This is a genomic window from Paenibacillus hodogayensis, from assembly GCF_039536325.1.
Lineage (GTDB): Bacteria > Bacillota > Bacilli > Paenibacillales > NBRC-103111 > Paenibacillus_AB > Paenibacillus_AB hodogayensis.
In genome coordinates, this window is the sequence record NZ_BAAAYO010000008.1 from 520,816 (window position 1) to 578,486 (window position 57,671).

Sequence of the window (57,671 nt, forward strand, 5' to 3'; positions counted from 1 at the left end):
AAAAGGGGGAACGCGATTTCGTCAGCCGGGTGACTGGCTATTTGGACGAACATTTGCGGGAAAACCCGACGCTAGACCAGCTATGCGCCGAGTTCGCCTGCAGCAAGACGCATTTGCGGGCTTTGTTCCGCGAGCATACGGGCAGCGGCGTGACGGAGTATGTAGGCCGGTTGCGCATCGAGCGGGCCAAGCAGCATATTCGCGAGGAAACGTGCAACGTGACGGAAATCGCCGAACGGCTCGGCTATTCCAGCATCCACTATTTCTCCCGCCAATTCAAGAAGCAGACGGGCATGTCGCCGTCGGAATACGCCCGTACGATGAAGGCCCGCATGTAAGCCAAGCCCCTTACGGGGGGCTTATGCGCTTCGCCATGCCGGGAAACGGACGGAGAACGTCGTCCCCCTGCTGCCCGTATCTACCCGGATCGTCGCGCGGTGCCTGGCGGCAATGCTGTAGCATACGGCGAGACCGAGGCCGGTACCCTGTTCCTTCGTCGTGAAGAACGGCCGTCCGAGCTTCGTCAGATTGTCTTCGCTGATCCCCTCGCCTTCGTCGGCGATGCTCAGCACGACATCCGGGCCTTCCTCCTCCGTGCGAATCGTCAATGTCCCCCCTGCTCCCATCGCTTCCAGCCCGTTAAGCGAAATGTTCAGAACGAGCTGGCGAATCTCCTTCTCGTCCAGCGAAACGTCCGGGCATTCGCCGTACTCGATCTGTACATGCTTGCCGGACATGACCGCCTCCGCCTGAATGAGCGGGTAGAGCGAATCGAGCAGCCGGGTCAGCGACGTCGGACGTATGTCCGACTGTTTGTTTTTGGCGAGCGACAAATACTCGGTAATGATGCTGTTCGCCCGGTCCAGCTCGTCGAGCATCATTTCGACGTGCTCCTTGTCCATTCGCCCCCCGGCATTTTGCGACAGCTGCAAAAACCCGCGGATCGTCGTCATCGGATTGCGGATTTCGTGCGCGATGCCGGCCGCCATTTCGCCGATCAGGTTCAGCTCGGACAGTCTCGTCATCTCCTTCTCGTACCGGACCTTCTCGGTCACGTCCACTATGACCTCCAGCAGGCAGCGGTCCCCCTCGATATCGATCATCTCCGTCGAAAGCAGACCGTCCCGCCACTCGTTCGACTGGGTCATATATTTGACCTTGACGTTGCGGAGCGCCTTTCCTTCGTGCAGCGCCTTATGATCCGCCGGATCGAGGCTGAGTTGCAGCAAATTATAGTCGTTGCCGATCGCCTCCTCGCCAAAGCCGGTAAACTGCTTCCAGCTTTCATTGACGTCAATATAGACGAGATCGGTCGCCCTGCGTATGGAGATAAGGCACGGGCTGGACATGAACATTTTCTTGAAACGTTCCTGCGACTTGCGCAGCCGGATATTGGACAGCAGCAGGTCTCGCGTCCGCTCCTCGACGATCGTCTCCAGCTTCTCCTTCTGATGCTTCAGCAGCGCATCGGCTTCGGCGAACCGGCGGTTCGACTCCTCCAGCTCGGTTGCCCGCTTTTGCAGCATATCCCCCTGCTCGATCGTCTTGCGATAATAACGGTGAAGCTCGACGAAGGCTGCCACCTTCATCCGCAGCAGATCCGGGTCGATCGGCTTGAACAAGTAGTCGATAGAGCCCGCTTTATAGCCGCGGCGCACATGCTCGGTCGACGTGCTGATCGCCGTCAGGAAGATGACGGGAATATCCTGGCAGCGCTCCCGCTGCTTGATCAATCCGACTGTTTCGAAGCCGTTCAGACCGGGCATCTGGACGTCCATCAAGATAACCGCCACGTCGCCGATCTCCTCGAGCAGCAAATAACGAAGCGCATCTTCGCCCGAGCGAAGCGAGATCACTTCGTAATCGGGCGAGCTCAGCACCCCTTCCAAAGCCAACAGGTTTTCAGGTCTGTCGTCCACCGCCAATATTTTCACCATGTCAAAATGCCCCCCAAGTCTAATAAACGCTGATGTCAAGCTTTTAACCGTGCAGCCAAACCCGCAGCAGCGAGAGCAATTGTTCGTAGCGGACCGGCTTGCTGATGTAGTCGTCGGCTCCCGCCTCAAGGCATTTGTCCCGGTCGGTCTTCATCGCCTTGGCCGTCAAAGCGATAATCGGCACGTTCCGGTACGGCTCTCCGCTGTTGCGGATCGCCCGTATCGCCTCGTAGCCGTCCATCTGCGGCATCATAATATCCATCAGGATCAGATCCACACGCGGATGCCGCTCCAGCATCTTCAGCCCTTCCCGCCCGTTCTCGGCGAACATCACCACCATTCCGTACGTTTCCAGGACGCCCGTTAAAGCAAAAATATTGCGCATATCGTCGTCGATCAGCAAAATGGTCCGGTTCTTCAGCCGCTTGACCGCCTCCTGTCCAACATCCGTCCAAGCCGCTCCGCCGGCGGAGGAGTCCGCCCGTCCGGAAGCGGCCGCACTTTCCTCATAGCCGGCCGTCAAGGCGGCGTCGGCAGCGTCCATCTGCGGGAGCTGAAGCGTAAAGACGCTCCACTCGCCCTCCTTGCTGTCGAGCGAGATCTTGCCGCCGAGCAGCGACGCCAGCTCGCGGCATATCGCCAAACCGAGGCCGGTGCCGCCGTATTTGCGGCTTGTCGTCCCGTCCGCTTGGCGGAACGATTCGAATATCATCTCCCGCTTGTCGGGCGGGATGCCGATTCCCGTATCGGCGACGCTGACGGTCAGGACGCCGCCAACGTTCTCCCTGTCGCGGTATTCGAGCGCGCCGCCGGCTTTGGAGACGTGCAGCGAGACGGATACGCCGCCTTTCTCCGTAAACTTGATCGCATTCGACATCAGATTGCCGATAATTTGCCGCAGCTTCTGGATGTCGTTAACAATCGCCGTTTCGGCCTCCCCCGACGCCACATCGATATGCAGGTCAAGCCCCTTCTGGGAGGCAAGCGGCCGGAACTGCCTCTCGATCGTCTCCGCCAGTCCTCCTATGGAAATCGAGTCCGGGACTATTTCCGCCTTGCCCGCCTCGATCTTGGATAAATCGAGCAGATCGTTGATCAGTGCGAGCAAGTCGCTTCCGGAACTGTATATCGTCCGCGCATATTCCAACTGCTTCGGCGACAGATTGCCCTGCTTGTTGTCCGAGAGCAGTTGGGCCAGCAGCAGCAGGCTGTTCAGCGGCGTCCTCAGCTCGTGCGACACATTGGCAAGAAACTCGGTTTTGTACCGGGAGCTGAGTTGGGCCTGACGGCTGCTCTCCTCCAGCACCAGACGAATATTTTCCAACTCCTTGTTCCGGCCGTCGGCCTGGGCGTATTGAAGCTCCAGCCGCTCGTTGAGCGTACGCATTTCCTCCTGCTGCATTTGCAGCTCCTCGGCCTGGGCTTGCAGCTCTTCGGCGTTCAGCTGCGATTCGGCAAGCAGCTGGCGGATTTGCCGATAGGCCGACGCGCTGTTGAAGGCGATGCCGAGCAGACCGGCGACTTCCTCGAGCAGACGAACCCGCGCCGGCTCGAACGGTTCATGCGAAGCGAGTTCCAGTACCGCAATCGCTTTTCCATCATACGGGATCGGGGTCAGCAGCAGGTTCGCCGACCCGGTGTCGCCTAAACCGGAACTTATGCGGACATGCTTGTCCGGCAAACTCTCCAGCGCGATCGGCTGGTTTTGCAGCACGCATTGGCCGACCAGTCCTTCGCCAATGGCAATCTTTTCCTGATAGGATGCTTTGCCCTCCCCTGCATACGAAGCCAGCTTCAGCAAACCGACTCCGTCTCCGTTCTCCGACCGGCACCCGTACAGCACCCCAAAGCCGGCCCCCGTCAATACAGCGATCTGGTCCAGAAACGATTGGGCCAGCGCCGTATCGTCCTGCGCGTTCTGGAACATTGCGGAAAATTCGGCCACTTTCGTTTTGTGCCAGTTTTGCGCTTCCAGCTGCCGCTGGTACGCCTCGACGCTCTGCGAATGATGATCGAGCGCGGCGGCCATCCGATTGTACGCCCGGGCGATGATGCCGAGCTCGTCGTGCACGTCCGCCGCAATGAGCGGAAGCCGGCTCGGCTCGCTGCCCGTTACCCCGTCCATCACGTCCGCGATCCGGCCGAGGCTGCCGGTTACGCTGCGGAACACCCATACGGCAATAACCGCAGCCACGAGAAAAATGACCACCTCGAAGCCGGCCAGTATGAAGACCATGTTACGGTAGCTTTCGCGGCTTTGCTCCAACGCCTCCTCGGTGTCGTCCTGATAAATGCTGCTGTACAGATGAATTTTCTCGAACAGCACCGAGCGGAGCGGGGCCAGAGCGGTGTTGTAATAGTCGAGCGCCTGCTCGCGGCGCCCCGCCTCGTTCAGCCGGATCAGCTGATCAATATCCCGGTTCAGCTCGCTGTAGGCGCTGAAAATCATCATTAAAACGTCTTTGTGCTTCCCGTCCGTATCCAGCTCGCCCAGCTCGTTCCAGTAGCGCTCGATCAACAGCCGGCTTTCCGTGATCGTCTTGGCGAGCTGGACGCTACCGGCCGTGTCGTACTCCATCATGTAAGCGGTTATGCTTCGGTCCAACGTATCGACCTCTCCTCTTAAGGAAGAGGTCATCTTGACGCCGGCGTAGTTGTCGTTCACAATCCGTTTTACCGTATCGTTCAGTTGATTAAGAAGCATGAGACCTCCGTAAGATAATACGAGCATCAGCGCCAGTACGGTCCCAAAACCGACATACAGCTTCATTCTGAATCTCACGTCCGCTTCAGCCCCCCCTCGTTCAAGGTCCGCTTTGTACCTGTACAAAGTCGGAGCTACTCTTGCGTATCCGGGAACATTCCAAGGATACCGTTTAAGGTCTGTCTTTGTACTAGTTGTATATTCTGGGAGGATGAAATCTTTTCCTTTCGGTCTGTAAAAATATCGTGCGTTATGCACGTTCGGAAATGCCAAAAAGCCCGTGCCGGCAGGGCACGGGCTTGGATTGATGCGGTTTTGCAAAAGCGGTTTAACGCGTTGCCGGCTTCGAGCCGTAGCCGCCGCCGATCAGCTTGCGACGCTTACGGCGCTGCGTCGTCAGGACGCTACCGAAGCCCATCAGGAACGTCGGGATGCCGGCAAAGAACAGCGTAATCACCCATTCCTTCCACCCGAGCGGCACCGTCTTGAAAATCGGCTGCAGCGGTTCTACATACATGACGGCCAGCATCAGCGCCAGCGAAGACAGTACGGCAAGCACCAAATATTTGTTTTGCAGCGGATTGCGGTGAAAGATCGAGCGCGAGCTGCGGCAATCGAAGACATGAATGAGTTGAGCCATGACGAGCGTCGCGAACGCTACCGACTGGGCTTTCATGAGACCGGCGGCGCTGTCCGGGTTTTCCCTCAGCATAAGCCAGAAGGCGACCAGCGTGCTTATGCCGATCAACAGGCCGCGGCTGACGATCTTCCAGCCGAGCCGGCGAGCAAATATGTTTTCTTTGGCGCCGCGCGGCTTTTGCTGCATCAAATCTTTCTCCGGCTGGTCGACGCCGAGCGCCATCGCGGGCAAGCCGTCGGTGACCAGGTTTACCCACAAAATCTGGATCGGGATGAGCGGCAGCGGCATCCCCATCATCATCGCCAAAAACATCGTCATGATTTCTCCGACATTGGACGCGAGCAGGTAACGGATAAATTTGCGGATATTTTCGTAAATGCCCCGGCCTTCCTCGATCGCCGATACGATTGTGGCGAAGTTGTCATCGCTTAAGATAAGCGCGGACGCCTCTTTGGTAACGTCGGTTCCGGTCTGCCCCATCGAGATGCCGATGTCCGCCGCTTTGATGGCTGGAGCATCATTGACGCCGTCCCCGGTCATCGCTACGACATGCCCCTGGCGCTGCAGCGATTTGACGATCCGCAGCTTGTGCTCGGGCGAGACGCGGGCGTACACGTACACCTGATCGGACTTCTGGTCCAATTCCTCTTCGGATAACGCGGATATTTGAGCCCCGGACATCGTTAGCCCGTTCTGGGGAATCATGCCGAGCTGGCGGGCGATCGCTTCCGCCGTCGTCTGGTGATCCCCGGTGATCATCACTGTCTTGATGCCTGCCCTGCGGCATGTCTGGATCGCGTCCCGCACTTCCTTGCGCGGAGGATCGATCATACCGGTAAGGCCGACGAAGACGAGCTGGCTTTCGAGCGTATGCGGCGTATCGTCGCGGTCGGTCGTCTTCAGCTCCTTGTAGGCCAAGCCCAGCACGCGCAGCGCGGAACGCGCCATGCCTTCGTTGGCCGCAACCACTTTTTGTTTCAAGGAGGGCGTGAACGGAATCACTTTCCCGTCCCACAGCACATAGGCGCATTTTTCCAGCACCACGTCCGGCGCTCCCTTGGTGAATAGCAGCCGCCCCCCTTGATGCTGCATGAGCACCGACATCCGCTTGCGGTCGGAATCGAACGGCAGCTCGCCCTTGCGCTCGTACAAGCCTTCCAGAGACTGCCGCGTAATGCCCGCCTTCGCGCCCAGTACGACAAGCGCTCCCTCCGTCGGGTCTCCCTTGATCGAGAATACCGGCTTCGGCTGGCTTTTGCTCCCTTTGCGCTTCGACTGGTCCGCTATTTCTTCGTGCAGCACCGCGTTGTTGCACAGTACGCCGATCTGCAGCAGCCGGCGCAGCGTCTGATTTTGGCGCAGGTCGACCAGCGCTCCGTTGCTCGTAATCTGCCCGGCCGGCTCATAGCCGTCGCCGGTCACCTCCAGGACGTCCCCGCCCAGCCACACATGGGTCACCGTCATCTTGTTCTGCGTCAGCGTTCCCGTCTTATCCGAGCATATGACCGATGCGCAGCCGAGCGTCTCGACCGACGGCAGCTTGCGCACGATGGCCTTGCGTTTGATCATTCGCTGCACGCCCAGCGCCAGCGCGATCGTCACGATAGCGGGCAGCCCTTCGGGGATGGCGGCCACCGCCAGGCTGACGCCGGCCAGAAACATCGCATAAGGCGGCTGTCCGTGCAAAATTCCGGCGACGACGACCATAATCGTAAGTCCGATCGCCACCGCGATGAGCACTTTGCCGAGCTGCTCCAGCCGATGCTGGAGCGGAGTCTCCATCGCTTCGGTATTCTGGATCAGATCGGCTATTTTGCCCATCTCCGTCGCCATACCGGTGCGCACGACAATGCCTCTGGCCGTTCCGCGCGTCACCATCGTGCCCATAAATCCAAGGTTTTTCTGATCGCCGAGCGCCACCTCCGCTTGCGGCAGCGAATCGGTATGCTTGCCGACGGGTACCGATTCGCCGGTCAGCGCGGATTCTTCCACATAGAGGCTGTTCGCTTCGATCCAGCGCAGATCCGCGGGAATCCGGTCCCCGCTTTCGATCAGAACAACGTCCCCGACCGCCAGCTCCTTGGCCGGAATATGGACGACCTGCCCGTCGCGGATCGTCTTGGCCGTCGGAGCGGACAGCTCCTTGAGCGCGCGCAGCGACCGTTCCGCGCGGAACTCCTGAACGAATCCGAGTATGCCGTTCATCACGATAATCGCCACGATCGTAATCGCATCCAAATATTCGCCCAGCAAACCCGATATGAGCGTAGCGGCCATCAGCACAAGCACCATAAAATCTTTGAACTGGTTCAAAAACAGGGCGATCAGCGACACGCTCCGCTTCTCCGTCAGCTCATTGTCGCCGTCGCGCTGCCGACGGGCTTTGGCCTCGTCCCACGTGAGACCCTGGGCCGGTACGACATCGTGAGCCCGGGCCGTCTCCGCCGCATCCAACTGGTACCACATCTTCTGTTCCACGCACTTTTCCCTCCCGAAGCGCTGAATTGTACACGCCCACTCAAGGTAAATGTATGCAGACAAGCCGCGAAATAGCACAACGCCCGTCAGCAAAGGCGGATTTTCCCCCCGCCTAGTCGCCAAAAACGGTTATAACGAATGCTGCCGTCTCCGCGCAGATGGCGCCGGCGGGCGATTTGTGGCATGATAGGAGAAGCCGGCTGCCGGTTCCCGGCAGCCTGAACACGCAGGAAGCTTACTTGCAGGAAAGGGAGTTGGATTCGTCATGTCATTGGACGGTCTCGTCGTCCGCGCTATCGCAAGCGAGCTTGCGCTCTGCGCGGGCGGACGAATCAATAAAATTACGCAGCCCTCGCGCAGCGATATCGTGCTGCAAATCCGCGCCCAGGGACAAAACCGCAAACTGCTTCTGTCGGCCAACCCGACTTACCCGCGGGCGCATTTTACCGAAGCGCAATTTACAAACCCGATCGAAGCGCCCATGTTCTGCATGCTGATGCGCAAGCATTGCGAAGGCGCCGTTATCGAGCGGGTGACGCAGGTCGGCCTGGAACGGGTGCTGCATATCGACGTCAGACAGCGCGACGAGATCGGCGACGTCAGCGCCAAGCGGATCGTCATCGAGATTATGGGGCGGCATAGCAACATTATTTTGCTCGATCCCCAGACCGGTACGATTCTGGACGGCATTCAGCACGTGACGCCGGCGATCAGCCATTACCGGATCGTCATGCCCGGCAGCTCGTACACGTCCCCTCCGGAGCAGGGCAAGTCGAATCCTCTGGAGACGAGCGAAGCCGCCTTTATGGAAGCGACCGGCGGGGAGACGGAAGCCGATGCGCCGGCTTGGCAGCGGCTCGTTGGCCGGTTCAGCGGCTTAAGCCCGCTGGCGGCCAAAGAAATCGCCCGCCGCGGCGGCGCTGCCGCGGATACGACTGCCGGGGAGGCGAATTGGAGCGGTTTATGGGACGCGTTCCGGCAGACGATGGAGGCGGTTGCCGCCAATCGGTACACCGCGTCGATCGTGGAGGACGCTGCCACGGGCAAGACGTATTTCTCCGTCATCGAGCTGACGCACATCGATGGTCCGGTCAGCCGTTTCGATTCGGCCAGCGAATGTTTGGAGGCGTACTACGGCGACAAAGCGGAACGCGACACGGTCAAGCAAAGAGCTTCCGATCTGATCCGCTTCGTGCAGAACGAGCGCAACAAAAACGCCAAAAAGCTGGAGAAGCTGAAGGAAACGGTCGAGGAAGCGAAGGAGGCGGACGAATACCGCATGCTCGGCGAGCTGCTGACCGCCTCCCTGCACAACATGAGCAAGGGCGACAAATCGATCGAGGTCGTCAATTATTACGACGAAGAGCAGCGGCCGGTACGAATCGAGCTGGATCCGCAGCTGACCCCGTCGGAGAACGCGCAGCGCTATTTCAAAAAATACGCCAAGCTGCGCAACAGCCTGGAAGCGGTCAAGGAGCAGATCGAATCCACCTTGACGGAGCTTGGGTATATGGAAACGCTGCTGGCCCAATTGGGCAGAGCCGCGCTCGCCGACATCGAGGGCATCCGCGACGAGCTGGTCGAGCAGGGCTACCTCCGCGAGCGGGGCGGCAAAAAAAACGCCAAGAAAAAGAAAAACGACAAGCCGCTTCTCACCTGCTATACGTCGGCTGAAGGCATCCCGATCTATGTCGGCAAAAACAACATCCAGAACGAATATTTGACCGGCCGGGTCGCCCAGCCGAACGATACGTGGCTGCATACGAAAGATATCCCCGGCTCGCACGTCGTGATCCGCTCCGACCGCTTCGGGGAGGAAACGCTGCAAGAGGCCGCGATGCTGGCCGCGTACTACAGCCAGGCCAAGTCGTCCAGCCAGGTGCCGGTCGACTACACGCTGATCCGCTATGTCCGCAAACCGAACGGGGCCAAACCGGGCTTCGTCATTTACGACAAACAGAAGACCCTCTATATGACTCCCGACGAGGACGCGATCAAGGCGCTGCCGTTGTCGGTCAAGTAGAATACGAAATCGACAAGGGCGCATGCTGCCGTGCATGCGCCCTTATTGGCGTTGCGCATCTTTCCGATCGGGTGCCTGCCCCTCCTTCCGTCTGCCTCCGCTCCGATCTTCCTCCATCCTCATGTTTCCATTTCCCCTTCGACCCGAGACGCCTAGGGCAATAAACAATATTCACGACCGATGAACAATGCTTACGATCGCGGGAATTGTAACCGCGCCGCGCCTGTTGTTTATAGACCTTCCCGGTCGCGTTCCTTTATAGTGGGGCCAAGAACGAACACAGAACCCTACATGAAGAAGGTGAACTGCCATGCAAGACGAGGTCGTCCCGGTCGGGCGCAATTTGCCGGTCCAGCCGCATGCGACGAACAGCGAAAGGATTAGGCAGCAGAAACGGTTTAAGCAAAATATCCCGTGGTTGCTTATGTTCCTGCCTGTTATCGCCTATTACGTCGTATTCAAGTACATCCCGATGGGCGGCAATATGATCGCCTTCAAAAACTACAATTTCACAGACGGCGTATGGGGCAGCCCCTGGACCGGACTGCACAATTTCAAGCTGTTGTTCACCGATCCGATCGCTTTCAAAACGATCCGCAACACGTTCGTGCTCGCCGTGCTGTCCCTGGTTGCCAACTTTCCGTTCCCGGTGCTGCTGGCGCTGATGTTCAACGAGGTGCGCAAGCTATGGTTCAAAAAAACCGTGCAAACGCTGATGTACCTTCCCCACTTCCTTTCCTGGGTCATCGTCGGCGGGCTGGCGGTCACCTTGTTCGCCCAGGAATCGGGAACGGTCAACCACCTGTTGAAGCAGTTCGGCGTGGAGGCTTATCCGTTTCTGTACAAGCCGCTTTCCTGGATGGGCGTGTTTCTCGGCTCGGGGGTTTGGAAGGAAGCCGGCTTCGCAGCGATCATCTATTTGGCGGCACTCGGCAATATCGACCCGAGCCTGTATGAAGCCGCCGGTTTGGACGGCGCCGGGAAGCTGCGCCAAATCTGGCATATTACTTTGCCGGGCATCCGTTCTATGGTCGTGCTGATGCTCATTCTCGGCATGGGGCGGATTATGGACGTCGGCTTCGACCAGGTGTATAACCTGCAAAACCCGATCATATCCGACGTTTCCGAGGTCATCTCCACCTATATATACCGGGTCGGCCTGCAGGGCGGGCAATTCAGCCTGACGGCGGCCATGGGCTTGTTCGAAGCCTTGATCGGACTCGTACTGATTCTGATCACCAATGCCATCGCGCGCAAATTCGGCCACGGATTGTGGTAAAGGAGGACTATCCATGCGGCATTCCCGGGGAGAACGATTGTTCTACTCGATCAATTACGGCCTGCTTGCCCTCGCTGCGCTCACCTGCCTGCTGCCGCTGGTCAACATCATGGCCGTTTCGTTCAGCGGCAGCGAAGCGATTTTGTCCGGTCAAGTATACTGGAGGCCCGTTGACTTCACGTTCCGCTCTTACCGGCTGCTGCTCGAAGGCACCCGGATTATGCAATCGCTGCAAAACAGCCTGCTGATTACCGTATTCGGCATCGCGCTTTGCATGCTGTTCACTTTTCTCGCCGCCTACCCGTTATCGCGGAAAGCGTTCTATGGAAGAAAGTTTTTCACCCTGGCGATCGTCTTCACCATGATTTTCAGCAGCGGCGTCATCCCGCAATATTTGCTGATCAAATCGCTCGGCCTGATCGACAGCTACTGGTCCGTCTGGCTGCCGGCCATGATCAGCGCCTACAACATGCTCATCATGAAAAACTACTTCGAGAATTTGCCCGACGAGCTGGAGGAAGCGGCTCGGATCGACGGGGCCGGGGAGTTCCGGTTTATCCGGAACATCGTACTGCCGCTCTCGGTGCCGATGATGGCCACGCTCGCTTTGTTTTACGGAGTGGCGCTCTGGAATACGTTCATGACGCTTCTCATGTATGTCAACGATACGACCAAATTCAACTTGGCCGTTCTGGTCCAGCAGATGGTGCGCAGCCAGTCTCTAGCGCAGGATTTCGCGATCCGACCGGAAGAAATTCAGATGGCTACGCCCGAAGGCGTCAAATCGGCCGGCGTGATGGTCATGATTATCCCGCTGCTGCTCGTCTATCCGTTCGTTCAGAAATATTTCGTCAAAGGCGTCATGATCGGCGCCATCAAAGGGTAAGCAGTCGCGCAAGCCGTCGCGAAAGGAGGTGAGCATCCGGTTCAGGTTCATGCTATGATGAAGCACGACGGATACACAAATTGAAACAAAAGGGGATACTTCACCATGTCTGCAAACCGATCGCCCGTACATGCGGCCGCCCTCCTCTCCGTCATTCTTGCCGGCGCCGCCGCTTTGAGCGCCTGTTCGTCCAAGGATACCGGCAAGACCGGGTCCGCTAATCCGGCAGCGCCCGCCTCCGTTTCCAACACCCGGGGCAAAATAACGTCCACCGTCTACGACCGCGGTGCGGTAGAGCCTTCCGAGGGCACGATGACGGACAACCGCTGGACCAAATGGATCAATCAGAAAGGTCCGGTCGACGTCGCCTTCGTCAGCGTGCCGCGCTGGGAGTCGGCTCAAAAGCTGAACGCCCTGTTCGCCTCCGGCTCGGCCCCCGACCTGATCATGGAATACGATTCTGTTATTAAAAACCAGCTATATAACCAGAAGCAGCTGCTGCCGCTGGACAACTACATCAAGGACAGCACGGTGTACAAAAAAATACTCGAGCAATACCCGACTCTTCGCAAAGTAGGAACAAAGGACGACGGCAAACTGTACGAAATCGGCAAGGTAGGCGATGTCATTCCGCAGCATATCGTCTATATCCGCGCAGACTGGCTGAAAAAGCTGAACCTGAGTATGCCCAAAACGCTTGATGAATTTTTCGCCGTCGCCCAGGCATTCGCCAACAACGATCCGGACGGCAACGGCAAGAAAGACACCTACGGAGCCAATCTGAGCTTCGTAGGCGGCATGGCGATAGATGCCATCTTCGGAACCGTATTCAACGCCACGGATAAAAACCCGTGGGTTCTGGATAAGGACGGCAACCTGACGCTGGGCTGGGATCGTATCCAGGCCGCCCTCGAGTTCAAGAAGAAGCTGTACGACGCCGGCATCGTCGATAAAGATTTTCTGACCGACGGCAAGGGAGATAAAGCCAAGCAGGATTTCGTAACCGGCAAGCTTGGCATCTGGGGCACCAACAATCCGGAGAAGCCGGCCTTCACCGCCCTGATGAAAAACGTCCCGGACGCCGAGGTCGTGGCGCTGCCTCTTCCCGCCGGTCCGTTCGGCACCTTCAGCCCGCTGATCAGCAACCCGGTATCGATGAATGCGGTCGTCAACGCGAATGCCAAAAACCCTGCCGACGTCATCAAATATATCGACTTCATGATGTCCGATGAAGCGACGAATGCAATGGCCAACGGGCTCGAGGGCGAGCATTACCGGATCGGCGCAAACGGCTGTCCGCAGGTGATCGATGCGGCGAAAAACAAAAGAGAGAAAGATTACGCCGGCGACTACACGATGGTGACGAGCGGAATTACCGGAAAATGCGCTCCGCACAACCTGCTGCTGAACCCTGTTGAGCCTGTCGAGAAAACGGCCGAAAATCTCGCCAACTACGAAATCGAGAAGAAACTGGCCAAAGCGTTTCAATCGGCCTTCGACGCTTACCTGAACCCTTCTCGCCCGATCGCCGGCGTTATTCCGAACGGTTCCCTGCCCGCGCTTCCACAGGACCTGCAGTTGAACCAGACGAACGGCTTCAAGAGCGCCTACGATATTTTGGCCAAAAGCATCATTTCCGGCGGCAGCTATACGGCGGAGCAGGCGATCAAGGACGCCAAGGCGGCATGGAAAACGTCCAACGGAGAGAAAATCGAAGCTTATATGAAAGACTGGTTCCAGCAAAATAAAGACAAAACGCTGCTGACGAAGGATTTTTACAGCTTTCTGGAGAAGAAATAAGCGGATCGCAAACATCGCAGGCCCTCTTAAGCTTCGGCTTAAGGGGGCTTCCGCGCACAAGTCGGCTACGACACAATTCAGGTGGACCTATGAAAAAAAACAGATGGCTTCGTTTCTTCTTTTCCTACTTGTTCGTCTTTCTGTTCATGGCCGTGTCTCTCGTCGCCATCTTTCTTGTCGTCATTGGCAACAAAGCCAAGGAAGAGGCCATGAACGCCAATCAAGCGTACGCGCGATCCGTGATCAAGACGTTTGACGAGTCGCTCCGCAATCTCGAGCAGGCAATGATCCGAGAGGCGCTGACCAATACGGGCATTCAGTCGTTTTTCAATGCCGATGGGGGCGATGATACGTACGCCAACTATGTATTGTACTCCCGGCTCAGGGAGCTTTCTTCCACCATGAACGGGATCGATTCGATCTATTTGTATCGGATTGCGGACAACAAAGTCATGAGTGAATCGTATTTTCTCCCGTTGGCCGAATTCGAGGATCAGGCTTTCGTCCGCGAGCGCATAGCGAATCCGTCGGCACCGGCGTGGAGCTCGCCCCGGATGTATGCGTCGGTGAAAGGCGGCACCGGGCAGCGGGTCGTCTCCCTGGTCAAAGGCATACCGTTCGGCACGACCCAGCAAGGACTGCTCGTCGTCAACCTGTCCCTGCCATCCCTGCAAAGCACGTTTTCGGACATTGCCCGGTCCGAGCTGCATTATGCGTATTTGACGGATGCCGCGCAGAACGATATTTTCCATCGGGGAGACGTGCCCCAAGCAGACATCGTCGCGCTGCAATCCGAAACGACCGGCTGGGTGCTGCACTCGGGCTTGCATGACAAACGAATCGGCGGCTTCCTGTCGCTTCTGTCCTACTCGTGGCTGCTGTTCGCCGTCTTCGTCATCTTGTTCGGCATCATTCTACTGTTCTACGTGTTCCGCCGCAATTACAAGCCTCTGCATACGATCAGCAACCGCATCCAGCAGTATGCGAACAAGGGCGGCTACGCACCGGAAGGCGATCCGTTCGCGTTTATCGAGACGTCCATCGAGACTCTGATCGTGCAATCCCAGCATCACGAAGCCCAGGCTTTGCAAGATCTCGCCTTGAAAAAAAGCATGTGGTTCCGCGGGCTAATGAGCGGCTCGAACGATACCGTCCCGGCGGAGTGGCAAACCGTCGCGGCGCCGGATAGCCTCGGTACCGTGCGTTCCTTTCTCGTGCTGCTGATCGAGATCGACGATTACGAAGCGTTCGCTTCCGCCTATTCGCAGCGCGACCAGTCCCTGCTGAAATTTACGCTGCGGGCCGCCATCCAGGAAATGACGGACAACCGCGCCGGTACGATCTGGATGGATTGGATGTCCGGCAGCCGGTTGTGCAACCTGATCGCCCTCGACGGGGAGCTGGCTTACTCCGATAAAGCAGCCGGAGAGCTCGGCGAGGAATGGAGGCAATGGATCGAACAGTATTTGAAGTTTACGGTGACCGTCGGAATCGGCGAGTTCGCTTCTTCGCTATCCGCGGTCTCGCACTCTTACGCGGTCGCGCTGGACATGTTGGAGGTCAAAGCGTCCGCCGGCCCGAACCGGGTCATCTCCCCGGAGATGACGGCCTCCAAGCCTCCGGCTGTCGTGTACGAGCAGTTGGAGCATATCCGCTCCATGATTCAATCGTTCAAGACGGACAAGGAGCTGTGGAAAAAGGAGTTGGCGGCTATTTTCGCCGAGATGCGAGCCGGTCTGTCTTCGCGCAAAACGATCGTCAGCCTGATCGACTATCTGCAATATCATCTGACCCTAGAAATGTCCGACATGTCCGAAGAAATAGCCGGGCAGTGGAGCGGCAAGCTGCCCCGTCTCCAAGCGGCGGCGCGGCAGTTCACCGCCTTGGACGAGCTGGAGCGGGAATGGTTCCAGGCTTTGTCCGACATCTCCCTCACGATCAGCGTCCGGCGTGAAAGCAACCCGCACTATCATAATTTGGAAGCGATCAAAAGCTATATCGAGCGTCATTATGCCGATCCCGGCTTGTCGCTCAACCAGATCAGCGGGCATTTCCAGCTCAGTCCGTCCCACTTCAGCCTGATCTTCAAAGAAGTGCTTAACGAGAAATTTATGGATTATTTGATCCGCATCCGCATCGAGCAGGCGAAGCGGCTGCTGGAGGAGACCGATGCCGCCGTTCAGGACGTCGCGCTCCAGGTCGGATACGTCCACTCGATCTCGTTCATCCGCGTATTCAAAAAATGGACTGGCATGACGCCGGGCGATTTCCGCAAACGGAAATAAACTCCATAAAAAAGAAGCGTCCGCGAAGACGCTTCTTGCGACAACCTATAAGTTAGGCAGCGAAATTTCGACCTCGCGCTTCAGCTCCGAGGAGCGCAGCACGCCGTCGATAATCGCCTGGTTGTAAACGATCTGCTCGCCCGGAATCGGGGCGCTCCGTCCTTCGCGGATAGCGGAGACGAAATCCTTGACCTTCTCATGGAACAGATTGACATTGTGCTCCCGGATCGGAATTGGGCTCTCGGTTTGATGGCCGAGCACGTCGTGGAACAGCGTAATGCTGCCGACTTTGCCGTCCCAGACGCCGCTCCACGGTCCTTTGCCCGCCGGAGTAATTTTCAGGCCGCCCTCGGAGCCGAGGAACATCGTAGCCCCCAGCGTATCCATATGCATCGCCCAGCTGATTTTGAAATTGAGCGCGATACCGCCCTCCAGCCGCACAAGCGCGACGCCGAAGTCTTCCACGTCGAACCGGTCCGACTCCGGATGGTGCTGCGGGTTCGTGCCGAAGAAATTGGATGTGTACGCGCTTACGCTGAGCGGCTTCGGATAGCCGAGCGCGTTCAGCGCCATATCCAGCGAATAGCAGCCGATATCGGCCATCGCTCCCGCTCCGGCCAGCTCCTTGCGGACGAACGTCCCGCGCGGCATGCCGCGGCGGCGGCCGCCTCCGGTTTCCACGTAGTAGACGTTGCCAAGCTGTCCGGACTGGACGATATTGCGTATAATGTCCATGTTCGGATCGTAGCGCGGCTGGAAGCCGATCGACAGCATATTGCCCGTCTGCCGGGATACGTGCACCATCTCGACCGCCTCTTCAAGCGTAACGGACATTGGCTTTTCCAGCAGCACCTGCTTGCCGGCGCGCAGGGCGTCTACCGTCGGCTGGAAGTGGGCCACGTTCGGCGTACAGACGCTGACGCCGTCCAGATCCAGCTCCAGGAGCGCACGGTGATTTTCGAACGCTTGCGCTCCCGTCAGGCCGTTCGCCTCGATAAACTCTTGGGCCTTGCCGGGAAATACATCGGCCACCGCTACAATTTCCGCATGCTCAATCGTCTTATACGCGGCCACGTGCGCGCGGGCGATGCCGCCGCTTCCGATAATGCCGATCCGAATCGTTCTTGCTGCATTCGTCATACCGCTCATTTCGCCTCGTTTCGCCTAGTTTCCCGGTACGCCCCCGGGGTCATCCCGAACCGTTTCCGGAATACATGGTACAAATAGTTGGAGCTGGAGTAACCGTGGGCCAGCGCAATGTGCTCGATCGGCTCCTCCGACCCGGCCAGACTGTGGCATACCCGCTCCAGTCTTACCGATTCCACATAATCGCTGAACGAGCCGACCCCGTTGTCGCGGAAAATACGCTGAAGCTGTCTGCCGCTGATACGGATTTTCTCGGCAACGTCCTCTAGGGTAATCGGCCGCATGTAATTCGCTTCGATAAACTGACTGGCCAATTGCAGCCGGTACGCGTTCATATCGCGCGAGGGCAGGCTGCGCTCCCCTTGACTGTGTCCGTAGGCGCGCACCGAACGCAGCAGGATCTGAATGACGGACTGCTTGATCGTCGTGTACATCCCGGTCTCGTTCTCGGTCCAAGCAAGGAACGCGGTCATGAAGCATTCCATCGCGCCGAACTGGTCGGCGGTCGGCTTGCGCGGCAGCTCGCTCAGACGGCGGACGCATTCCTCCGCGTCCCTCTCCTCCGACTCCGTGCCCCAGTCATAGCTCGCTTGCGCTTGCCCGTCCTGCCCGCCGGAGCCGGTTCCGTCCAGCTTGACGATGTCGATATGCAGACATAGTTCGTCCATGCCTTCCGTATCGTCCGCTTCCTGGCGATGCTCGACTTCCGGGCCGGTCAGGTAAAACATACCCTCGTGAAACGGATGGACCGTATCGTCCATGATAACGACGCCTTTGCCCCTCGGAATAAAATGAAATTCGTATTCCGCGTGCTTATGGAAGCCGACGACCCGCGACGGCTGGAAGTTTGTCCAATGGAAGCGCAAGATGCGAAAGCCGTAGCCGCCCCAGCGGAACCGGATATCGTGGCGTTCCAATTCATTGTGGCGTCCGTTCAGGAAAGCGTAGGGATTGCGCTTCTCCGTCCGCTTTCCCGCATAGCCCGCTCCGTCTCCGCTGCCGGGTGTGCGCTTATCCATGACGTATGCCTGCCTTCTTTATTGAGCCAGCTCGTCGAGCTTAACGGCCCGGTTGTGTGCGACCGACACGTTGGAGGCTTCCATCAGCTTGCTCAGGTCGAGCGCAAGCGCAATATTTTCCGTAGCGACCGTGTCGTTCTGAATATGCCCGACCCATTGCCGGATAGCCGAAGCGCGGTTGTCGTGCAGCTCCTTCACGCTCCACGACTTGGACGCTTCCTCACCAAGCTTGGACGTGCGCAGCACGATCTTGTCGTCCGGCGTTCCGAACAGCAGCGAGCCCTCCGTGCCGTGCAGCTCCAGCGTAAACGGCGAAAATTTGTTGGCAAAGCCGGCTTCCACGACGCCGAGCGCCCCGTTCGGGTAGCGCAGCACGGCTACCGCGTTGTCCTCTACCTCTTTGCCCGTCACGTAGCCGTAGCTGGCCGTTACGCTTTCCGGCAAACCGAGGAACAAGCGGGTCAAGTACATCGGATGACAGCCCAAGTCGATCAACGCCCCGCCGCCCGTCTGCTCCAGATTGAAGAAATGCGCCGGCAGCCAGTTCGCAACGGCTCCGCCGTGCGAGAGACGCGCGCGTACGAGCGTCACTTCTCCGAGCAAGCCCTGCTCCAGCACTTCTTGAATAGCCAGCGTATAGCCATCGTTCAGGCGGGGCAGCGATACGGTCAGCTTGACGCCGGCTTTGTCGACAGCAGCGACGATCTCGTTCGCTTCGCGGATCGTGGTGGCCAATACTTTTTCCGTAAAAATATGTTTACCCGCATTCGCGGCCTTCACCATAACGTCGCGGTGCACGTTGGAGGGCGTGTCTACGACGACTGCATCGATGTCCGGCTGCGCCAGCAGCTCGTCGAGTGAGTCGAAGAAGCGGACGCCTCTTTCACTGGCTTCCTTGGCGCCTCTTTCGGCGATTTCGTCCCATACCGCGACGATTTCCGTATCGGGATGCTCATTTATTTGCTTGGCGTAATCTCTGGCATGCACGTGCCAAAAGCTCAGCATGGCTACACGGATCATTAGAAATCCACTCCTTCGGATATGTACTGAAATAATACGACACTCCATACAAAATACCATAGTTCAATCTCATTTTTTAGTGCTATTTTGTGACATATTAACTGCATAATCACGACATTCATTTGGTGCACCTGCGCAAACGCATGTCCTCTTTCCAGCCATTCCCACCGCATACTCCGGACATAGAAATAACCCGGTACGCCTATGGCGCCGGGTTATCGGTATTGCCGTATTGGGTTGTTTGCCCGCCCCCGGACGTTCTACTTCCCGTTCGACCAGCCTTGAACGAGCGAGGACAAATACCGTTGGACGTCGGCCCGCAAATCGTCTCGTCTCAACGCGTACTCGATCGTCGCTTCGATGTAGCCGAATTTGTCGCCGATGTCGTAACGTTTGCCTTCGATCGGGTAAGCGACCATCGGCTTGGCCGCGTTCAGTTGCCGGAGCGCGTCCGTCAGCTGAATCTCTCCGCCCCGCCCGGGCTGGCATTCCTCCAGCAGCCGGAAGATGTCCGGTTCGATGATGTAGCGGCCGATAACGGCCATATTGGACGGCGCGCTGCCGCGGTCCGGCTTCTCTACCAGATCGTCGATCCGGGGGTATGCGGCCGCGCCTACGATCGGGTTTGCCGGGGATATGATCCCGTATTTGCTGACGTCCTCCCAGGGCACCTGCTGCACGGCGATCACCGATGTGCGCTCCCGCTCGTACAGCTCGATCATCCGTTTCAGACAAGGCGGATCGGAGTCGATAATATCGTCCCCGAGCAGGACGGCGAACGGTTCGTCGCCGATAAATTTGCGCGCGCAGTGGACGGCATGGCCGAGCCCGAGCGGCTGCTTTTGCCGAATATAATGAATGTCCGCCATATTGGAGATGTCCTGGACGATGCGCAGCAGATCCGAATTGCCCTTCTCCTCAAGCGTAGCCTCCAGCTCGACCGACTTGTCGAAATGATCCTCGATCGCGCGTTTGTTGCGTCCGGTCACGATAATGATGTCCTCGATCCCGGATTCGATCGCTTCCTCGATAATATATTGGATCGCCGGCTTGTCGACGATCGGCAGCATTTCTTTGGGCTGCGCCTTCGTGGCAGGCAAAAAACGCGTACCGAGCCCGGCGGCGGGAATAATCGCTTTGCGTATTTTCATGTACTCCTGTGGCTCCTCTCATAATGAACGCTGGCGGCTTGCAGCTGCGCGACAACGGCTGCGTCCGCAGACCGGGCCCCTAGAGGCGCATGGAACACGACTCCGCCCCGGGAGCCGTGAAAGTCCGAGCCGGCCGTTACGATCAGTCCGTGCCGCTGCGCCATAGCCGCATAGTGCCGCTCCGTCTCGGGGGCATGATCGGAATGGTATGCCTCGATGCCCTTCAAGCCGTAGTCGATCAGCCGCTGCACGAGCGCGTCGTCGTCATACAGTCCGGGGTGCGCAAGCACCGGCACGCCCCCCGCTTCCCTAATCCAGTCGATTGCCTCTTCCGGGCGGATGCGCGGAGGATTAACGTAAGCGGCAGCGCCGCTTGCCAAGTAACGGTCGAACGCTTCCTGCATATCCGCGACATAGCCTTTGGCCACCAGCACCGCGGCGATATGCGGCCTTCCTACCGTCTCGTCTCGGCCCGGCCGTTTCCGGGACTGCTCGAGCACCTCGTCCAGCGTGACGGACAACCCGAGTTCTCCCAGTTTGTCGAGAATCATGGCGTTGCGCAAATCCCGCGTCTCCCTTAGCTGCTCCAGCCGTTCGCGAAACAGCGCGTCCTCCGTATCGATATAGTAGCCGAGCACATGAATGTCCCGTCCCCCGGATACCGTGCTGATTTCCACGCCGGGCACAACCTCGACTTCGAGCTTGCGCCCTTCCTCGACCGCCTCGGCGACGCCGGCGACAGTGTCATGGTCGGTAATGGCCAAGCCGTCCAGACCGGCCTCCTGCGCCAGACGAACGTTCACCGCAGGCGCGTTCGTACCGTCGGATGCCGTCGTATGCGAATGCAGATCATACCGTCGAGCCACTAGCTTCTCCCCCGTCCTCCGTAATGAATGTACAGGCGAACATGCAATGCCGCCTACAGCCATGCCTTCAAATCGCGTTCCCGCAAAAAGGTCAAAAACGTGACCGCCGAAATCGGCAGCAGCGCCGCCTCCAGATAGATGGAATAGAAATGTCTGGTAAACGTAAGCCCTTCAATCGGCTTGACCTTGAAAATGCCCAGCGCCGTCTCGTGCCGAACCGCCGTCGGCGATAGGAGCGTTATGCCGAGCCCCGCTTCGACGGCCGACTTGATCGCTCCCGTGCTGCCCAGCTCCATGACGATCCGCAGCCGGTCCGCACCGAAGCCGACCCGCTGCAGCTCCTGCTCCATCACCTGGCGCGTCCCCGAGCCCTGCTCGCGCAGAATGAACGGAAACTGCTGCACGTCGTCGATCGTGATTCGCTCCCGGTCTGCCAGCGGGTGTTCCGAGGGGACGATCAACAGCAATTCGTCGTTCAGGACGACCTCGGTCCTTACGTCGGGATGGTGGATCGGCGCCTCGACAAGACCGAAGGTCAGCTGGTGATTGAAGATTTCCTCGAGAATTTGCGTCGTGTTCATGACCTTTAAACTGACGGAAATACTCGGATATTCTTTGCCGAACGGTCCGAGCAGTCTGGGCAGTATATATTCGCCGATCGTCAAGCTGGCCCCGAGCTGAAGTCTTCCTTCCAGCATATGGGTAAACTTGGACATCGCGATATCCGTATCCTTGATCAGATCGATGCTTCGCTTGGCAAAAGGCAGCAGCGTCCGGCCCGCCTCGGTCAGATCGATCCGTTTGGTAGAGCGATGAAACAGCTTCGTGCCAAAGTAATCCTCGAGCGACTGCACCTGCATCGTCACGGCAGGCTGCGTCATATGGAGCGCTTGGGCCGCCATCGAGAAGCTGCCCTTCTCCGCCACTGTATAGAAGATATGCAGCTGATGAAAATTTAAAGCCATGCCGACCCCGCCCTTTCTACTAGATACTGTAAAGGAACCGACGGCGCTTTGCAACAAAACAAAAAACATGCGGCTTACGCACGCATGCTTTGGGAGGTTCCGTTATCGGATTATTTCCGCTTGCGGCTGTTCTTGATCAAGGTCATTCTCCGGGAATGTCTGAGCCAGGAATAGTACGATTTCAGATCGCGAAGCTCGATCACTTCCGACATGCGCCCGAGGAACGTGACGATAATCATTTTGTGGAGCGGATTGCCGGCAATATCGAATTCGTTCTCGATAATCGAAAACTCAGCGACCATCACCAAATCTTCCTCAATGACGTAAACGTCCTTTTCATTCTTATAATAAGGCTTGACTTGCTCCTTCTTCAACCGGTCCCACAGGAATGCGCAAATGTCTTCAAAACCGGTCTTCTCGCTCTCCACGCGATCGATCCAGCGGGATCGGGCATGATTCGTAATAATGATGTCAGCCACTTTTTTGTCCCCGAGAACAACGTAAAACGGTTCGTACGTGCTCCACCGGTCCATAATTTTATCCTTCATAATCCCAACCCCTTTCCTACTCGAATTAGGCCTTATTACCTATGTACAATGAAGTTAACTTTATTTTACTCGATCTTTAATATTTTTCCAAATGGAATATGCCCCATTTTGACAAATTTAGACGCCCGATTCGTACGCGCGAAATTTATTAAAATCATGCCGTTCGCAGGCTAGGCAACGAGCGGAACGGCATGGTATAATGAATGGTTGCTCTGTATATATTGTTAAATGAATCTTTCCGCTTGGCAGTGGAAGGTCACGTGTACAGATTCGCTTTATCCGGTACGTTGCTATTATATTCCGTCTTAATCTCATTGCGGAACGACCGCTCTATTTTTTTTACGAACGGATATTTCTGAATCGTTTTTGTCGCCTCGTCGGCTTTGTCGGCATTGACGTACAAGACGACATAGTGCATCCTCTTGGAGACGTAATGAATAGTTCCGAACTTCTCGAGCTGCTTCGTCTGCTTCAAATCGGATACCCATAATATAAGGCCGGTACGCTGCGGGTACATCTTCTCTTCTCTCCTTTCTCTTTCTTATCTCAAATAAAACCGGCTGCCCTGTCCGGACAGGAGTGATGTTATGAACAAAGCGGAATTGCTGGCCCGCGTCAACCGCGGTCCTTTGACCGAATCGGTCCATACCGGCCATATTGCCGTCGTCGACGGCTCCGGAACCCTACTCGCGGGTGTCGGCGACCCCGAAGCCCTCATCTTCGCCAGATCGGCGGCCAAGCCTTTGCAGGCCGTACCCGTGGTGGCAAGCGGAGCTGCGGACAAGTTCGGCTTCAGCGGCGAGCAGATCGCCCTCATGTGCGCCTCGCACAACGGCGAGCCCGAACACGTCGAGGCTGCGGCCGACATGCTGCGCAAGCTCGGCTTATCGGGAGAGGCGCTGCTATGCGGCCCCCACTACCCGTATCACGAGCCCACGGCCGACCGGATGAAGCGCCAGGGCATCGAGCCTTCGCGGCTGCATAACAACTGCTCCGGCAAACATGCCGGGATGTTGGCGCTGGCGCGGATGACCGGGGCGACCGCCGAAGACTACGATTCGCCGGACCATCCGGTGCAGCAAACGATGCTGCGCGCCGTAGCCGGGCTGGCTGGCATGCCGCACGACCGGATCGCGCTCGGCATCGACGGCTGCGGCGTGCCCGTCTTCGGCTTGCCGCTCGGGCAGCTGGCCCGCGCCTTCGCCGCTCTCGGTACGCCGGACCGTCTGGACGAGCGGCAGGCGAACGCTTGCCGCTCCATCGTGAAGGCCATCCGCTCATATCCCAAATATATCGCCGGCGACGATCGTTTCGATACGCACCTGATTCGGGCAACCGGGGGACGGATCGTCGGCAAAATGGGCGCGGAAGGCGTCTTCGCGGCAACCGTACCCGGACAAAACGCCGCCCTCGCCGTCAAAATTGCCGACGGATCTGCGCGCGCGTTGTACGCCGTCGTTGTGGAAGCGCTTTTCCAGTTGCAATGGCTGGAGCCCGACGAGCTGGCCGTCCTCGAACCGTTTCATCAACCGCCGATACGGAACTGGAGCGGCCGGCAGGTCGGTTCCATTGCAACCGACTTCCGGCTGGTGTGACAGCCGTTCTTCAACGCTTACGCAAGCTTCGCTCCCGCCGCCCGAAGGCGGCGGCGAACGATTGCGGCTCGCTTACCCGCAGCTGCTGCAGCCTCCGCTGCAGCCCCCAGCCCCGCAGCTGCCGCCTGTCGGCAGTGGGTTGTTGCTAGGAACTTTGATCGTATCCGAAACGGCATGCGCGATCGTCTCGGACACCGTGTACAGCAAGTCGTCGAGACGGGCTTCCGCCTCCTTGTAGCGCCGTACGGCCTCGAACCGGTCGAGCGCCGCCTGCGCTTTATTGACAATATCCAAAGCAGCGTGATAATCCGGGTGAAAGTGCCCGAACCTCTCGCATTCCTCGAAAGCGAGCTTCGCTTTGGCGAAAGCCGCAACGGCATTCTGGATTTCGGAATCGCGTTCCACGGCGTTTTTCCATTGCTTATATTCCGCCACTTCCGCGGAGCTGTTGATCATGTCTCCGACTTCGTACGCCTGCATGAGCAAATGCGTCATATCAAGCGTCTGGGTCTCCGTCATGCTCATATCATGTCCGGCCTCCTTCAATGCCGGGACTAATCATTGATTCCCGGCAGAATGAGCTGCATTTCCTCCCACTGGTCCGGCAGCAGTCGCACTTCCTCCGCTTGTCCGAAGCACGTTACCGCCCAGTCTTCGCGGATGCCGTCTAGCCGCAGCGGAATAAGATCGCGATCGGCGCCCGCGATGCGCAGGCGAAGTCCCGCTTTCCATTCCAGCGCTTTCTGTATCATCTGCTTGCGGGTCGAGACGTGGTAGGTCCTGCAGTCTTTCAGCCACATCGGCGGAATTTCCTGCAGACCGGGGTACACGTCCTCGATTAAAGGAAATTTGCGCTCACTATCATAATACTGCACAGTTGCCTTCGAGTAAATAAGCCCTTTCGCTGGAGCCGTCCCACCGCCCCGCATCGCCGTCGCATCGCCGGGGACGGCTACAGGGGACGCCGCTTCCACCGCTGGCAGCTCCGCCTTCACCGAGGCCTCCGTACCCGGCTTGCGCCCGCCCGGGCTGTAGCCGCTGCGGACAAGCAGCGCGCGCAGCTCCTCGACCTTGTCGGAGCGGACGAGCCAAGCCGTCGGTCCAAGCTGTTCCTCCAGAAGGGCGGCAAGCCGTTCGTCGGCATAAATCGCCTTTGCCGCCGCCTCGTCGCGCAGCTTGAGCACGACCGCCGGGACGAGGCGGAGCTGGGAATGCCGTTCCCCCCACTGGGCGATCGCCTCTCTTACATTTTCGGGCAGGCCGTATTTGGCATGCCGCTGCAAAAACAAGGCTATTCCTTCCGCTGATCTTCCTTGCTCCAGAGCCCGCAACACGGTTTCCCGCGTAATCCGGTATACGGCGACGTGCTCGTGCCTGACCCGCTCGGCGATCATTTCCAACTCCCAGCGGACGGGATACGAGCAATCCGGCAGGACGATCAGCTCAAAGTCGGGCTGTACGAACAAAGCCGGACGCGTCCCGGTAGACTCGGACTCGGATACCGGAGACAAATCCGCTGCATTTCCGGCGGCCCCCAAGACTTCGGAGTCCGGTTGCACCGCACCCGGCTTGCGTATCCAGCGGAACAGCTTGTCCCCGTCCGCAGCTTCACCCGTTTCCGCCCAGCCCCAGGCGGCCAGCGCGGTCGCGCGTTCGTGAAGCCGTTCGGCCAAGCGGGGTTCCGCAGTGCCTTTCGGGTCGGACGGAACGACGCCTGCGTCGATCAGTTGCTTCGCCGTTTTGCCGAGAGAAACCCAGCTTTCCTCGGGCACCTGCTCCAGCAGAGCCTCGCCGTGTTGAACGGCAGACTCGGAAATTCGGTTCGCCTCTTTCCAGCAGGCGTACAACGCCGCATTCATCGACGACTCCGAACGGGCCAGCCATTCGTCCAGCTTTCCGGACTGCACCGCGATCCGTTCTCCCTCCTTGTCCAGTAAACCGAGCTTGTACGCGGTCATGCACAGGAAGTCGGCTGCCGCGGAGCCGTAGAGCGGCTTGGCGCCGGCGCCCGCTGCCGCAAGCTCCTCGTCGCGCACCGCCACGACGGCGGCGAGCTTTCCGGCATGCCTTTTGTGCATCCCGCCCTTTTGCGTAACGGCAACATCTTCTCTGGCTAGGTAGGACAAAACGAACAGCAAATGCGCGGCGATAGCCGGGCGGTAGGGCGAATCGGCTGCAACGTCCGGCCCGACGTACCCGAGCGCGGCTCCGTCCAACGGAAGCAGCAGTCGACCCCATAAAGGAAGCGCCTCTTCCGGCACGATATAGTCCGGCTCCCCCCAATTGCGGCGAACCGCAAACACGATGCCTCTGCGGATGAGACGGATCAAGCCGACCTTCATCGCCGCGCCCGAGAGCAGCTTGTAGCCCGCCCTCTCCAGCTTGGCCCATTCGAACGGCTCGCAGCCGAAGCGCTGCACGATAAGCGTCAGCGTCCGCCGCTCCAGCTCGTACAGCGCCCCTTCCAGCTTGCCGATCGCATCGGGCGATCCGAGCAGCACGGCCAGCCTTTCCCCCTGTCCGTGCCAGCCGTTGAAGCGAGCAATCTCTTCGCACAGGGAGACGTTCATTCCTTCCGTCAGCTCCGCGAGCTTCATCGCATTCCCTCCCGTTCCTTATGATCATCCGCTCCGCATTCGGCGTGACGGATGTCGTACCGGTAGCCCTGCTCCAGCAAAAACAGCTGCCGGTGGATCGAAAACTGCTGCTCTCCCGTATCGTCGCTGACAAGCGAATAGAAGTAAGCTCGGTTGTCCTCCCGCTTCGGGCGCAAAATCCGGCCCAGACGCTGGGCTTCTTCCTGGCGGGAGCCGAAGCTTCCCGATACTTGGATCGCCACCCGCGCATCCGGCAAATCGATGGCGAAGTTCGCCACTTTCGATACGACGAGCGTACGCAAGTCACCGCGGTTAAACCGCTCGTACAGCTCGTCCCGCTGATCGTGCGGCATGTCTCCGGAAATCATCGGCGCCCCGACCGTATCGGAGATTAACCGCAATTGGTCCAAATATTGGCCGATTACGAGCGTCTGCTCCTCCTTGTGCCGGTCCAGCAGTTGGGTCAGCACTTCGAGCTTGGACGGATTCTCACCCGCTATGCGGTGCTTGCGGCGCGGCTCCGCCCGCACATATTGCTCGCGGACTTGATCCGGCAGCGGCACGCGAACCTCCGTGCAGTGGACGGCGGCAACCCAGCCCTTATGCTCCAGGTCCTTCCACCCCGCTTCATACAGCTTCGGCCCGACCAGGGAGAAGACGTCCTCCTCCTGCCCGTCTTCGCGCACAAGCGTCGCGGTCAGCCCGAGCCGCCGGGTAGCCTGAATGTCCGCCGTCGCGCGAAACACCGGGGCCGGCAGCAAATGCACTTCATCGTAGACGATCAATCCCCAGTCGCGTTCGTTGAACAGCGACATATGCGAGAACAGATCCTCCTTACGGCGACGATGGGTCAATATTTGATAGGTAGCGATCGTCACGGGGCGCACTTCCTTGCGCTCTCCGCAATATTCCCCAACCATGTCCGGCTCCAGATCGGTCTTGTCCAGCAGCTCCCGCTTCCATTGGCGGACCGAGGCCACATTCGTCGTCAAAATAAGCGCCGCGCATTGCAGCCGGGCGAGCGCGGCAATGCCGATAACGGTTTTACCCGCTCCGCAGGGCAGCACGACCACACCGCTGCCCCCGTGCAGCCCGTCGCCGTCATAGAAGGCGTCCGCGGCGGCCCGCTGATAGTCGCGCAGTTGGAACGGCTGGCCCGAGGAGACAGTTTCGCGCAGCCGGATCGGCAGCACCTCCCCGTGATGATAACCGGCCAAATCCTGCACCGGGAAGCCCAGCCGGATCAGATCGCGCTTGATCATGCCGCGGTAGGCCGGGGAGATTTCCAGACCATCCCTCGTGTTGCCGCCGATATAGTACGTTTCCAGCGATTTGTAGCCGGCCAGCTTCTCCAGCAGTCCCGCTTCTTCGGAAACAAGCATCAGCTTCTGCTCGACCTGCTTCAGCTTGACCAAACCGTACCGGCCGACGAAGTGAGTAATGTTTTGCTTCACCTGCAGCGGCACCTCGAATTTGCCGTAGCCGTTCAGAACATCCAATACATGTTCCACGCTCAATCCCGAGGAAGCCGCGTTCCATAACGAGAGCGGCGTCATCCGGTAAGTATGGATTTGGCCGGGTGTCTTGACCAGCTCGGCGAAACGGCTTAGTCGGCCCCCGGCCTCTTCCCCTTCGGGATGGTCGGCTTCCAGCATAAGCGTCGAATCGCTCTGGACGACCAGCGGTCGCTCCGGATCGTATCGCATGACGGTTTTCCTCCTGTTTGCTATTCCTGTATGCCGCCCGCAGAGAACCCGGGGCGAATCGCAAGCCGAACCTGAACCCGTATTTATTCATCAATAGATGAATTTTACTATTAGGCAAGGTTAGCTCAGGCTCTTTGTACTAGTACAAAGTCAGAGCTGGCGCTGTGTATTCGAGCAATTCCACGGATACCGTTTAAGTTCTGACTTTGTACTAGTATGAAAAAAAACGCAGCGAATTAAACCGTCTGCGTTCGTTTGCATGGATCACGGTTGCCCGGAAAGGACAACACAAAGCCCATCTCCTATGGGGGAGACGGGCTAAAGGCCATTTTAATACATTTAATGCACGGTGGACGCGTGATCGACGTTCTCGGATATTTCGCTCAACGCCTGACCGGCCTCGTCTACGAAAACTTCGCGAATCGCCAAGTCGGCAATCGCCACGACGCCGACCAGTTCGCTGCCGCTGACGACCGGCAGGCGGCGAATTTTTTCGCGCGCCATTTTTTTGGCCGCTTCTTCAATCGAGGTTTCCGGCGTAACGGTCGTCACGTTCTTCGAGATGACTTCCTCCACGGCCGTAGACCCCGAATGTTTCTCGGCATAGCCGCGCACGACCAAGTCGCGGTCGGTTACGACGCCGATCAGCTTTTTGCCTTCCACGACGGGAATAAAGCCGATATCGTTTTGCTTCATTTTCAGGGCGATTTCGTAAAGATTGTCTTTGAGCGTGACCGTAACGCAGTCGGTGCTCATAATATCTTTGATTTTCTTCATCGGGCAGCCTCCTCCAAAGTGGAATCCTTGATGAATTGCCTTTTTAGGCTCTCCACTCGCCAAGAAGGCATACCTGATACTTTATTCCACAGGCCCTTGCGCCTTGCGTTCGGATTCCATGTAATCGACGGCCATCGAAGCGAGCAGCGTCGCGGACTGAAGCATTGCCGTTTCATCGATGTCGAATTTCGGATGGTGATGCGGCGAAACGATGCCCGCTTCGGCATTGCCGGCTCCGACGAACATAAAGCAGCCGGGCACCCGGTGCAAATAGTAAGAGAAATCTTCACCGGCCATAATGAGCGGCGATCGGGCGGCACGCTCCGCCCCGAAAACATGTGCAGCCACGCGGAAAAAACGTTCCGCCTCCGCCTCGTCGTTGACGACCGGCGGGTAGCCGGGCTTGTAGTCAAGGATAATCTCGGCTCCGTACATGTGCGCCGTCGCCGCGCAAATTTGCTTCATCCGGTCGACGATACCGTCCCGAATGGCCGTATCGAACGAACGCACGGTGCCGTTCAAACGGCACGTCTCGGCGATGACGTTGAAGCTGCTGCCCGCCTGAATACTGCCGATCGAGACGACGGACGGCGCTACCGGATCGGTACTGCGGCTGACAATCGTCTGCAGGCTGACGATCAGCTGGGCGGCCACCATGATACTGTCGACCGTCTCATGGGGAAGCCCTCCGTGTCCGCCTTTTCCTTTAATTTCGATCGTAAATTCGTCCGCTGCGGCCATTACCGGCCCGGGAGCCGAATACACCGTACCGGCCGGAAAGGGCGTCCACAGATGAACCCCGTATACCGCGTCCACGCCATCGAGCGCGCCTTCCCGAATCATCGGAGCGGCCCCCCCGGGGCTGACCTCCTCGGCCGGCTGGAACAGCAGCTTGACGCTACCCTTCAGTTCCTCCCGATTGTCGGCGAACAGCTTCGCCACGGCCAGCAGCGCCGCCGTATGCGCATCGTGACCGCAGGCGTGCATCACGCCGGGGACGGTCGAGGCATATTCGCTCGTTTTCTCGTCCTGTATGGGCAGCGCGTCCATATCCGCCCGCAGCGCCACCGTCGGCCCGTCGGCCGTTCCTCGCACATGACCTACCACTCCGTAGCCGCCGACGCCCGTTCGCACGTCGATCCCCCACTGCCGGAGCTGATCCGCGACGAAGCCGGACGTGCGTTTCTCCTCGTAAGACAGCTCGGGATTCCGGTGCAAGTGACGCCGCCACGCCACCATATCGGGAAACATCGTCTGCAGTCTATGCGCTATGCCGTTCATCGTGCGTCCCCCTGCCATTTTGGTGTTCTGATCTATTATTGTATCAAAACGGCGCCGCCGTTTCATCCAACCGCCGCGAATTCGCCATCAAATTTTAATACTTCGGTTTCTGATAGACTTGCACACGCAGGGGAAACATACTATCATGAATAAAGGATTGCGCGTTTACCGGAAATGACTTATTTACTGAACGCTTCGAGGAGGTTTCCTATCGTGATTATTGAAAATGCGGGACTTAAAGGATTGAAGAGCGATCTGGCTCATTTGGACAGCACCTCGACCAAGCTGGGCTTCGTCCGGTGGCAATGGGAATATTACCGGGCTACATACGATCTGAAGCTGGAGAATCAAGCTACCAATTCCGAATACTTCCTACGCTTCAACGCTCGGGCCGTGGAAGGCAAGCTGGAATCGCCTTATGCCATTTTGGCGCTGGAGGATGCCTATATCGGACGGGGCACGTTCCCGCACGGTCTTGACTACGAATCTCCGATTCCCGATCAGATTTTGAAGGTCGCCACACAAAAACTGGCCGATTTGAAAAAGCAACTGAGCGAATAAACGTGAAGGCGGAATCGTTATGAACGCACCCCGCAGGGGTACACCTGATTTCATGCTGCTGCTGCTTACGTTTCTGCTCGTCGGCTTCGGGCTGGTCATGGTGTTCAGCGCCAGCTCCGTTATCGCGTTGGCCCGAGAAAAATTCAACAACGATCCGCTATATTTCGTCAAAAAACAAGCCATCTTTGCCGTTGCCGGCACGGTTGGCATGTTTTTTCTTATGAACATCCCGGTCGGCAAGCTTAAACCGCTGCTTCGTCCCGCCTTTCTTCTCGTCTTGGTGCTACTGGTTCTCGTTCCTTTTTTCGGCAACGAGTTGAACGGCGCAAGAAGCTGGTTTAACCTGGGCCCGTTCGGGCTGCAGCCATCGGAGTTTGCAAAGGTCGCCGTTATTCTGTACTTGGCCTTGCTGATCAGCAAAAAAGGAGAACGGTTTCGGGATCTGAAGAAGGGGCTGCTCCCGGCCGTCATCATCGTCGGGTTCATAGCCGGGTTGATTATGCTGCAGCCGGATTTCGGCACGACGATGATCCTTATCTTGGCTTCATCGCTTGTAATCGTTGTCGGCGGGGCCAACCTAAAGCACATTTTTTTGGCCGTCGGTTCGATCGGCGTTATCGCCTCGCTCGTATTGACGATTTACGTCCTGTCCTCGGACTCCCTTGGTTACCGGATGGACCGGATCGCCTGCTACATGAATCCGTGGTTTGACCCTCAAGGGGTATGCTACCAGGTCGTGCAGTCGCTTTATGCTTTCGGGCACGGGGAATTGACCGGAGCGGGATTTGGACAAAGCATCCAGAAAATGCATTATTTGCCGGAGGCGCATAACGACTTTATCTTTGCCATCATCGGCGAAGAATTCGGTTTTTTGGGCACGCTGCTGTTTCTGCTCTGTTATCTAATCTTCATATGGCGCGGGATTATCGTTTCTCTACGCTGCCCCGACTCGTTCGGCAGTTTGGCCGGGACAGGGATTATCGGGCTGATCGGCATCCAGGCGCTGATCAATATGGGCGGGGTATCAGGAACGATTCCGATGACCGGCGTCACGCTGCCTTTCATTAGCTACGGAGGCTCTTCCCTGCTTGTGACGATGTGCAGTCTTGGCATTTTGCTCAGCATCTCCCGGGAAAACAACAAAGTCGAGAAGGAACCGCGCGAGCAAAAAGAACGCAAACAGCAACGTTATTCGCGGTAGCAGGAGGCGGCTTTCATCCATGACAATGACCATTCGCGCAGCGGAACGGGACGATCTCCCCCGTCTGCTCGACATTTATAACGAGGCCATCCTTCACAGCGCGGCCACCTTCGATCTCGTTCCGCAATCGCTGGACGAACGCGAGCCATGGTTCCGGCAATTCGGAGAGCGCTACCCGATTATAGTCGCCGTGCAGGAAGACGGTTCCATAGCCGGCTACTGCTGCCTGACCCCGTTCCGGGCCAAAGCGGCTTACGACCGCACGGCCGAGCTGTCGGTCTATCTGGACAAGTCTTGCCGCGGCCAAGGCATCGGCACGGCGCTACTCAGGCATATTATCGATATCGCCCGCCAACGGCGTTTCCATGTTATCATCGCGGCCATCACCGGCGGAAACGAAACGAGCATCGCCCTGCATCGCAAATTCGGTTTCGAGCCTGCTGGCATTTTCCGCGAAGTCGGTTTTAAATTCGACGCTTGGCAAGATGTGCACTTTTTGCAGCTTCTTTTACATGACAGTCAGAACGAGAACCTCTAATCGAAGAGGTTTTTCTTTTTTTCAACAAAATTTAACATCTTTCAACAATTTCCACCTCTTTACAAGCAAGTCGGGCTGTTTCATGATAAAGAAGAGTCGTATCGGAGGGAGCGTGGAACCATTGTCCAAGAAGATATTGATTATTGCCGGAGATGCCGTCGAAGCGTTGGAAATTTATTATCCGTTTTACCGCGTGCTGGAGGAAGGGTATGAAGCCGTCATCGCCTCGCCGACGAAAAAGGTGCTGCGGACCGTCGTTCACGATTTCGAAGGCTGGGACACCTATACGGAAAAGCCCGGCTACCAGTTGGAGTCGCACTTGTCCTTTGCCGATGTGAATCCCGCGGAGTACGACGCCCTTCTGATTCCCGGCGGCCGCGCTCCGGAATATATTCGTCTGGACAAGCACGTTCCCGACATTGTCAGCCATTTTTTCGAGACGAACAAGCCGGTCGGCGCCATCTGTCACGCCGCTCTCGTGCTCAGCGTCATCGACCGCCGCTATTTCGAAGGCCGCACGATGACCGCCTATACGGCCTGCAAGCCGGACGTTCACAACCTGGGAGCCTCCTACGCCCCGGATACGCTCTGCGTGGACGGCAATCTTGTCTCGGGCCATGCTTGGCCGGACCTGCCCGGCTTTATGCGCGAGTTTTTCAAGCTAGTGAAAGCCTAACCTTACCGGACTGCCGGACACAGACTGGGAGGACTCCCGATGATTGTTGTGAAAGCGATTGGCATACTCGTCCTTTCCTTCCTGCCGGCGTACGTTTACTACAAAAACCGGCTGTGGAAAAAAGGCAGAACGTTCGACAGCTTCTAAATCTAAAGTAACGCGTGCGAAGGCACAAAAAAAAGCGGCGCCCCAACGACGCCGCTTTCCTCATTTGATCCGAAGCGCAACCTCTTCCGGCTCCTCTTCTTTAAAGGCGACGCCTTCCACCTTCACGTTCACCTCGACCACATGGAGACCCGTCATATTTTCTACCGCTTCCTTGACATTCTCCTGCAAGTGGCGGCATACTTCCTGTACCTTCGAGCCGTAATGGACGATTACGCGGAGGTCGATTGCCGCTTCGAGCTGCCCGACTTCGACAGACACGCCCTTTTGCACATTTTTGCCGCTAAGCCGTTTGGCGAGCCCTTCCGAAATGCCCCCCGACATGGCGGCAATCCCCGGTGTTTCAAGCGCGGCCAGTCCAGCGATCGTAGCTACGACGTCATCGGAAATGCGGATCATTCCCGTTTGATTGTCAACGGACATTTGTCTCACTCCTCGTATACGGATATTTCCATTGTACCTTGTTCCAAGGCTTGTACGCAACCTTACGGGCGGCTGTTCTCAAAGCTATTCCTCGTTTGAATATCGATGCAGACGTGCAGCCCGAATGTCTTGCCTATTTCGTGAAGAAGGGTCAGAAATAATCCGAAAAATACGGCTCCTGCCGCTGGATCAGTCGCTCCAGCAGATGGACGGAGGACTCCTCCGCATGCAGCCGTCCGATCCGCTGCAGGTAGGTGGGCCGCTTGTAGCCCATCAGCATCGTCGTGAACGTCTGGATGTCCAGCTCGGCCTCAGGGGTTCCCCCGCCTTTGCCAAGCTGGCCTTCCCCCTGCCGATTCACGGTCAACGTGAATGTCCCCTGGTTCCACTCCAGCATCGGATCGTGCAAGGCCAAGGTCAGGCGGATGTCCGACTCCTGACTTTGAAAAGGATACTGCTTCACAAACAGGTGGATATCCACAATCCGCGCCATATAATAAGGAGCGATCGTTTCCTTAATCTCACCATCATCAAGCAAGAATGAAAGCGGCTCGTCGGTATACGTATATCCTTTCACACTCGTGATCATGGAGAAATGGGCGCTGATGAAATTCCACAATCCATCCCGTGCCTCCTGATTGATAAAGATCATCTCTTTTAAGTGGAACACTTCCTCCTCAATCCAATACAACAGATAACCGGTCGGCTCATTGCGGCTGTCATAGTAAATCCCTGCTGTCATATCTTCCAGATCCCAGCGCAAATACTCTTCCCATGCCAGCTCGCTGCGCAACATGGCCCCATGGGTCTGCCGGGCAAATCGGTCATATACCCGCTTGATGTCCGGATGCTGAATCGTCACCCGCTCGATATTGCCGGGAACATGCCTGAGCTTGGGCAATTGCGTATCCTTCAATTGGAAGGAAATTTTATCGGAAATAAATTCCCAGCCCTTGCTTCGGTAATAAGGAATGGAAAATGGATACAGGTAGGAAATCGACTGATTGCGCTCCCGCATATTCGCAAGTGCCTGACGCATCAGCTTATTCATCAACCCCAGATTCGAGTATTCGGGATAGGTGCCGACTCCCGTCAGTCCCCCCATCTCGTAAGCCTTGCCGAAAATATTCACCTGAAACGGATAAACGGCTAACTGCGAGACCAGTTGGTCCCCGTTAAACCAGCCCAGTACATCGGCTTGCTCCAACACCGGCAGCTTGGCCTGTGCAATTTCCCCTTCCTCCCAGCCCACCGATTGCAGATCATGTCTGGTGATATTGAACACATAGCGCAGCAAGTCATTGAATTGCTCGCCGTGTTTCGGCTCGACGGCCTTCATTTTTAGTTTCTCCAACAGCTTCTCACGGCTCATGAGAGCGTACCTCCTTAAATCTCTTGCGGCCGATCCGCCTGCTTGCAGACGCTACCAAGCAGGCCTCAGGCTTTCTTGGTCTTCTTATAGTTAATTTCATTATAGTCAAGCCGCGGACAAATCGAAAGCCGCCCTTCTCCAAACGATGCGCCGACTCTACAGGAGAATCGGTTTCGATCTTGTTCATTTCTGCTTTGCAAGTGCAAATTTTTCCTTTATATTAGAATAGGATTTGGAACTTACAGGAACACTTGTACATATCGAAGGAGCGTGTACGATGAAACAAAAGCTGTTTTACGCCATCCTGATTGCCAGTTTTGCGCTCAGCGCCATCGCCCATTACAGCGGCATGTCGGGCACTTTGCAATTCGTTCTGTGCTGTATTGCCGTCATTTTCGCAGCGGGGTTCATGGGCAAGGCTACGGAGAGTGTAGCCCATTACGCGGGACAGCGCATGGGCGGCTTCCTGAATGCCACGTTCGGCAACGCAGCAGAGCTCATTATTGCCATTTTTCTGGTGAAAGACGGCTTGCACGATATGGTAAAAGCCAGCATCACGGGCTCGATCATCGGCAATATGCTGCTTGTCCTCGGCTTGAGCGTATTGTTCGGGGGATTGAAATTCAAGGTGCAGAACTTCAATGTGCGGCTGGCCGGCTACAACGCTTCCATGATGCTGCTCGCCGTTGTGGCGCTGTTCATTCCGGCCCTGTTCGCCAGAAGCTTCACGACGCATGAGACGAATACGTTCAGCGTGCTCGTCGCGGTCATCTTGATCGTCGCCTATGCGTTGTGGCTGCTGTTCTCGATGATCACCCACAAGGACGAGCTGAGCGACACTTCTACGGAAGAGGATGCGCATCATATTACGTGGAGCAAAGGGAAGTCGATCGCCTTTCTGCTGCTCGCCACCGTTATGGTCGCTTTCATCAGCGAATGGCTCGTCGGCACGCTGGAGGAATTTACGCACAAGTTCGGGTTGACCGAGCTGTTCGTCGGGGCGTTCTTGATCGCTATTATCGGCAACGCCGCCGAGCACAGCGCCGCGATCTTCCTGGCCATGAAGAACAAGATCGGCGCCGCCGTCGAGATCGCCATCGGCAGCAGCCTGCAGATCGCCCTTTTCGTCGCTCCCGTTCTTGTACTGATCAGCTATTTTATGGGCAACACGATGGACATTGTCTTCACGACGTACGAGCTGGCGGCGATCGGCGTATCGGCAGTCATCGCCAAGTCGATCTCCCAGGACGGCTCCACGAACTGGTTCGAAGGCGTTCTGCTGCTCGTCGTCTACGTCATCCTGGGCATCGCCTTTTTCCTGGTGTAGGGCTCGAAGTGAAAACGCAGTTAGGACCGGAGAACTCTCCGGTCCTTGTTATGTCTGCGGCTGTCCCGGCCGGACAACAAAAAAAACGAGCGGCTCGCCGGGAGCTACTCGTTTCTGCTTTTGGCCAATGCTTCGTACAACTGGGCGAGCTTCCGTTCCAGTTCGCTCAAGATGTTCTTGCCGGCAACCTCATCCAGAAGGCCCGCTCGCGTAGCGAAGTCGATCTCCCTGGACAATCCGTACATCTGTGTATCCAATACCTCTTCGTAAAGAGGGCATCTGCGATTCGTTAAAGTTTCCATCTGAATTTGAATCAGCTTCTCGATGTTGTCCGCATCTTCTTGAAGCAGCGTCAACGCTTTCTGATGCAAACCGACCATGACGTCCGATGAAGACATACCGTTTCCCCCTTCGCACAAGCTCATCCAATCTCTATATGCTTATGATAGACGAAAACGGACGATTACACAAGCGATATGAAGTTTTGCCACCGATTTTTCAGATTGAATCGGCCGCCGGCAATCGCTACAATAAGAAACGAACCCACCACTAATCTTGAGGAGCTCAAGGATGAACGCGGATACGAACCCTTTCAACCGAAGCTTCGATCATATGGAAGCTTTGGCCGACGCGATCGGCGAGGCGCTCCAAGCACCGGTCACGATCGAAGACGCCAACCATCGCCTTCTCGCCTACAGCAAGCATGATCCTCATACGGATGCAGCCCGCATCGCCACGATTATCGGAAGACGGGTGCCGGAAAATGTAATCGGCAGCTTATGGAACGACGGCGTCATTCCGCGCTTGATGGAAACGGATGAACCGATTCGGGTCAAGTCCATCGACGAAGTCGGCTTGGGCGACCGGGTAGCTATCGCGATCCGCAAGGATCAGCAGGTGCTCGGCTACATATGGGCGCTGGAAGTGAGCCGCCCCTTGGACGAGGACGCCCTTCGCTTGCTGAAGCTGGCCGCAGGCGCCGCCAAAATCAAGCTGCTGCGCCTGCAGACGCAGCGAAGCAAGGAAGACGAAGAGCGCCGCGACCTGTTCTGGGAGCTGCTGACCGGCAGGCATCCGACGGCTTTGCAAGCAAGCGCTCGCGCAAAATCGCTTGGCATCCCCCTTCCCGACAGCTTCTGCGTCATCGTCTTTCAATTCCGTACCGATGTCAACGATACGCTGCACCGGCAGGTGCATTACATGATCACAACTACGCAGCGGGTTCGGCCGGTTTTTCACGCCATCTCCGGCAGCCGGCTGATCGTGCTGGCTTCTTGCGCCAATCCGTCACGGCTGGCGGCCAATGCGTCCGACTTCGTGACGTCGTTTTTCCAGCAAATTCACGACCGGTTCGGCAGCTCCCCGCTGGAGGCCGGCATCGGCGCCGTCCACGACGAGATTACGGCTGTCGAGCAGAGCTACCGGGAAGCGTTGACCGTGCTGCAGATCAAAGCCCAGTTTCCGTCGCAAACGGGCTCGATCGTCCATTACCACGAGCTCGGCTACTATCGCTATCTCCCCTACTTTTTGGAGCAAAAGCGGCTGCACCGTTACGAGAACCCGGCGCTCAAGCGTCTGAGGGCTTACGACCGCGAGCATAATGCCAACCTGCTGGAGACGCTGGAGCTGTTTTTGGCGTGCGGGAGCAACGCCAAGGAAGCCGCCGAAGCGCTGCACGTCCATACGAACACGCTGTCCTACCGGCTGAAGCGCATAGCCGAGATCGGCGGCATCGACTTTGCCAATATGGATCAGAAAATAACGCTATTTCTCGATATGAAGACGGACAAATGGAGCGATGCCGAGCCTTTGTGATTTTACACAAGGACAACCCGTTTTTTTCTCGCTCCGGGACGAAGCGCGACGGCCTGTTCGCACGTATACTTGAATCGATAACACGTGCGGGGGGCTGGATACGATGAGAATCGGAATTCCTAAGGAAATTAAAAACAATGAAAACCGGGTGGCGATTACGCCGGCCGGCGTGATGGCTTTCGCCAAGGCGGGCCACGAAGTCCGCGTAGAAACCCAAGCGGGTATGGGCAGCGGCTTCCGCGACGAAGATTACATCGCAGCCGGAGCATTGATTTGCGCTGATGCGGCCGAAGTATGGGACCGCTCCGATATGGTCATGAAAGTAAAAGAACCGCTTGCCGCGGAATACCGGCATTTCCGGGAAGAACTTATCCTCTTTACGTATTTGCATCTCGCGGCCGAGCCGGAGCTCGCGAAAGCGTTGACATCGCAGGGCGTCACTTCCATTGCTTATGAAACGGTCCAGGTCGACCGCTCGCTGCCTCTGCTCACTCCGATGAGCGAAGTGGCGGGACGCATGGCCGCACAGATCGGCGCGCAATTTCTGGAACGTCCGAAGGGCGGCAAAGGCATCCTGCTCGGCGGCGTACCGGGGGTCAAACGCGGCAAGGTGACGATTATCGGCGGGGGCGTCGTCGGCACGAATGCGGCCAAGATCGCCATCGGTCTGGGAGCCGACGTCACGATTATCGATATGAACGCCGATCGGCTGCGCCAGCTGGAAGATATTTTCGGAACGAGCCTGCATACCTTGATGTCCAATCCTCTCCATATCGCCGAGGCGGTCGCCGAATCGGATCTCGTTATCGGAGCGGTACTGATTCCCGGGGCGAAGGCGCCCAAGCTGGTCACCGAAAGCATGGTCCGTTCGATGACGCCGGGCTCCGTGCTGATCGACGTCGCCATCGACCAAGGCGGTATATTCGAAACGGTCGACCGGCTGACGACGCACGACAATCCGACGTACGAGAAATTCGGCGTCGTCCATTACGCCGTAGCCAACATGCCGGGAGCCGTACCGCGCACCTCCACCATGGCTCTGACTAACGCTACGCTGCCCTACGCGCTCGATATTGCCAAGCATGGCGTCGAAGTATTCGCGCACAACAAAGCGCTTCTCGGCGGCGTCAACACGATGAGGGGAGCCGTCACGCATCCTGCTGTCGCCCGCGATCTCGGCCTGCCGTACACGCCGCCCGAGCAGGCGCTTCAAGCCGCGCCGCTGCAAAGCGCGTCGCCGGTCCGCTCTTAACGCTCCACAAGCCAAAAGGCTGCCCCGGATCTATTCCGGAAGCAGCCTTTTTTTCGTGCTATGCGCGGGATGCCGGTCGGCGCTCGCGCATGCCCTCTTATTCGTTTACTACGCTTACCTTCAGGTTGTGCTTCTCGAATACCGCTACCATCGCCTTCGTCGCTTCCTCGGCGTCGGGACCGTGAACGTGCAAATCGTAAGTTCCCGCGTCAAGAAGCGTCGTAAACAGGCCAAGGATGCTCTTGACATCGATGAACTTGTTCTCGTACTGGAGAACGATGGAAGATCTGAACTTGTTGGCCGTTTGCGAAACCTCTACAATTGCCGCGTTGCTTGCGCTGGTCATGACACAATCCCTCCATAATGAAGCGGCACGAGTCCGGCTTCGGTTATAATCGTCTTGCTATGATTCTATATTAGCTTGGAACAAGTATTCGTGCAATAATCAATTTACCTGAAATTAATACGCCCTGTGCAGAGAGCCCCACGCTACTTCAGATGCTCCGGATTCAGCCCTTCCAGCTCCGGGATGACGAAACGACCGTCCTTGCGAATCAGAACGTCGTCGAAATACACCTCGCCGCCGCCGTATTCCGGCCGCTGAATGAGCACCAGGTCCCAATGCACCGAGGAGCGGTTGCCGTTGTCGCACTCTTCGTACGCCTGCCCCGGCGTAAAGTGCAGACTGCCGTCGATTTTCTCGTCGAATAACGTATCTTTCATCGGATGCAAAATATGCGGATTGAAGCCAAGGCTGAATTCTCCGATATAGCGAGCTCCCTCGTCGGTGTCGAGAATCTCGTTGAGCCGTTTCGTATCGTTGGCCGTCGCTTCGACGATTTTGCCGTTCTCGAAACGGAAGCGGATATTTTCAAAGGTGATGCCGGAGTTGACGCTTGGCGTATTGTACGTCAGCACGCCGTTAACGGACTCCCTTACCGGACAGGAGAATACTTCTCCATCGGGAATATTGCGGTGACCGGCGCATTTTTTGGCTCCGATGCCCTTGATCGAGAACGACAGGTCCGTACCCGGGCTGACGATGCGTACCCGGTCGGTGCGGGTCATCAGATCGGCGAGCGGGTCCATCGCCTTGTCCATTTTGGCATAATCGAGGTTGCATACGTCAAAGTAAAAATCTTCGAACGCCCGCGTGCTCATATTGGCAAGCTGTGCCATGGACGGATTCGGATATCGCAGCACGACCCACTTCGTTTTCTTGACCCGGCGCTCCAGGTGGATGGGCTTGTAATAAATGCTTTTGTACAAATCGTGCTTGTCGCTCGGAACGTCGGACAGCTCGTTGACGTTCTCGCCCGAACGGACCGCTATGTACCCGTCCATCTGCTCCATGCGCCGCAAATCCATTTCCGCCCAATGCTCCAGCTGCTCCTTCGTCATCGATTGCAGCAGGGAGCTAAGCACGGCGCGATCCTCATATATAACGTACGGAAAGCCGCCTCTGGCATGCACCTGTTCCACCAGGCAGCGGACGATCTCCCTCTCGGAGCCGATCATTTCGATCAGCACCTTCTCACCCGGCTTGACGTCGATGGAATAGTTCACCAGATTGGCGGCCAGCGTTTGCAGCCTTGCATCTCTCATAAGGCATTGGCTCCTTTACGAATGGGAATCCGGCTCTCTCCGTTTGCCTGCCCACTTGCGCTGAACGAGACGCCCTACCCCGAGCAGCAGTGCGAACAGCAGCAGCACGACGAGCAGCCGGCCTTTATGCTCCTTGAAGCGGAACAGATCGTGGCCGATCAGCGTTTCCAGCAGCACGATAGGCAGCTTGCCGATCAGCGTCGCCGTGAAAAACGAGCGGAAGCGGATTTTGGACACCCCGGCACCGAAATTGATCAGTGACGACGGAATGACTGGAATGAGCCGGCCAATTAAAGTGTAGACGAACCCTTGTCGCTCCAGATTGCGGTTGAACGCGTGTACGGAAGCATACTTGGCCAGCTTTGCCTCCACCCAATCGTGGGCGAGGTAGCGCGCTACGACGAAGGCGGATACCGCGGCGGCGCAGGACATGCCGTAATTGATCGCGAAGCCTCCGTACAAGCCAAACACATATGCATTCGTCCCGGCGATCAGCACGAACGGAATGAACGGAAACCAGGTTTGAAAAAAAATAGCCAGCATCCCGGCTACAACGGCAAATACGCCGAAAGAATGCAGCAGATCGGCCAACTGCTCGACGTTGCCGCGCCTCAACTCCCGGCCCGCATTGGTGAACCAGATAAAATAAGCGGCGGCGGCAAACAAGGCCAGCGGCACGGTATACTTCAACCGGCGACGAATGATGTCCAATCCGAAGTGGCCTCCCCCTGTGCCATGCTCCGCGCGCCAGTACCCGAAGGGGTCGACAAACGCCGTCCAATCGGACGGGAGCATACGCTTCTTCATTGTAGCAATGCAAACGGGTATTGTAAAATAGTTCCGGTATTAGCCGGAACGTTGGTCATAGCTGGAAAATTCGTAGTCGATGACGGATTTCTCGCGCTTCGGCTGGCCGTCCGCGCTATAAGTCATCTCCGTCTCCACCTGCATCTTTTGTGGAAGCCGGCTCACGCGGTCGACCCATATCCGGTATACGGAACCCGCCTGCAGCGATCCGTTCGCCTCGTCAAGCAGCTTCCGGGCGCGCTTCACGCTAACGTCGAGCTCGCTCCGCAGCCGCTCTGCCTGCCGTTCCGACAAGCCGAGCTTCGTCCGCAGCTCCGCCAGCTTCTTATCCGTATCGAGCGCCTCGCTCTGACGGGAAAGCTCTTCCTTCAAACCGGCGGTCGCTTCCGCCGCATCGGGGGTGACCGTGAGCACCGTCAGCTTCGTCTCGTCCCGTCCGCGCTCCACCTGCTTATCCATCGTATTCAGTTGCTCCAGCTTGTACAGCGGACTCCAGGGCAGCAGCATATCGGCCGCTCCCGTTGCTTCCTCGGCCGAAGCCCAGCCGTTTTCCTTGCGGCTGAACACGACCTGGCGGTCGGAGCTTTCCCCGCCGAGCGCGGTCTGGATCATGCCGGAGCCTGCCCCGCGCTCAAGCGCCATCGTCAATCGGGTGTGGCCGGTCACGGCGCCCCGGAATGCGGCCCCCTCCTGCATCGGCATATCCCCTAAGCCGACGCTGGTCGTTCCGTGGAACTGAAAATTATCCGTGCCCGATAGGCCGGATATCGTTTGGTTTAACAGCTGGTCCGGCTCGGTGCCCGCAACGGAGCAGGAGGCCGCCAGCAGCGCCGCGGACGCGACCGACGTCAGGGCGCACAACAGGCGCCGGAATCGGCTGCGGTTTGATCTGTTCAGCATACACTCACCTCGGCAACGATTGTGGTCGTTCCGGTTTATCGTGTCCCCTGCCGTCATTGTTATTCGCAGCCGTAGCGCAGCCTGGCGGTCAGTCGGTAAAAATGCGGTTTTTGCCGGAATGCTTCGCCTTGTAAAGCGCCATATCCGCCCGGTAAAATAACGATTCCACGCTGATTCTGTCGTCTTCCCAGCTCCAGTCGGATACTCCGCAAGAAACGGACACCTGGGGAGACGTCTCGGCGTTCACCCGCACCCGGATTCGTTCGGCCACCTTCGACGCCTGATCCTTGGTCGCTTGGGCCAAATAGACGGCCAGCTCCTCTCCACCCCAGCGGGAAGCGATGTCCCCCTCGCGAATGCAGGAACGGATCACCGAGCTGACCTGGATGAGGACGCGGTCGCCGACCTGATGGCCGTGTGTATCGTTGACCTTCTTGAAGTCGTCGATATCGACGACAATCAGGGAGCCGCAGTAATCTTTCTTTTGCCTGCCGCTGATCTGCTCGTCCAGGTAATGGCGGGCGAACAGCCCGGTCAACCGATCGGTCTGCACCATCTTGCGCACCTCGGCGTGCAGGCTGGCATTCGATACCGCCAATCCAATATGGCCGGACAACGTCTGCAGCAGCTTGTAATTCTCGTAGGAGAAGTAATTGGCTTCCCGGTGCGCGATGAGGATCACTCCCACGACGCGGCCTTCGACGAGAACCGGGGAAGCGAGCAGCGACCGGGAGTCCGTCGATTCCGTCCACACCGACGGGATGCTCCGGTCGGCGCCGTAATCGGAAATGATGACCGGCTCCTTCGTGGATGCCACGTGGCCGCCAATGCCGTAATCGGCCGGATAACGGGTGCCCATGAACGAGTCCGGCTCGCTGGCCCGGACGACCAGCTCGTCCGTTTCCTCGACTAGCTCCATCATGCAGCAAAACTGCGCGGCAAAAATTTGTCGGAGCTCCGCCGAAGCGAAATGGAATATGTCCTGCAGCTTCAGGCTTTGGTTCAATCGCTGCGTAATTTCGTTTATAAGCCTCAGCTCGCTGACAAGCCGATTCGATTGCTCGTACAGTCTGGCGTTTTCCAAAGCGCTGCCTGCCGTCTCCGCGAGCATCGCCATATCGCGATCGGTCGCCGGGTCGGACTGGCCGTCGCTCATTTCCATTCGGATGACGCCGTATACGCCCTGCTTGCCGCGAAGCGGAAAAAACGCCTCGGCCGGTTTGCCATCCCCGTCCATGCTGACGATCGGGCGTCCTTCGGTAAACGCGCGAAAAAGGCCGTCTTCTTCAGACTGCCTGAATGCAAGCGGCTTCACGGATGCCATGGGCCTATATTGGTCGTGGGAGACGTAAATTTCGAACCGGTAGTCCGGCATCAGCTCGTCCACGATCCGCATCAGCTCGGTCAACACCTGATCGGCATCGTTGTGCGTATTGATCCGCATGCACATGGCAAACAGCGCTTCCTGACGAATCGTAGCCAGCTCCAGCTCCTCCAGCCTTCTCTGCCAGACGAGTGCGGTCGCCTCCGCTCTTGCTGCGCGAAGCAGCGTTTCCAGAGCCATGCCCGCCACTTCCAGGAAAGCGGCAGCCGAAGCCGCGTCGAAGGAAGCCGATTCGGACAGCTGGGCCAAATACAGTACCTCTTCGTCTTCTGTGATAACCGGAATAACGCCGAGCAGACATGTCCCGGCTTGCGGGCACGTCGGAGGCAGATCCTGCTGGCCGGTACGCGCGTTCCGTTCCCGTCTGCTTGCGGAGAAGACGGCCGAATCGGACAAGCCGTACAGGAAGCTTTCCGGCAGCGTCAAGCGAGGACCGGTTCCGGGCATTTCCCCGTTCAGCTGCTCATGGCGAATGTAGCGTCCGTCATCATCGTAAAGCGCAAATATATCCGACCGTCCAGGCAAGCGCTTCTCCATCTCGGCCGCAAACGTGCGAAAACCGTCCGACATTGCGGCAGCGAGTCGGTCCTGATGTGACATTTCGTTCATAACAAGCCCCTTTTATGAAGCGTCAATACTCCTATCATACTAAATCGTCCCACGGTCTGCACTAAATTTTCGATCAAATTTCACTTTAAGCTTACATTTACTTATCATGCCCGATTATAAGCCATTGTTTGCAGAGGGCAATGGCCTCAACTTCGCTCTTACGGATCCCGAGGCTCTTCTTCGCCCTTCTGCGCTCGGCCTTCGCTGCTATTTAAAGCGGTCAACTTTGCTGTTTGCGACAGACCGCTTGACAATTGCCCTATCATTCTTTTAAAATAAGAAGTCGAGTGGAAAAAGGTGTTTGTTTGATTGGCGACGCACGATGCGACCCTCACGGTATACGTTACCAGCAGGCCAGCGGCTGAACTGTCTGTCGGGAAACGAGCGGCTTGCCGTCCGTTTCGCAACGTCTGCCGCGTCGGAACGTCTCCCCTATTCCGCCGCCTACCCTACGAAAACACGATCGGTGTAAAGGAGCAACTATACATGGCACGCTATACAGGTCCTAAATTCAAATTGAGCCGCCGCTTGGGCGTTTCCCTCAGCGGAACAGGCAAAGAACTGAAACGCGCATTTCCTCCGGGTCAACACGGTCCGGGCCAACGCAAGAAGCTGAGCGGCTACGGCATCCAGCTGCAAGAAAAACAAAAGCTGCGCCACATGTACGGACTGGGCGAGAAGCAATTCCGCAACCTGTTCGACAAAGCATCCAACATGCAAGGGATCTCCGGCGAAAACTTCATGGTTCTGCTTGAAAGCCGCCTGGACAACCTCGTATACCGTCTTGGCTTGTCCAACTCCCGTGCAGGTGCCCGTCAGCTCGTCGCTCACGGCCACGTAACCGTCAATGGCAAAAAAGTGGATATCCCTTCTTACACGCTCAGCACGGGCGACGTAATCGGCCTGCGCGAAAGAAGCCGCGGATTGTCCGCTGTCAAGGAAGCTCTGGCTAACCGCAACTTCCTGCCGAACTACCTGGAGTTCAACGATACGTCCATCGAAGGCAAGTACATCCGTCTTCCGGAACGTTCGGAGCTTCCGCAAGAAATCGACGAAAAGCAAATCGTCGAGTTTTACAGCCGTTAATCGTATTGCAACGTCAACCCCCAAGCGGCGCTTGGGGGTTTTTTGCCGCTTCAGACAAGCCGGATTTTGACGAACCTCCGTTTTCCGACCTGCACGATATCTCCTTCCGCCGCACATACCGGCTCGTTCGGATCGGTCAGCTTCCGTTCGTTCAGCTTGACAGCGCCTTGTGCAATGCTGCGCTTCGCCTCTCCGTTCGACTCCTGCAAGCCGAGCGCCACTAGCAGATGCGCCGCGCGAATCTCGCCTCCGGTCAGTTCGGAAGCGGCCAAATCCGCCTCCGGGATATCGTCGGGCAGCGCCCGTTCCCGGAACACGGTGACGAAGTGACGCTCTGCTTCCGCGGCCGCCTCTTCGCCGTGGTACATCCGCACAAGCGTATGCGCGAGAAGCATCTTGGCGTCGCGCGGATGAACGGTTCCGTCCGCGAGACCATCGCGCAAGCGTGCCAACTCCTCCTCCGGCAAATCCGTCGCCAGCTCAACATATTTCAGCATCAAGCCATCGGGGACGGACATCGCCTTTCCGTACACTTCGTTCGGGTGCTCGTCAATGCCGATATAATTGCCTAGGCTTTTGCTCATTTTCTGCACGCCGTCCAGCCCTTCGATCAAAGGAAAAATCAATGTCGCCTGCGGCCGCTTGCCGTATTCCTTCTGGAGCGTGCGACCCATCAGCACATTAAACTTCTGGTCCGTGCCCCCGAGCTCGACGTCGCTCTCCAGCTCCACGGAATCGTAACCCTGCATAAGCGGGTAAAAAAACTCGTGCACCCCGATCGGCTGTCCGCCGGAGTAGCGCTTGGTGAAATCGTCGCGCTCCAGAATGCGGGCCACCGTCACTTTCGCCGCCAGCTCGACGACTTCGGCGAAATTCAGCTTGCCGAGCCAAGCCGAATTATAGTAGACCGTCGTCCGTTCCGGGAGAAGCAGCTTGAACAGCTGACGCTGGTACGTTTCCGCATTGCGCCGCACCTCTTCCTCCGACAACTGCCTGCGCGTTTCCGATTTGCCTGTCGGATCACCGATCCGGCCGGTAAAGTCCCCGATAATAAGCTGCACCTCATGGCCGAGATCCTGAAACTGCCTCAGCTTGCGCAGCACGACCGTATGGCCGACGTGCAGATCGGGTGCCGACGGGTCCATCCCGAGCTTGACCTTGAGCGGCACACCGGTCAACAGCGAGCGGGCGATACTCTCCTTCATGTCTTCCTCCGGCACGATTTCGACTGCGCCCCGCCGGATGATGTCATATTGACGGAGAGCCTCCCGCCGCTGCCGCTCGTCCAATCGATTCCACTCTTCCATCTTTGATGCCCTCCTCTGGTTTATTTTGGCGATAGTCGGGTAAAACAAAAAAAGCATTCCGTCCACAAAGGGACGGGAATGCTTGGCCCGCGGTACCACCCTAATTAAAGCTTCACCGTCCGGATGCGGCCTGCAGGAGTGCCTCAGGCGCACAGAAACGGGAAATTCGCTTTCACTTGGCATGATAACGGGATGAACCCGGCGAAAGCTCGGCGCGCCTGACGCACGCTTGCCTTCCGCAGCTCCGGACCGTAATTCGGACAGGAAACGCATACCGGCTCGCAGCGGCCGCCGGTTCTCTGAGATGCGTTTGTTCCTTCCCTACTCGCTTCGGCCATGCCGAAAGCAGCCCATCCTAGCTTATTTTTTAATGTAAATTTGATTGACACCAGTTATAACATACCCCCTCGGAAAAAGTCAAACGGATAAAGATGTGGTATAATATGAACGTTATGCCTAAGGAGGATAGATGAATGACCGAGGACTTATCGAACAAGCCAGCCGCTGGACGCGGAGGCACGTGGAGAAAAGCGGGGCGCATAACCCTGGTCACCCTCAAATGGATATTCGTCACTGGAATCATAGTAGGGTTTTTGGGGGCGGGCGCCGCGTTAGGCTATGTTAGCGCTCTTGTAAAGGATGACCCGGTTCGGCCGCAAGATGAAATATTGGAAAGAATTAACGAAAACGACATTACCGGCTTTGTTTATTTCAACGACGATTTGCCGATCGGCCAACTCCGATCGGAAGAAGACCGCCGTCCGGTCGGCATCCAGGAAATCCCCGATGTGGTCAAGAACGCCGTCTTGGCTATAGAGGACCATGAGTTTTACGAACATTACGGCGTCAATCTGAAAGCTTTCACCCGGGCCGTCACACAGAAGCTGACCAATGCCGATGTACAGACCGGGGGCAGCACGATTACCCAGCAGGTCGCCCGGCGGGTATTCCTGACGCTCGACCGCAACGACAACCGCAAAGCCAAAGAAATTTTTCTGGCTCTGCGTCTGGAACGGCTCTTATCCAAAGATCAGATTTTACTGGCATACCTGAACAAAATTCCTTACGGAAACGGCTCGTCCGGCTACAACATCTACGGCATCAAAGCGGCGGCCAAAGGCATCTTCAACATCGACGACCTGAATCAGCTCAACGTCGCGCAAGCCGCGTATTTGGCCGGGGTGCCGCAGCTTCCTTCGAAGTATTCGGCCTTTACGAGCCGCGGAGAGCTGGACGAGAAAGCGTTCGGTTCCGCGGTAGAGCGGTCGAAGCTCGTGTTGAAGCGGATGTTTGAAGAAGGCGTTATTACGCAGCAGCAATACGACGAAGCGCTAGCCTTCGATCTTCGCGGCTCGCTGGCCAAATCGGAGCAGAAAGCGTACAATACATACCCGTACCTGATGCTTGAGGTCGAGCGCCAAACAGCGGATATACTGGCCAAGCTGGCCAATCCGGATTTGAAGCGGGATACGAAGGAAGGCCAGGAGCAGTATGCGGAGGCCCTTAAGCAGGCGCGCGAGGATCTGCTCCGCAAAGGCTATCATATTTACACGACAATCGACAAAACGCTGTATGACGAAATGCACGTGATCTCCGACAACAAGGACAACTTTACGCCGGACGATCCGACCAAAGGCATGGAGCAGATCGCCGCGATTGCGCTGGATAACAAGACAGGCGCGATTCTGGGGATGATCGAGGGGCGCGACTTTTACAAGGAACAGATGAATTTGGCGACCCAAATGACTCGTCAGCCGGGGTCCACGATGAAGCCGATCGCCGCCTACATTCCGGCTATCGATAAAGGCGCCATCTCGCCGGCCACCATAATCGACGACGTTCCGGTCATCTTGAAGGATTATTCCAAAGGATTTCACTTGCCGGAAAACTGGGACAACGACTTCCACGGCCTCGTCACGGCGCGGCATGCGTTGAATCAGTCGTACAACATCCCGGCGATCAAAATCTTTCTTGATGTCGTTGGCATTAACGCAGCATGGGATTTTGCCAAAAAGCTCGGCATCACTACGCTGGAGAAGAGCGATTACGGCGCGCAAACCGGGGTAATCGGCGGCCTGTCCAAAGGGGTTTCGGTCGAAGAACTGACGAACGCGTTCAGTTCCATACCGAACAAGGGCGTATTCACCGACGCCTATCTGATCCGTAAAATTACGGATTCCGAAGGCAAAACGGTATACGAGCACCAGTTGCAGCCGGTTACCGCCTTTTCCGAGGAGACCGCTTATCTCATCACCGATATGATGAAGACGGTCGTCAGTTCGGGAACCGCAACGCTTTTGAAAAAAGACTTCAAATACTACAACAAAGTGCCGATCTCCGGTAAAACCGGGTCGACGCAAAACGACGCCGATGCCTGGTTCGTCGGCTACTCTCCGGATATTACGGTCGGTGTCTGGGCCGGCTACGACCAGCAGAAATTTACGCTGAAGCAGACCGGCTGCAACAAGAACAGCGAACTCGGCTGCGGAACGCAGCGCGCCTTGAAAATCTGGGCCAAAGTGATGAACGCGGCCGTAGAGAAACGTCCGGAGCTGCTGCCGACCAAGGAATTCACCAAGCCGGCCAATATTGTGAGCATGACCGTGTCCGCCTACTCCGGCAAGCTGCCGAACGAGCAGACGACCAAGGCCGGCAAGACGAATACGGATATTTTCAACAAAAAGTTCATTCCGACCGAGGAAGATCAGACTCTGATCACCCAAAAGTATGTAACGTTCGACGGCAAAGTGTATTTGCCTCAGCCGGGCACGCCGGCCGATATGGTACTGGAGAAAACGGTAGTAAAGCGCGAAAAGTCGATCGCGGACATCATCAAGCAGATCGAAGCGCTGCTTCCGCAATTGCCGGCCAACAACAGGCCGTCCATCGCCCACTACTACCCGCTGGACTACGAGAACGATGCGGCCTATACGGTCGATCCGCGCGTGGAGGACGGTCAAGTGCCTAACTCTCCGGGGGGTCTGACGCTGAAGAAGGTCGGCACCGCCAACGAGATTACGTTCCAGGAGGCCGGCAATCCGGATATCGTCGGATACCGGTTGTACAAAGCCTCCTCCGCTCCCGGCACGTTCCAGCGCGTCTCCGGCAAAGTCGTGCTGACCGGTCAGGATCTGCAATTCACGGATATTCCTTCCGGACAGTCCAAGGTCGGTTACTACGTAACCGCCGTAGACGTGGCCGGTAAGGAATCTAAGCCGAGCAAAGCCGTCATGTCCGACGGCACTGTGTTCGATCTGGCTTCGCCTCTCGATCCGTTCAACGCCCCGAACGGACAGAACGGCGGCGCTCCGGGCGACAAGCCGGGCGACAATAAACCGGGAGACGACAAATCGGGGAACAAGCCGTCTGACGGCAAACCGGGCGACAAACCCGGCGATAGCAAGCCAGGAGACAGCAAACCTGGGGACGGCAAGCCGGGCGATACCGCCAAAACGCCACCGACCATACCGAAAAACGTCAGCATCAAGCCGTCCGGCACCAGCATCGAAATCAACTGGTCGGCCAATGCGAAGACGGAAAACGTCAAACGGTACGACATTTATTTCAGCGATAAGGAAGACGGCACGTTCAAGAAGCTGCAGTCCAGCACCTCGAACAAACTGAACTATTACGCGCTCGTGTACGACGGCTGGTACCGGGTGGTCGCCGTTAACGACGCAGGCGAATCGAAGCCTTCTCCCGCCGTTCCTTACAAGCAAAAGAAGCCGTAACGCGCATTCCGGATAGAACCGATTATGCACCAATGAAACAGCCCGAGCCTTCGATGAAGGCACGGGCTGTTCGGCGTTAACGGCTTTCTTCTTTTCAATCCTCGATCGTCGACAGGTCGCCGGTCGGCAGACCGAGCTCCCACGCCTTCAGCACGCGGCGCATGATTTTGCCGCTGCGCGTCTTCGGCAGCTTGTCCTTGAACTCGATTTCACGCGGCGCGGCATGAGCGGCCAAGCCTTCCTTGACGAATTTGGCGATATCCGCCTTCAACTCGTCGCTCGGCTCGATTCCATCCCGCAGCGAGACAAACGCTTTGATGATCTCTCCGCGGAGCGGGTCCGGCTTGCCGATCACGCCCGCTTCCGCGACGGCCGGATGCTCGACCAGCTTGCTTTCCACCTCGAACGGTCCGACTCGCTCGCCGGACGTGTTAATCACGTCGTCGACGCGGCCCTGGAACCAGAAATAGCCGTCTTCGTCCATGTAGGCCGAGTCGCCGGATACGTACCAGCCCTGCAGACGGAAATACTCTTCATATTTGGACGGGTTGTTCCAAATTTTGCGCATCATCGAAGGCCAAGGCGTCTTGATCGCCAGATTGCCCATCCGTTTCGGCGGCAGTACGTTTCCTTCATCGTCGACGATAGCGGCGTCGGTGCCCGGGATCGGCTTGCCCATGGAACCCGGCCGGATGTCCATGCTCGGGTAGTTGCAGATCAGCTGACCGCCCGTCTCCGTCATCCACCACGTATCGTGAATGCGCTGCTTGTACACGTGCATCCCCCAGCGAATTACCTCGGGGTTAAGCGGTTCTCCTACGCTCAGCACATGGCGCAGGCTGGACAGATCGAACTGCTCCACGATATCGTCGCCGGCGCTCATCAGCATGCGGAACGACGTCGGCGCGCTGTACCAGACGGTTACCTTGTTGCTTTCAAGCGTCGCGTACCAGTCCTGCGGCTTGAAGCGGCCGCCTCGGATCACGTTTGTTGCCCCGTTAAGCCAAGGCGCGAACACCCCGTAGCTCGTTCCGGTTACCCACCCGGGATCGGCGGTGCACCAGTATATGTCGTCGGCCTTCAGATCGAGAACGATTTTGCCGGTATAGTAATGTTGAATCATGGCATTGTGGGCGTGAAATACCCCTTTCGGCTTGCCGGTCGATCCCGACGTATAATGCAGAATGAGCCCGTCCTCGCGGTCTACCCATTCGATGTCGAGCTGATCGGACGCCTGTCCCATCTCCGCGTGAAAATCAGCTTGTCCCGGTCCTGCTTCGATTCCGTCGCCGACCAGAATGACGTGCTTCAGGTGCGGCAAATCGGCCACGGGCACCCGGGGCAGCAGCGCAGGCGTGGTGACGATCGCGACAGCCTCGCTGTCCTCAAGCCGATCGCGTACCGCCTGCTCCATGAACGCCTCGAACAGCGGGCCGACGATGGCTCCGATCTTGATCGTGCCAAGCAGCGCGTAGTACAGCTCCGGAGAGCGCGGCATGAAGATGAAGACGCGGTCTCCCTTCTGCACGCCCAGCTTGCGGAGCACGTTGCCGAACCGGTTGGACCGGTCGCGCATCTCTCCGTAGGTGACCGTTTCGCTGCGTGTCGCGTCGCTATACAGCAGTGCGGCCTTGTGCCGCAGCCCGGCCTCGGCGTGCCGGTCGATGGCCTCGTAGGCCATATTAAGCTTCCCCGTCGTATGCCATGTAAAATGCTTCTCTGCGTCCGTCCAGGAAAACGTGCGGCGGGCCTCCTCGTAGCTTCCCAGATTGGCGTCCTGCGAGACGGCCCGGATGATTTCGTCTTGCTCGGTACTCATGCGATCCCTCCCGTTAAAGGCGATTTTTTAAACGCTTTCACAAGATTGTGCGCCGTGATGAACGAGCCAAGGTTGAACGTTTTGTGGCAACCCTATTATACCATAATGGAAATGCGCTTACATTGCTTTTCATTGCTGCGTCAATCTGATATAAGTACCTTAGGGGCTTTCAATAGAACGACCCATCCGGAAAGGAGAAGCCTGTTCATGGAGCACCGTAAACTGTATCACTCCAACGAGATCGAGTTTGAAGGCAAAACGCTGCTGGTGGAAGGACCGGTTCATCCGGATCACCTGCGGTCGCTGCGCATGCATCCCGACCTGGACGCCTTCCGGCGTCCGAACGAGCAGCACGAAGCTCTGGTCGAAATCGCCGGCTTGCCCGAAGGACGCATCATCCTGACCCGCGACGAAGCGACAATCGTCGGATATGTCACGTTCCACTACGCCGACGAGATGGAGCGATGGTCCGAAGGCAACATGGAAGACTTGCTGGAGCTTGGCGCAATCGAAGTGGCTGACGACTACCGGTCGATCGGCTTAGGCAAAAAAATGATCCGGCTCGCCTTTCTGGAGGACCAGTTGGAGAACATGATTGTGTTCACGACCGAATATTATTGGCACTGGGACTTGAAAGGAAGCTTGTCCAACGTCTGGGATTATCGCAAAATGATGGAGAAGCTGATGAAATCCGTGGATATGGTGTGGTTCGCTACCGACGATCCTGAAATATGCTCCCATCCCGCCAATTGCCTGATGGTCCGCATCGGCAAGCAAGTCCCGCTTTCCTCGGTGGAAAAATTCGATACGATCCGTTTTCACCAACGGTTCATGTTTTAAGCAAACGGAGGAAATGGCTTATGAGCACAAACGCGGTATATGTCTTCCACGAGAACGAGCTGCAGTACCGCTTTAACGATACGCACCCGTTCGATCCGGAGCGGCTGCTCATGACCCGCGACCTTCTGGAGAAGTCGGGAGCGCTGGATCCTTCGCAGTTTCGCAAGCCCCGCAAGGCGACGAATGCCGACATTCGCCGGGTGCATACTGCGGAATACGTGGCGGAGGTTCAGGCGCTCAGCGCGCTCCGGCCTTCGGAGAAAGCGATTGCCGATGCCGAGCGCTTCGGCCTTAACACCGAGGACACCCCTTTCTTTCCCGACATGCACGACATCACCTGCCAAATCGCCGGAGGCTCCATCGAAGCGGCCGATCTGGTCATGTCCGGCCAGGCTCTTCATTCGCTCCATTTGGGCGGCGGGTTGCATCATGCTTTGCCCAATAAAGGGGCCGGATTTTGCATCTACAACGATGCCTCGGTCGCAATCGCTTACATTCGCGAGCATTATGACGCCAAAGTGCTTTACGTCGATACGGACGTTCACCACGGGGACGGGGTGCAGTGGTCGTTCTATCACGATCCGCACGTCTGCACGCTGTCGTTTCACGAAACCGGCAAATATTTGTTCCCGGGCACAGGCGCGGCGAATGAACGCGGAGAAGGCGACGGCTACGGCATGTGCGTCAATATCCCGGTAGAGCCGTACACCGAGGACGATTCGTGGCTGGAAGGCTTCAATGAAGCGCTGGACCGCGTCGTCCGATTCTTCCGGCCGGACATCATCATCAGCCAGCACGGCTGCGACGCCCATGCGCTGGACCCGCTGGCCCACGTGCATTGCAGCATGCGCATTTACCGCGAGATGCCGGCCACGCTGCACCGGCTGGCCCATCAATATTGCGGCGGGCGCTGGGTCGCTCTCGGCGGAGGCGGCTACGACATATGGCGTGTCGTTCCCCGGGCGTGGGGCATGCTTTGGCTGGAGATGACCGACCACCCGCTGGCGTCCAGGCTTGCCGCCGAGCCGAACCTGCCGCTGCCCGAATCGTGGCTGACGGAATGGACCAAGAAGAGCCCGCTTGAGCTTCCCCACACCTGGCTCGATCCGGTACACGACTGGACGCCGATCCCGAGGCGGAGCGCCATCACCGAGACGAACCGCCGAACTCGGGAAATCGCTTTGATGTACGTGCCCGAGTAGAAGCGGCTCGGAAATCGGATCGCTTGCAACAACCCAAAAGCGCAGCCCCAGATGCGGGCTGCGCTTTTGACTCGTTTTCGACCGGTCGCCGAACGGACAGGACAGTCCGGCGCGGTACGTTTATAGGGAAGCGACCATATGCTCGACGATGCGGAACGAACGGTCCGCCGAAGCCGCCGCAAACTCGGCGAAGTTGACGTTCGCGGAGCCGTCCGCCTTGTCCGACATCGAGCGGATGACCACATATGGCACTCCGTTCATGGCGCATACTTGCGCAACCGCCGAGCCTTCCATCTCCGTGCATGCCCCCCCGAGCTGCTCGTGCAGCAGACGGACCGTATCGCGGTCGGCGATAAACTGGTCGCCGGACAGAACCCGTCCTTGCACGGTATGGCCCTGCTCCAACCGTTCGCTCGCCTGAACGGCCAGCGCCACAAGGGCAGCATCGGCGCGGAACACCGAAGTCTCGGCGAACGGGATCGTGCCTCTCGGAAAGCCGAGCGGCGAAGCATCCATGTCGTGCTGCTGGCATTCCGTCGAGATGACGATATCGCCGATATCGAGGGACGGATCGAGCGCGCCGGCGACGCCGGTGAAAATAATCGCGTCCACTCCGAACGAATCGATCAGCAGCTGCGTGCATACCGCCGCATTCACTTTGCCCACGCCGGATTTGCAGAGGACGACGGATTTGCCGCGAAAACGTCCCGTCTGGAAACGGATACCCGCTTTTTCCGCAACGACGACGTCCTCCAGTCCTTGCTCGATTTTCTCGATCTCCTCCGCCATGGCTCCGATCAGTCCGATTTTATTCCACATCCCCTTACCTCCATCAAGAAAGATAGTCTGCAAACAAAAAAAGAGGCTCATTATACATGAGCCACGGACTTGCGTTCGATAATCTCGTGCGGCAGGAGAACCTTGGACATGTCCACGTTTTCCTTGTTCATCAGCTTCGTTAGAAGTCTCATCGATACAGCCCCGATATCGTACATCGGCTGGGCGACCGTCGTCAGCTGCGGACGGACCATCGATGCCATGCGGATATTGTCGACGCTGATGACGGATACGTCTTCAGGCACCTTGAAGCCCCGGTCCTGCGTCGCATGGATCGCGCCGATAGCCATCTCGTCGGTAGCCGCGAAGATTGCCGTAGGACGGTCGGACAGCTCCAGGAAATATTTCATCACTTCGTAGCCGGATTCGTAACGGTAATTGCCGATCCGCACCAGCTCTTCGCTGACGGGAATGCCCGCTTCCTCCAGCGCTTTCCGGTACCCTTGGTAACGGGCGTAGCCGTTTGCCGGGTCCTGCAGCGTGCCGCTGATCATCCCGATCTTGCGGTGGCCTTGTCCGATAAGCAGCTTGACCGCGTCATGAGCGGCAGCTTCATGGTCGATATCGACCGAAGGAATGAGCGACTTGTCATCGGTCGTCCCGCAGAGCACGATCGGCACCGAGGACGTTTTGAACGCCTGCACATGCTCCTCGGTAACCGTGCCTCCCATGAACAACAGCCCGTCTACCTGCTTCTCCAGCAGCGTATTGATAACGCGGATTTCCTTTTCCTTCTTCTTATCGGCATTACACAAAATAATATTGTAATGGTACATGTTGGCGATATCCTCAATCCCGCGCGCCACTTCCGAGAAGATGGAGTTGGAGATGTCGGGGATGACGACGCCGACCGTCGTCGTTTTCTTGCTGGCCAGACCCCGGGCAACGGCGTTGGGGCGATAGCCGAGACGCTCGATCGCTTCGAATACTTTCTTTCTTGTTTGCGGCTTAACGTTAGGGTTGTTGTTGACTACGCGCGATACGGTTGCCATCGACACGCCGGCTTCCCGGGCAACGTCATAAATCGTAACGGTCACTAATCATCTACTCCAATACTCAGGGTAAAAACGGAGGGAAACGTTTTCTCGTTATTTGCATCCATCATACGACAAAAAACTCGGTTTCGCAATGAAAACACGGTTACATTTCGGTTACAGAGTATCGTTCAGCCTTTCCCGCAAGGCCGAGGCGGTTATTCTCCAGTGGGAATCGTGCCACTCGGCTCTCCGCCCTTTGACGAACAACACCTGGGGAGATTCATGCTTTACGTTCAAGGATTCGGCAATCAGGCTGGATACCGGTCTTGCTTCTATAACGTGGACGATGGCGTACTCGATGTCCGGATTGCCGTCCCTGCTCACATAGGACAGCCATTGCTCGTAAGCCTCGGCGCTAATCGGGCAGCTTGTGCTGTGCTTGAATACGAGCACCGGCGTTTCGGAGCTGGATTCGAGCAGGTTCAGCCATTGTCGGGGAGACTCCAATTCCATGATGTCCAATGTAAACACCTC

General features: G+C 57.4%; 47 protein-coding genes (1 of these 47 running past the window's edge). 18 read left to right on the forward strand and 29 right to left on the reverse strand.

Annotated features, from left to right (window positions below; translation table 11 throughout):
• On the forward strand, positions 1 to 338 hold the final stretch of the coding sequence (locus ABD796_RS18060) for an AraC family transcriptional regulator (protein WP_344910071.1). It extends 577 nt beyond the left edge of the window; the window shows 338 of its 915 coding nt (coding positions 578-915); its start codon lies off the left edge, out of view; its stop codon occupies positions 336 to 338.
• Positions 339 to 359: 21 nt separating this feature from the next.
• Here ABD796_RS18060 and ABD796_RS18065 read toward each other — a convergent pair whose 3' ends face one another.
• From ABD796_RS18065 to ABD796_RS18075, 3 genes are all read right to left on the reverse strand, one after another.
• Positions 360 to 1,937, reverse strand: a complete 1,578-nt coding sequence (locus ABD796_RS18065; protein ID WP_344910073.1) for an ATP-binding protein — start codon at positions 1,935 to 1,937, stop codon at positions 360 to 362.
• A gap of 43 nt (positions 1,938 to 1,980) precedes the next feature.
• The gene (locus ABD796_RS18070; RefSeq protein ID WP_344910075.1) at positions 1,981 to 4,719 is read right to left on the reverse strand and encodes an ATP-binding protein; all 2,739 of its coding nucleotides are present in this window, start codon (positions 4,717 to 4,719) and stop codon (positions 1,981 to 1,983) included.
• A gap of 250 nt (positions 4,720 to 4,969) precedes the next feature.
• On the reverse strand, positions 4,970 to 7,759 hold the full coding sequence (locus tag ABD796_RS18075; protein WP_344910077.1) for a calcium-translocating P-type ATPase, SERCA-type: 2,790 nt from the start codon (positions 7,757 to 7,759) through the stop codon (positions 4,970 to 4,972).
• Positions 7,760 to 8,024: 265 nt separating this feature from the next.
• On the opposite strand from ABD796_RS18075, the gene ABD796_RS18080 reads away from it, so the two are divergent.
• The 5 genes from ABD796_RS18080 to ABD796_RS18100 all read left to right on the forward strand — a co-directional run bounded on the left by ABD796_RS18080 (position 8,025) and on the right by ABD796_RS18100 (position 16,032).
• On the forward strand, positions 8,025 to 9,782 hold the full coding sequence (locus tag ABD796_RS18080; protein ID WP_344910079.1) for an Rqc2 family fibronectin-binding protein: 1,758 nt from the start codon (positions 8,025 to 8,027) through the stop codon (positions 9,780 to 9,782).
• Between the two features lie 310 nt (positions 9,783 to 10,092).
• Entirely contained in the window at positions 10,093 to 11,061 is a 969-nt protein-coding gene (locus ABD796_RS18085) for an ABC transporter permease (RefSeq protein WP_344910081.1), read from the forward strand.
• A gap of 13 nt (positions 11,062 to 11,074) precedes the next feature.
• The gene (locus ABD796_RS18090) at positions 11,075 to 11,947 is read left to right on the forward strand and encodes a carbohydrate ABC transporter permease (RefSeq protein WP_344910083.1); all 873 of its coding nucleotides are present in this window, start codon (positions 11,075 to 11,077) and stop codon (positions 11,945 to 11,947) included.
• 105 nt (positions 11,948 to 12,052) lie between these two features.
• Positions 12,053 to 13,747, forward strand: a complete 1,695-nt coding sequence (locus tag ABD796_RS18095; protein ID WP_344910085.1) for an extracellular solute-binding protein — start codon at positions 12,053 to 12,055, stop codon at positions 13,745 to 13,747.
• Positions 13,748 to 13,836: 89 nt separating this feature from the next.
• The gene (locus ABD796_RS18100; protein WP_344910087.1) at positions 13,837 to 16,032 is read left to right on the forward strand and encodes a helix-turn-helix domain-containing protein; all 2,196 of its coding nucleotides are present in this window, start codon (positions 13,837 to 13,839) and stop codon (positions 16,030 to 16,032) included.
• A 45-nt stretch (positions 16,033 to 16,077) separates the two neighbouring features.
• Here the strand turns inward: ABD796_RS18100 and ABD796_RS18105 are convergent, their stop codons facing one another.
• The 8 genes from ABD796_RS18105 to ABD796_RS18140 form a co-directional block, all read right to left on the reverse strand.
• Complete coding sequence (locus ABD796_RS18105; protein WP_344910089.1) at positions 16,078 to 17,181, reverse strand: Gfo/Idh/MocA family protein; 1,104 nt, start codon at positions 17,179 to 17,181, stop codon at positions 16,078 to 16,080.
• Positions 17,178 to 18,197: a helix-turn-helix domain-containing protein gene (locus tag ABD796_RS18110; protein ID WP_344910091.1), complete on the reverse strand. Its 1,020-nt coding sequence runs from the start codon at positions 18,195 to 18,197 to the stop codon at positions 17,178 to 17,180. The genes ABD796_RS18105 and ABD796_RS18110 overlap by 4 nt, the downstream gene beginning before the upstream one ends.
• Before the next feature lie 18 nt (positions 18,198 to 18,215).
• Positions 18,216 to 19,217, reverse strand: coding sequence for a Gfo/Idh/MocA family protein (locus ABD796_RS18115; RefSeq protein WP_344910093.1), 1,002 nt, complete (start codon positions 19,215 to 19,217; stop codon positions 18,216 to 18,218).
• A gap of 260 nt (positions 19,218 to 19,477) precedes the next feature.
• Positions 19,478 to 20,368: a UTP--glucose-1-phosphate uridylyltransferase GalU gene (gene galU / locus ABD796_RS18120; protein ID WP_344910095.1), complete on the reverse strand. Its 891-nt coding sequence runs from the start codon at positions 20,366 to 20,368 to the stop codon at positions 19,478 to 19,480.
• Positions 20,365 to 21,297: a PHP domain-containing protein gene (locus ABD796_RS18125; protein ID WP_379115957.1), complete on the reverse strand. Its 933-nt coding sequence runs from the start codon at positions 21,295 to 21,297 to the stop codon at positions 20,365 to 20,367. Before ABD796_RS18125 ends, galU begins: the two co-directional genes overlap by 4 nt.
• Positions 21,288 to 22,199: a selenium metabolism-associated LysR family transcriptional regulator gene (locus tag ABD796_RS18130; protein WP_344910099.1), complete on the reverse strand. Its 912-nt coding sequence runs from the start codon at positions 22,197 to 22,199 to the stop codon at positions 21,288 to 21,290. The genes ABD796_RS18125 and ABD796_RS18130 overlap by 10 nt, the downstream gene beginning before the upstream one ends.
• Positions 22,200 to 22,309: 110 nt before the next feature.
• Positions 22,310 to 22,747: a hypothetical protein gene (locus ABD796_RS18135; RefSeq protein WP_344910101.1), complete on the reverse strand. Its 438-nt coding sequence runs from the start codon at positions 22,745 to 22,747 to the stop codon at positions 22,310 to 22,312.
• Positions 22,748 to 23,003: 256 nt separating this feature from the next.
• Positions 23,004 to 23,264, reverse strand: a complete 261-nt coding sequence (locus ABD796_RS18140; RefSeq protein ID WP_344910103.1) for a YlbG family protein — start codon at positions 23,262 to 23,264, stop codon at positions 23,004 to 23,006.
• A gap of 70 nt (positions 23,265 to 23,334) precedes the next feature.
• Between ABD796_RS18140 and ABD796_RS18145 the strand changes: the two genes are divergently transcribed.
• On the forward strand, positions 23,335 to 24,342 hold the full coding sequence (locus tag ABD796_RS18145) for an asparaginase (protein ID WP_344910105.1): 1,008 nt from the start codon (positions 23,335 to 23,337) through the stop codon (positions 24,340 to 24,342).
• Between the two features lie 72 nt (positions 24,343 to 24,414).
• Here ABD796_RS18145 and ABD796_RS18150 read toward each other — a convergent pair whose 3' ends face one another.
• The 5 genes from ABD796_RS18150 to ABD796_RS18170 form a co-directional block, all read right to left on the reverse strand.
• On the reverse strand, positions 24,415 to 24,867 hold the full coding sequence (locus tag ABD796_RS18150; RefSeq protein ID WP_344910107.1) for a YlbF/YmcA family competence regulator: 453 nt from the start codon (positions 24,865 to 24,867) through the stop codon (positions 24,415 to 24,417).
• 29 nt (positions 24,868 to 24,896) lie between these two features.
• On the reverse strand, positions 24,897 to 26,939 hold the full coding sequence (locus ABD796_RS18155; RefSeq protein WP_344910109.1) for a helicase-associated domain-containing protein: 2,043 nt from the start codon (positions 26,937 to 26,939) through the stop codon (positions 24,897 to 24,899).
• A complete protein-coding gene (locus ABD796_RS18160; protein ID WP_344910111.1) occupies positions 26,936 to 28,645 on the reverse strand; it encodes a DNA repair helicase XPB in 1,710 nt (569 codons plus the stop codon). The genes ABD796_RS18155 and ABD796_RS18160 overlap by 4 nt, the downstream gene beginning before the upstream one ends.
• A 339-nt stretch (positions 28,646 to 28,984) precedes the next feature.
• Positions 28,985 to 29,422: a CBS domain-containing protein gene (locus ABD796_RS18165; protein WP_344910114.1), complete on the reverse strand. Its 438-nt coding sequence runs from the start codon at positions 29,420 to 29,422 to the stop codon at positions 28,985 to 28,987.
• An 81-nt stretch (positions 29,423 to 29,503) separates the two neighbouring features.
• Positions 29,504 to 30,703 (reverse strand): amidohydrolase, encoded by a 1,200-nt coding sequence (locus ABD796_RS18170; RefSeq protein ID WP_344910116.1) that lies wholly within the window; start codon positions 30,701 to 30,703, stop codon positions 29,504 to 29,506.
• A gap of 213 nt (positions 30,704 to 30,916) precedes the next feature.
• On the opposite strand from ABD796_RS18170, the gene ABD796_RS18175 reads away from it, so the two are divergent.
• The 4 genes from ABD796_RS18175 to ABD796_RS18190 all read left to right on the forward strand — a co-directional run bounded on the left by ABD796_RS18175 (position 30,917) and on the right by ABD796_RS18190 (position 33,679).
• Positions 30,917 to 31,264 carry a YugN family protein gene (locus ABD796_RS18175; protein ID WP_344910118.1) on the forward strand — a complete coding sequence of 116 codons (348 nt, stop codon included), beginning with the start codon at positions 30,917 to 30,919 and terminating at the stop codon, positions 31,262 to 31,264.
• Between the two features lie 19 nt (positions 31,265 to 31,283).
• Complete coding sequence (ftsW, locus tag ABD796_RS18180; protein ID WP_344910120.1) at positions 31,284 to 32,465, forward strand: putative lipid II flippase FtsW; 1,182 nt, start codon at positions 31,284 to 31,286, stop codon at positions 32,463 to 32,465.
• Between the two features lie 19 nt (positions 32,466 to 32,484).
• The gene (locus ABD796_RS18185) at positions 32,485 to 33,003 is read left to right on the forward strand and encodes a GNAT family N-acetyltransferase (protein WP_344910122.1); all 519 of its coding nucleotides are present in this window, start codon (positions 32,485 to 32,487) and stop codon (positions 33,001 to 33,003) included.
• A gap of 121 nt (positions 33,004 to 33,124) precedes the next feature.
• A complete protein-coding gene (locus tag ABD796_RS18190) occupies positions 33,125 to 33,679 on the forward strand; it encodes a DJ-1/PfpI family protein (RefSeq protein WP_344910124.1) in 555 nt (184 codons plus the stop codon).
• A 207-nt stretch (positions 33,680 to 33,886) separates the two neighbouring features.
• Here the strand turns inward: ABD796_RS18190 and ABD796_RS18195 are convergent, their stop codons facing one another.
• Both ABD796_RS18195 and ABD796_RS18200 read right to left on the reverse strand, forming a co-directional pair.
• A complete protein-coding gene (locus tag ABD796_RS18195; RefSeq protein WP_344910126.1) occupies positions 33,887 to 34,267 on the reverse strand; it encodes an Asp23/Gls24 family envelope stress response protein in 381 nt (126 codons plus the stop codon).
• A gap of 151 nt (positions 34,268 to 34,418) precedes the next feature.
• Positions 34,419 to 35,639, reverse strand: coding sequence for a GNAT family N-acetyltransferase (locus ABD796_RS18200; RefSeq protein WP_344910128.1), 1,221 nt, complete (start codon positions 35,637 to 35,639; stop codon positions 34,419 to 34,421).
• A 277-nt stretch (positions 35,640 to 35,916) separates the two neighbouring features.
• Here ABD796_RS18200 and cax point away from each other — a divergent pair, with 277 nt between their 5' ends.
• A complete protein-coding gene (cax, locus tag ABD796_RS18205; RefSeq protein WP_344910130.1) occupies positions 35,917 to 36,966 on the forward strand; it encodes a calcium/proton exchanger in 1,050 nt (349 codons plus the stop codon).
• Positions 36,967 to 37,070: 104 nt separating this feature from the next.
• Here cax and ABD796_RS18210 read toward each other — a convergent pair whose 3' ends face one another.
• On the reverse strand, positions 37,071 to 37,364 hold the full coding sequence (locus ABD796_RS18210; protein WP_344910132.1) for an Fpa/YlaN family protein: 294 nt from the start codon (positions 37,362 to 37,364) through the stop codon (positions 37,071 to 37,073).
• Positions 37,365 to 37,536: 172 nt separating this feature from the next.
• On the opposite strand from ABD796_RS18210, the gene ABD796_RS18215 reads away from it, so the two are divergent.
• A complete protein-coding gene (locus tag ABD796_RS18215; protein ID WP_344910134.1) occupies positions 37,537 to 38,781 on the forward strand; it encodes a PucR family transcriptional regulator in 1,245 nt (414 codons plus the stop codon).
• A 103-nt stretch (positions 38,782 to 38,884) separates the two neighbouring features.
• On the forward strand, positions 38,885 to 40,033 hold the full coding sequence (gene ald / locus ABD796_RS18220) for an alanine dehydrogenase (RefSeq protein ID WP_344910136.1): 1,149 nt from the start codon (positions 38,885 to 38,887) through the stop codon (positions 40,031 to 40,033).
• 97 nt (positions 40,034 to 40,130) lie between these two features.
• On the opposite strand, the gene ABD796_RS18225 is transcribed toward ald, so the two are convergent.
• The 5 genes from ABD796_RS18225 to ABD796_RS18245 all read right to left on the reverse strand — a co-directional run bounded on the left by ABD796_RS18225 (position 40,131) and on the right by ABD796_RS18245 (position 45,338).
• Positions 40,131 to 40,379, reverse strand: a complete 249-nt coding sequence (locus ABD796_RS18225; RefSeq protein WP_344910138.1) for an HPr family phosphocarrier protein — start codon at positions 40,377 to 40,379, stop codon at positions 40,131 to 40,133.
• Between the two features lie 143 nt (positions 40,380 to 40,522).
• Positions 40,523 to 41,638, reverse strand: a complete 1,116-nt coding sequence (locus ABD796_RS18230) for an aminopeptidase (protein WP_344910140.1) — start codon at positions 41,636 to 41,638, stop codon at positions 40,523 to 40,525.
• A 15-nt stretch (positions 41,639 to 41,653) separates the two neighbouring features.
• Complete coding sequence (locus ABD796_RS18235) at positions 41,654 to 42,349, reverse strand: TVP38/TMEM64 family protein (RefSeq protein ID WP_344910142.1); 696 nt, start codon at positions 42,347 to 42,349, stop codon at positions 41,654 to 41,656.
• 135 nt (positions 42,350 to 42,484) lie between these two features.
• Positions 42,485 to 43,345, reverse strand: a complete 861-nt coding sequence (locus ABD796_RS18240) for a hypothetical protein (protein WP_344910144.1) — start codon at positions 43,343 to 43,345, stop codon at positions 42,485 to 42,487.
• An 88-nt stretch (positions 43,346 to 43,433) separates the two neighbouring features.
• On the reverse strand, positions 43,434 to 45,338 hold the full coding sequence (locus ABD796_RS18245; RefSeq protein WP_344910147.1) for a GGDEF domain-containing protein: 1,905 nt from the start codon (positions 45,336 to 45,338) through the stop codon (positions 43,434 to 43,436).
• A gap of 486 nt (positions 45,339 to 45,824) precedes the next feature.
• Here ABD796_RS18245 and rpsD point away from each other — a divergent pair, with 486 nt between their 5' ends.
• A complete protein-coding gene (rpsD, locus tag ABD796_RS18250) occupies positions 45,825 to 46,424 on the forward strand; it encodes a 30S ribosomal protein S4 (protein WP_344910149.1) in 600 nt (199 codons plus the stop codon).
• A 50-nt stretch (positions 46,425 to 46,474) separates the two neighbouring features.
• Here rpsD and tyrS read toward each other — a convergent pair whose 3' ends face one another.
• Entirely contained in the window at positions 46,475 to 47,731 is a 1,257-nt protein-coding gene (gene tyrS / locus ABD796_RS18255; protein ID WP_344910152.1) for a tyrosine--tRNA ligase, read from the reverse strand.
• A gap of 473 nt (positions 47,732 to 48,204) precedes the next feature.
• Here tyrS and ABD796_RS18260 point away from each other — a divergent pair, with 473 nt between their 5' ends.
• On the forward strand, positions 48,205 to 51,462 hold the full coding sequence (locus ABD796_RS18260) for a transglycosylase domain-containing protein (RefSeq protein ID WP_344910154.1): 3,258 nt from the start codon (positions 48,205 to 48,207) through the stop codon (positions 51,460 to 51,462).
• 94 nt (positions 51,463 to 51,556) lie between these two features.
• Here ABD796_RS18260 and acsA read toward each other — a convergent pair whose 3' ends face one another.
• The gene (gene acsA / locus ABD796_RS18265) at positions 51,557 to 53,281 is read right to left on the reverse strand and encodes an acetate--CoA ligase (RefSeq protein ID WP_344910156.1); all 1,725 of its coding nucleotides are present in this window, start codon (positions 53,279 to 53,281) and stop codon (positions 51,557 to 51,559) included.
• Positions 53,282 to 53,488: 207 nt separating this feature from the next.
• Between acsA and ABD796_RS18270 the strand changes: the two genes are divergently transcribed.
• Positions 53,489 to 54,121 (forward strand): GNAT family N-acetyltransferase, encoded by a 633-nt coding sequence (locus ABD796_RS18270; protein ID WP_344910158.1) that lies wholly within the window; start codon positions 53,489 to 53,491, stop codon positions 54,119 to 54,121.
• Between the two features lie 20 nt (positions 54,122 to 54,141).
• Complete coding sequence (locus ABD796_RS18275) at positions 54,142 to 55,323, forward strand: acetoin utilization protein AcuC (protein ID WP_344910160.1); 1,182 nt, start codon at positions 54,142 to 54,144, stop codon at positions 55,321 to 55,323.
• A gap of 120 nt (positions 55,324 to 55,443) precedes the next feature.
• Here ABD796_RS18275 and ABD796_RS18280 read toward each other — a convergent pair whose 3' ends face one another.
• From ABD796_RS18280 to ytxJ, 3 genes are all read right to left on the reverse strand, one after another.
• Positions 55,444 to 56,142, reverse strand: coding sequence for a 5'-methylthioadenosine/adenosylhomocysteine nucleosidase (locus tag ABD796_RS18280; RefSeq protein WP_344910162.1), 699 nt, complete (start codon positions 56,140 to 56,142; stop codon positions 55,444 to 55,446).
• 50 nt (positions 56,143 to 56,192) lie between these two features.
• On the reverse strand, positions 56,193 to 57,197 hold the full coding sequence (gene ccpA, locus ABD796_RS18285) for a catabolite control protein A (RefSeq protein WP_344910164.1): 1,005 nt from the start codon (positions 57,195 to 57,197) through the stop codon (positions 56,193 to 56,195).
• Between the two features lie 114 nt (positions 57,198 to 57,311).
• Positions 57,312 to 57,650: a bacillithiol system redox-active protein YtxJ gene (ytxJ, locus tag ABD796_RS18290; RefSeq protein WP_344910323.1), complete on the reverse strand. Its 339-nt coding sequence runs from the start codon at positions 57,648 to 57,650 to the stop codon at positions 57,312 to 57,314.
• Between the last annotated feature and the right edge of the window lie 21 nt (positions 57,651 to 57,671).

Excerpts from the sequence above, each read along its gene's own strand:
- ABD796_RS18135 (WP_344910101.1), bottom strand. The coding sequence starts at position 22,747 with ATGAAGGATAAAATTATGGACCGGTGGAGCACGTACGAACCGTTTTAC.
- rpsD (WP_344910149.1), top strand. The coding sequence starts at position 45,825 with ATGGCACGCTATACAGGTCCTAAATTCAAATTGAGCCGCCGCTTGGGC.
- ABD796_RS18095 (WP_344910085.1), top strand. The coding sequence starts at position 12,053 with ATGTCTGCAAACCGATCGCCCGTACATGCGGCCGCCCTCCTCTCCGTC.
- tyrS (WP_344910152.1), bottom strand. The coding sequence starts at position 47,731 with ATGGAAGAGTGGAATCGATTGGACGAGCGGCAGCGGCGGGAGGCTCTC.
- ABD796_RS18200 (WP_344910128.1), bottom strand. The coding sequence starts at position 35,639 with ATGAGCCGTGAGAAGCTGTTGGAGAAACTAAAAATGAAGGCCGTCGAG.
- ABD796_RS18115 (WP_344910093.1), bottom strand. The coding sequence starts at position 19,217 with ATGATCCGTGTAGCCATGCTGAGCTTTTGGCACGTGCATGCCAGAGAT.
- ABD796_RS18245 (WP_344910147.1), bottom strand. The coding sequence starts at position 45,338 with ATGAACGAAATGTCACATCAGGACCGACTCGCTGCCGCAATGTCGGAC.
- ABD796_RS18240 (WP_344910144.1), bottom strand. The coding sequence starts at position 43,345 with ATGCTGAACAGATCAAACCGCAGCCGATTCCGGCGCCTGTTGTGCGCC.
- ABD796_RS18185 (WP_344910122.1), top strand. The coding sequence starts at position 32,485 with ATGACAATGACCATTCGCGCAGCGGAACGGGACGATCTCCCCCGTCTG.
- ABD796_RS18170 (WP_344910116.1), bottom strand. The coding sequence starts at position 30,703 with ATGAACGGCATAGCGCATAGACTGCAGACGATGTTTCCCGATATGGTG.
- ABD796_RS18215 (WP_344910134.1), top strand. The coding sequence starts at position 37,537 with ATGAACGCGGATACGAACCCTTTCAACCGAAGCTTCGATCATATGGAA.
- ABD796_RS18110 (WP_344910091.1), bottom strand. The coding sequence starts at position 18,197 with ATGGATAAGCGCACACCCGGCAGCGGAGACGGAGCGGGCTATGCGGGA.
- ABD796_RS18160 (WP_344910111.1), bottom strand. The coding sequence starts at position 28,645 with ATGCGATACGATCCGGAGCGACCGCTGGTCGTCCAGAGCGATTCGACG.
- cax (WP_344910130.1), top strand. The coding sequence starts at position 35,917 with ATGAAACAAAAGCTGTTTTACGCCATCCTGATTGCCAGTTTTGCGCTC.
- ABD796_RS18105 (WP_344910089.1), bottom strand. The coding sequence starts at position 17,181 with ATGAGCGGTATGACGAATGCAGCAAGAACGATTCGGATCGGCATTATC.
- ABD796_RS18080 (WP_344910079.1), top strand. The coding sequence starts at position 8,025 with ATGTCATTGGACGGTCTCGTCGTCCGCGCTATCGCAAGCGAGCTTGCG.
- ABD796_RS18125 (WP_379115957.1), bottom strand. The coding sequence starts at position 21,297 with ATGGCTGTAGGCGGCATTGCATGTTCGCCTGTACATTCATTACGGAGG.
- ABD796_RS18155 (WP_344910109.1), bottom strand. The coding sequence starts at position 26,939 with ATGAAGCTCGCGGAGCTGACGGAAGGAATGAACGTCTCCCTGTGCGAA.
- ABD796_RS18100 (WP_344910087.1), top strand. The coding sequence starts at position 13,837 with ATGAAAAAAAACAGATGGCTTCGTTTCTTCTTTTCCTACTTGTTCGTC.
- ABD796_RS18065 (WP_344910073.1), bottom strand. The coding sequence starts at position 1,937 with ATGGTGAAAATATTGGCGGTGGACGACAGACCTGAAAACCTGTTGGCT.
- ald (WP_344910136.1), top strand. The coding sequence starts at position 38,885 with ATGAGAATCGGAATTCCTAAGGAAATTAAAAACAATGAAAACCGGGTG.
- ABD796_RS18230 (WP_344910140.1), bottom strand. The coding sequence starts at position 41,638 with ATGAGAGATGCAAGGCTGCAAACGCTGGCCGCCAATCTGGTGAACTAT.
- ytxJ (WP_344910323.1), bottom strand. The coding sequence starts at position 57,650 with ATGGAATTGGAGTCTCCCCGACAATGGCTGAACCTGCTCGAATCCAGC.
- ABD796_RS18145 (WP_344910105.1), top strand. The coding sequence starts at position 23,335 with ATGAACAAAGCGGAATTGCTGGCCCGCGTCAACCGCGGTCCTTTGACC.
- ABD796_RS18130 (WP_344910099.1), bottom strand. The coding sequence starts at position 22,199 with ATGGCTTTAAATTTTCATCAGCTGCATATCTTCTATACAGTGGCGGAG.
- ABD796_RS18195 (WP_344910126.1), bottom strand. The coding sequence starts at position 34,267 with ATGTCCGTTGACAATCAAACGGGAATGATCCGCATTTCCGATGACGTC.
- ABD796_RS18090 (WP_344910083.1), top strand. The coding sequence starts at position 11,075 with ATGCGGCATTCCCGGGGAGAACGATTGTTCTACTCGATCAATTACGGC.
- ABD796_RS18260 (WP_344910154.1), top strand. The coding sequence starts at position 48,205 with ATGACCGAGGACTTATCGAACAAGCCAGCCGCTGGACGCGGAGGCACG.
- ABD796_RS18085 (WP_344910081.1), top strand. The coding sequence starts at position 10,093 with ATGCAAGACGAGGTCGTCCCGGTCGGGCGCAATTTGCCGGTCCAGCCG.
- ABD796_RS18150 (WP_344910107.1), bottom strand. The coding sequence starts at position 24,867 with ATGAGCATGACGGAGACCCAGACGCTTGATATGACGCATTTGCTCATG.
- ABD796_RS18140 (WP_344910103.1), bottom strand. The coding sequence starts at position 23,264 with ATGTACCCGCAGCGTACCGGCCTTATATTATGGGTATCCGATTTGAAG.
- ABD796_RS18210 (WP_344910132.1), bottom strand. The coding sequence starts at position 37,364 with ATGTCTTCATCGGACGTCATGGTCGGTTTGCATCAGAAAGCGTTGACG.
- ABD796_RS18280 (WP_344910162.1), bottom strand. The coding sequence starts at position 56,142 with ATGTGGAATAAAATCGGACTGATCGGAGCCATGGCGGAGGAGATCGAG.
- ABD796_RS18165 (WP_344910114.1), bottom strand. The coding sequence starts at position 29,422 with ATGAAGAAAATCAAAGATATTATGAGCACCGACTGCGTTACGGTCACG.
- acsA (WP_344910156.1), bottom strand. The coding sequence starts at position 53,281 with ATGAGTACCGAGCAAGACGAAATCATCCGGGCCGTCTCGCAGGACGCC.
- ABD796_RS18275 (WP_344910160.1), top strand. The coding sequence starts at position 54,142 with ATGAGCACAAACGCGGTATATGTCTTCCACGAGAACGAGCTGCAGTAC.
- ABD796_RS18270 (WP_344910158.1), top strand. The coding sequence starts at position 53,489 with ATGGAGCACCGTAAACTGTATCACTCCAACGAGATCGAGTTTGAAGGC.
- ftsW (WP_344910120.1), top strand. The coding sequence starts at position 31,284 with ATGAACGCACCCCGCAGGGGTACACCTGATTTCATGCTGCTGCTGCTT.
- ABD796_RS18225 (WP_344910138.1), bottom strand. The coding sequence starts at position 40,379 with ATGACCAGCGCAAGCAACGCGGCAATTGTAGAGGTTTCGCAAACGGCC.
- galU (WP_344910095.1), bottom strand. The coding sequence starts at position 20,368 with ATGAAAATACGCAAAGCGATTATTCCCGCCGCCGGGCTCGGTACGCGT.